At 60.3% G+C, this 55527-nt stretch carries 45 protein-coding genes (1 of these 45 cut by a window edge); 23 read left to right on the top strand and 22 right to left on the bottom strand.

Annotated features, from left to right (window positions below; translation table 11 throughout):
* Positions 1 to 108: 108 nt before the first annotated feature.
* Entirely contained in the window at positions 109 to 876 is a 768-nt protein-coding gene (locus C8D82_RS06040; RefSeq protein ID WP_133245082.1) for a hypothetical protein, read from the top strand.
* A gap of 58 nt (positions 877 to 934) precedes the next feature.
* A complete protein-coding gene (locus tag C8D82_RS06035) occupies positions 935 to 1399 on the top strand; it encodes a hypothetical protein (RefSeq protein ID WP_133245081.1) in 465 nt (154 codons plus the stop codon).
* A 507-nt stretch (positions 1400 to 1906) separates the two neighbouring features.
* Here C8D82_RS06035 and C8D82_RS06030 read toward each other — a convergent pair.
* A complete protein-coding gene (locus C8D82_RS06030; protein WP_419643394.1) occupies positions 1907 to 2773 on the bottom strand; it encodes an EamA family transporter in 867 nt (288 codons plus the stop codon).
* Between the two features lie 386 nt (positions 2774 to 3159).
* On the opposite strand from C8D82_RS06030, the gene C8D82_RS06020 reads away from it, so the two are divergent.
* The gene (locus C8D82_RS06020; RefSeq protein WP_116883375.1) at positions 3160 to 4782 is read left to right on the top strand and encodes a sugar porter family MFS transporter; all 1623 of its coding nucleotides are present in this window, start codon (positions 3160 to 3162) and stop codon (positions 4780 to 4782) included.
* Positions 4783 to 4785: 3 nt separating this feature from the next.
* Here the strand turns inward: C8D82_RS06020 and C8D82_RS06015 are convergent, their stop codons facing one another.
* From C8D82_RS06015 to C8D82_RS06000, 4 genes are read right to left on the bottom strand one after another with little or no spacing between them, the layout of a single operon-like run.
* Positions 4786 to 5889, bottom strand: a complete 1104-nt coding sequence (locus C8D82_RS06015; RefSeq protein ID WP_116883374.1) for a metallophosphoesterase family protein — start codon at positions 5887 to 5889, stop codon at positions 4786 to 4788.
* Positions 5879 to 7399 carry a glycoside hydrolase family 5 protein gene (locus C8D82_RS06010; RefSeq protein WP_165832865.1) on the bottom strand — a complete coding sequence of 507 codons (1521 nt, stop codon included), beginning with the start codon at positions 7397 to 7399 and terminating at the stop codon, positions 5879 to 5881. The genes C8D82_RS06015 and C8D82_RS06010 overlap by 11 nt, the downstream gene beginning before the upstream one ends.
* Positions 7400 to 7421: 22 nt before the next feature.
* Positions 7422 to 8141 carry a prepilin-type N-terminal cleavage/methylation domain-containing protein gene (locus tag C8D82_RS21095; RefSeq protein WP_165832864.1) on the bottom strand — a complete coding sequence of 240 codons (720 nt, stop codon included), beginning with the start codon at positions 8139 to 8141 and terminating at the stop codon, positions 7422 to 7424.
* 16 nt (positions 8142 to 8157) lie between these two features.
* Complete coding sequence (locus tag C8D82_RS06000) at positions 8158 to 9177, bottom strand: GntR family transcriptional regulator (RefSeq protein ID WP_165832863.1); 1020 nt, start codon at positions 9175 to 9177, stop codon at positions 8158 to 8160.
* Between the two features lie 278 nt (positions 9178 to 9455).
* On the opposite strand from C8D82_RS06000, the gene C8D82_RS21090 reads away from it, so the two are divergent.
* The 5 genes from C8D82_RS21090 to C8D82_RS05980 all read left to right on the top strand — a co-directional run bounded on the left by C8D82_RS21090 (position 9456) and on the right by C8D82_RS05980 (position 15186).
* Positions 9456 to 10247, top strand: a complete 792-nt coding sequence (locus C8D82_RS21090; protein ID WP_165832862.1) for a hypothetical protein — start codon at positions 9456 to 9458, stop codon at positions 10245 to 10247.
* Positions 10238 to 12022: an FAD-dependent oxidoreductase gene (locus C8D82_RS05995; protein WP_165832861.1), complete on the top strand. Its 1785-nt coding sequence runs from the start codon at positions 10238 to 10240 to the stop codon at positions 12020 to 12022. The genes C8D82_RS21090 and C8D82_RS05995 overlap by 10 nt, the downstream gene beginning before the upstream one ends.
* On the top strand, positions 12019 to 12780 hold the full coding sequence (locus tag C8D82_RS05990) for an IclR family transcriptional regulator (protein ID WP_116883370.1): 762 nt from the start codon (positions 12019 to 12021) through the stop codon (positions 12778 to 12780). Before C8D82_RS05995 ends, C8D82_RS05990 begins: the two co-directional genes overlap by 4 nt.
* A 105-nt stretch (positions 12781 to 12885) precedes the next feature.
* The gene (locus C8D82_RS05985; protein ID WP_116883369.1) at positions 12886 to 13155 is read left to right on the top strand and encodes a metal-sensing transcriptional repressor; all 270 of its coding nucleotides are present in this window, start codon (positions 12886 to 12888) and stop codon (positions 13153 to 13155) included.
* 84 nt (positions 13156 to 13239) lie between these two features.
* Positions 13240 to 15186: a heavy metal translocating P-type ATPase gene (locus C8D82_RS05980; RefSeq protein ID WP_116883368.1), complete on the top strand. Its 1947-nt coding sequence runs from the start codon at positions 13240 to 13242 to the stop codon at positions 15184 to 15186.
* Here C8D82_RS05980 and C8D82_RS05975 read toward each other — a convergent pair.
* Positions 15173 to 15469 (bottom strand): glycogen-binding domain-containing protein, encoded by a 297-nt coding sequence (locus C8D82_RS05975; RefSeq protein WP_116883367.1) that lies wholly within the window; start codon positions 15467 to 15469, stop codon positions 15173 to 15175. The genes C8D82_RS05980 and C8D82_RS05975 overlap by 14 nt on opposite strands.
* A gap of 154 nt (positions 15470 to 15623) precedes the next feature.
* A complete protein-coding gene (locus tag C8D82_RS05970; protein ID WP_147835991.1) occupies positions 15624 to 16490 on the bottom strand; it encodes a helix-turn-helix transcriptional regulator in 867 nt (288 codons plus the stop codon).
* 79 nt (positions 16491 to 16569) lie between these two features.
* On the opposite strand from C8D82_RS05970, the gene C8D82_RS05965 reads away from it, so the two are divergent.
* The 5 genes from C8D82_RS05965 (at position 16570) to C8D82_RS05945 (ending at position 23331) form a co-directional block, all read left to right on the top strand.
* Positions 16570 to 19650 carry a LamG-like jellyroll fold domain-containing protein gene (locus C8D82_RS05965; protein ID WP_116883365.1) on the top strand — a complete coding sequence of 1027 codons (3081 nt, stop codon included), beginning with the start codon at positions 16570 to 16572 and terminating at the stop codon, positions 19648 to 19650.
* On the top strand, positions 19647 to 20585 hold the full coding sequence (locus tag C8D82_RS05960) for a hypothetical protein (RefSeq protein ID WP_116883364.1): 939 nt from the start codon (positions 19647 to 19649) through the stop codon (positions 20583 to 20585). Before C8D82_RS05965 ends, C8D82_RS05960 begins: the two co-directional genes overlap by 4 nt.
* Positions 20582 to 21739 (top strand): Gfo/Idh/MocA family protein, encoded by a 1158-nt coding sequence (locus C8D82_RS05955; RefSeq protein WP_116883363.1) that lies wholly within the window; start codon positions 20582 to 20584, stop codon positions 21737 to 21739. The genes C8D82_RS05960 and C8D82_RS05955 overlap by 4 nt, the downstream gene beginning before the upstream one ends.
* Before the next feature lie 20 nt (positions 21740 to 21759).
* On the top strand, positions 21760 to 22569 hold the full coding sequence (locus C8D82_RS05950; protein WP_116883362.1) for a type II secretion system protein: 810 nt from the start codon (positions 21760 to 21762) through the stop codon (positions 22567 to 22569).
* 141 nt (positions 22570 to 22710) lie between these two features.
* Positions 22711 to 23331 (top strand): nitroreductase family protein, encoded by a 621-nt coding sequence (locus C8D82_RS05945; protein WP_116883361.1) that lies wholly within the window; start codon positions 22711 to 22713, stop codon positions 23329 to 23331.
* 36 nt (positions 23332 to 23367) lie between these two features.
* Here C8D82_RS05945 and C8D82_RS05940 read toward each other — a convergent pair whose 3' ends face one another.
* Genes C8D82_RS05940 through C8D82_RS05925 form a run of 4 tightly spaced genes read right to left on the bottom strand, consistent with a single transcriptional unit; the run spans position 23368 to position 30526 of the window.
* Positions 23368 to 26445, bottom strand: coding sequence for a beta-galactosidase (locus tag C8D82_RS05940; protein ID WP_165832860.1), 3078 nt, complete (start codon positions 26443 to 26445; stop codon positions 23368 to 23370).
* A gap of 25 nt (positions 26446 to 26470) precedes the next feature.
* Complete coding sequence (locus C8D82_RS05935; protein WP_116883359.1) at positions 26471 to 28675, bottom strand: hypothetical protein; 2205 nt, start codon at positions 28673 to 28675, stop codon at positions 26471 to 26473.
* Positions 28676 to 28710: 35 nt separating this feature from the next.
* Positions 28711 to 29481, bottom strand: coding sequence for a prepilin-type N-terminal cleavage/methylation domain-containing protein (locus C8D82_RS05930; RefSeq protein ID WP_116883358.1), 771 nt, complete (start codon positions 29479 to 29481; stop codon positions 28711 to 28713).
* 34 nt (positions 29482 to 29515) lie between these two features.
* Complete coding sequence (locus C8D82_RS05925; protein WP_116883357.1) at positions 29516 to 30526, bottom strand: LacI family DNA-binding transcriptional regulator; 1011 nt, start codon at positions 30524 to 30526, stop codon at positions 29516 to 29518.
* A gap of 772 nt (positions 30527 to 31298) precedes the next feature.
* Between C8D82_RS05925 and C8D82_RS05920 the strand changes: the two genes are divergently transcribed.
* Genes C8D82_RS05920 through C8D82_RS05910 form a run of 3 tightly spaced genes read left to right on the top strand, consistent with a single transcriptional unit; the run spans position 31299 to position 35078 of the window.
* Positions 31299 to 32348: a lysylphosphatidylglycerol synthase transmembrane domain-containing protein gene (locus tag C8D82_RS05920; RefSeq protein WP_116883356.1), complete on the top strand. Its 1050-nt coding sequence runs from the start codon at positions 31299 to 31301 to the stop codon at positions 32346 to 32348.
* 11 nt (positions 32349 to 32359) lie between these two features.
* The gene (locus tag C8D82_RS05915; RefSeq protein ID WP_116883355.1) at positions 32360 to 33796 is read left to right on the top strand and encodes a methylenetetrahydrofolate reductase C-terminal domain-containing protein; all 1437 of its coding nucleotides are present in this window, start codon (positions 32360 to 32362) and stop codon (positions 33794 to 33796) included.
* Positions 33797 to 33845: 49 nt separating this feature from the next.
* On the top strand, positions 33846 to 35078 hold the full coding sequence (locus C8D82_RS05910; RefSeq protein ID WP_116883354.1) for a DUF1015 domain-containing protein: 1233 nt from the start codon (positions 33846 to 33848) through the stop codon (positions 35076 to 35078).
* Between the two features lie 736 nt (positions 35079 to 35814).
* On the opposite strand, the gene C8D82_RS05905 is transcribed toward C8D82_RS05910, so the two are convergent.
* Positions 35815 to 36519 (bottom strand): HAD family hydrolase, encoded by a 705-nt coding sequence (locus tag C8D82_RS05905; protein ID WP_116883353.1) that lies wholly within the window; start codon positions 36517 to 36519, stop codon positions 35815 to 35817.
* 46 nt (positions 36520 to 36565) lie between these two features.
* Complete coding sequence (locus tag C8D82_RS05900) at positions 36566 to 37372, bottom strand: helix-turn-helix transcriptional regulator (RefSeq protein ID WP_116883352.1); 807 nt, start codon at positions 37370 to 37372, stop codon at positions 36566 to 36568.
* Positions 37373 to 37497: 125 nt separating this feature from the next.
* Between C8D82_RS05900 and C8D82_RS05895 the strand changes: the two genes are divergently transcribed.
* A complete protein-coding gene (locus C8D82_RS05895; protein WP_116883351.1) occupies positions 37498 to 39105 on the top strand; it encodes a hypothetical protein in 1608 nt (535 codons plus the stop codon).
* Here the strand turns inward: C8D82_RS05895 and C8D82_RS05890 are convergent.
* Both C8D82_RS05890 and C8D82_RS05885 read right to left on the bottom strand, forming a co-directional pair.
* Complete coding sequence (locus C8D82_RS05890) at positions 39100 to 39960, bottom strand: radical SAM protein (RefSeq protein WP_165832859.1); 861 nt, start codon at positions 39958 to 39960, stop codon at positions 39100 to 39102. The two genes, C8D82_RS05895 and C8D82_RS05890, sit on opposite strands and share 6 nt — an antisense overlap.
* On the bottom strand, positions 39957 to 40451 hold the full coding sequence (locus C8D82_RS05885; protein ID WP_116883349.1) for an O-acetyl-ADP-ribose deacetylase: 495 nt from the start codon (positions 40449 to 40451) through the stop codon (positions 39957 to 39959). Before C8D82_RS05885 ends, C8D82_RS05890 begins: the two co-directional genes overlap by 4 nt.
* Before the next feature lie 225 nt (positions 40452 to 40676).
* Between C8D82_RS05885 and C8D82_RS05880 the strand changes: the two genes are divergently transcribed.
* A complete protein-coding gene (locus tag C8D82_RS05880; RefSeq protein WP_116883348.1) occupies positions 40677 to 41060 on the top strand; it encodes a hypothetical protein in 384 nt (127 codons plus the stop codon).
* A 37-nt stretch (positions 41061 to 41097) separates the two neighbouring features.
* Positions 41098 to 41478: a hypothetical protein gene (locus tag C8D82_RS05875; RefSeq protein WP_116883347.1), complete on the top strand. Its 381-nt coding sequence runs from the start codon at positions 41098 to 41100 to the stop codon at positions 41476 to 41478.
* A gap of 176 nt (positions 41479 to 41654) precedes the next feature.
* On the opposite strand, the gene C8D82_RS05870 is transcribed toward C8D82_RS05875, so the two are convergent.
* The 4 genes from C8D82_RS05870 to C8D82_RS05855 form a co-directional block, all read right to left on the bottom strand.
* The gene (locus tag C8D82_RS05870; protein WP_116883346.1) at positions 41655 to 42359 is read right to left on the bottom strand and encodes a DUF542 domain-containing protein; all 705 of its coding nucleotides are present in this window, start codon (positions 42357 to 42359) and stop codon (positions 41655 to 41657) included.
* A gap of 196 nt (positions 42360 to 42555) precedes the next feature.
* On the bottom strand, positions 42556 to 44229 hold the full coding sequence (locus tag C8D82_RS05865; RefSeq protein WP_116883345.1) for an asparagine synthase C-terminal domain-containing protein: 1674 nt from the start codon (positions 44227 to 44229) through the stop codon (positions 42556 to 42558).
* Between the two features lie 395 nt (positions 44230 to 44624).
* Positions 44625 to 45956 (bottom strand): hypothetical protein, encoded by a 1332-nt coding sequence (locus C8D82_RS05860; RefSeq protein WP_116883344.1) that lies wholly within the window; start codon positions 45954 to 45956, stop codon positions 44625 to 44627.
* Positions 45957 to 45988: 32 nt separating this feature from the next.
* Positions 45989 to 46969: a hydroxyacid dehydrogenase gene (locus C8D82_RS05855; protein WP_116883343.1), complete on the bottom strand. Its 981-nt coding sequence runs from the start codon at positions 46967 to 46969 to the stop codon at positions 45989 to 45991.
* A 214-nt stretch (positions 46970 to 47183) separates the two neighbouring features.
* Here C8D82_RS05855 and C8D82_RS05850 point away from each other — a divergent pair, with 214 nt between their 5' ends.
* Positions 47184 to 47966: a helix-turn-helix domain-containing protein gene (locus C8D82_RS05850; protein ID WP_116883342.1), complete on the top strand. Its 783-nt coding sequence runs from the start codon at positions 47184 to 47186 to the stop codon at positions 47964 to 47966.
* A gap of 689 nt (positions 47967 to 48655) precedes the next feature.
* Here C8D82_RS05850 and C8D82_RS05845 read toward each other — a convergent pair.
* The 3 genes from C8D82_RS05845 to C8D82_RS21085 all read right to left on the bottom strand — a co-directional run bounded on the left by C8D82_RS05845 (position 48656) and on the right by C8D82_RS21085 (position 52128).
* The gene (locus C8D82_RS05845) at positions 48656 to 49408 is read right to left on the bottom strand and encodes an alpha/beta hydrolase (RefSeq protein WP_116883341.1); all 753 of its coding nucleotides are present in this window, start codon (positions 49406 to 49408) and stop codon (positions 48656 to 48658) included.
* A gap of 64 nt (positions 49409 to 49472) precedes the next feature.
* The gene (locus C8D82_RS05840) at positions 49473 to 51431 is read right to left on the bottom strand and encodes a glycoside hydrolase family 71 protein (RefSeq protein ID WP_165832858.1); all 1959 of its coding nucleotides are present in this window, start codon (positions 51429 to 51431) and stop codon (positions 49473 to 49475) included.
* 10 nt (positions 51432 to 51441) lie between these two features.
* Complete coding sequence (locus tag C8D82_RS21085) at positions 51442 to 52128, bottom strand: prepilin-type N-terminal cleavage/methylation domain-containing protein (RefSeq protein ID WP_165832857.1); 687 nt, start codon at positions 52126 to 52128, stop codon at positions 51442 to 51444.
* Between the two features lie 262 nt (positions 52129 to 52390).
* Here C8D82_RS21085 and C8D82_RS05830 point away from each other — a divergent pair, with 262 nt between their 5' ends.
* From C8D82_RS05830 to C8D82_RS05815, 3 genes are all read left to right on the top strand, one after another.
* Complete coding sequence (locus C8D82_RS05830; RefSeq protein WP_133245080.1) at positions 52391 to 53314, top strand: helix-turn-helix transcriptional regulator; 924 nt, start codon at positions 52391 to 52393, stop codon at positions 53312 to 53314.
* 914 nt (positions 53315 to 54228) lie between these two features.
* Entirely contained in the window at positions 54229 to 55059 is an 831-nt protein-coding gene (locus tag C8D82_RS05820; RefSeq protein WP_116883337.1) for a prepilin-type N-terminal cleavage/methylation domain-containing protein, read from the top strand.
* A 9-nt stretch (positions 55060 to 55068) separates the two neighbouring features.
* Positions 55069 to 55527: the 5' end (the start) of a right-handed parallel beta-helix repeat-containing protein gene (locus tag C8D82_RS05815; RefSeq protein ID WP_116883336.1), read on the top strand. The gene runs 1401 nt beyond the window's last position; the window shows 459 of its 1860 coding nt (coding positions 1-459); it begins with the start codon at positions 55069 to 55071; its stop codon lies beyond the right edge, outside the window.

Here is a 55527-nt window from a genome sequence, read left to right as displayed (position 1 = left end):
ATTCCCTTTATGTTGAGATTTTGAGTTACTCAAAATAAAAGGCAGATGCAACCTTGTCAAACAACACATCCCATCACAAAATTTGGGACATTATCCAAAGATTCCAACTTGAATATCGCCGCTCAAAAGAGTAAGTTACTCGGAAAAGAACTGTCGGCGCTTTTCAAGAAAGCCATGAATGGGATGGTGAATATGGAACTGCTTTTTCCGATAATCAGACAGCTTTGCAATAACATTCTCTGCAAGGATGAATTCTGGCGCAAAAGAATGTCTTTCCCTGCCGCCCCTTCCTCGGAATATTGCGAAGAACACAGGGCCATCATGAGCGGCTGTTATGAGAAACACAACACCAGTCAATACCTTGCAGGAGAGCTGGTCGAATACGCAAAGCAGCTTAATCTCGAAGCGGATTGGGATTCTCCCGAAATGTATCCCCTGATTCACAATTTTTTCCTTGGTCGTTCGGAGGCCTACCGAATACAGCGGGAACGCGGCAAGGGAAATTATCGAAATGGCTTTGATGCGCCTTTTCCCGACGGGAGGGTATCGGAAATTCTTCCCCCGGCCCCTTATGACCCGGAGCTTGTGTCAATGCTTGAAGGGCAGAAGAGCCGTTTCGAAACCTTCGGAGCTAAACCGCAGGAAGAGCCCGTAAATATTGAAGCGGCACAAGATGCTTCAGCAATTCCATCACCTGAAACAGAAAGCATTATATCGGATGACTCACAACGGGCAGAAGTAACTATTTTTTCCGATGCGATGAAATCCTATCTGCGCGAGAAGAAAATTTTTAAGAAGCTGGATGGCAAGTCTGAGCTCGTCTTAAAAAGTCATCTGCATTTATTTCAAGGATTGTTGCCGGAAACTTCCCAATAAGAGTGCCATTTTGCAAATCCCTGCCGGAATCGTACCGGGAACCGAAGGATTCCTCCAAGTGAACCTCTTGAAATGCCGATGCCATTATGAATACGAAAAACTCATCCACACCGGCTATTCCGACACGTGCGATGCATTGACCGAAGAAGAGTGCCTTCGATTGCTGGAACACGGTCAAATCATCTCCGGCAGTCCCCGCCGACCACGAAAGATATTGGAACAACTCACCGCCCAGCAAATCGCCAATGAGCAAACACGTTTGCAGGAAGCATTCAAACAGCACATCGCCAGCTTCGAAGAACGCCTCTCCCAATGGGAATCCGAAAAACTCACCCAACTCCGACAACGATTGACCACCCTGAAGCCGGATTCATTGGAATTCGACCGCCATTGGCAGCAATACCGGAATGAGAAAGAAGCTCTCGCCCAGAAAAAGGAGCTCACATTGATGCAAGCCCGCAGGGATTACGCGCCCGCATTGGAAGCACAAGAACTATTCACTCTGCAATGGATTATGATTTGAACAAAAATTCTGACCACAATTTATCGCTCTCACGCATTTCGCTCGCGCACTATAGCGTAAGATTTTTCGTTTGAGTTGATGAACTTAAATAATTGATATATTTTGCCAAAAGATAAATCATATAAATAATTGAAAATAATTGATTTTATCTGAATTTATCCTGTTTTATTTTCTTTTAATTCAAAATAGATAAGTTTGGGCAAAAAACAAAGAATATTTGCAGTTGACATTTTGCGTTCCACGGTGTATCTTTACAACAGTTTTTCGGCATTTCTTGGTACACAAATGGTACACAAATCATGCAAAAACTGATGTTGCAGCATCCTTTTAACTCTGTAAGTTCTTGATTATGAACATGGCGAGGATTGGATGGTAGTGGGTCCATCTCCCACCACCATTTAATAATTCACGCTGTAACAATAAGTTACAGCGTTTTTTTATGCTTTTGACTAAGGAAAAGAACCCGTGAAAAACAGAGTCCGACGGCGGGGGCGGCGCGGCGCTCCTTTATTCCGGCTGTGAGGTTATTTTTCTCGGAGCCGAGCACATCGTCGCTCCTGTGCTGGCGAGAATTACGCATAGGATTGCGATCCATTGCCTGACGGAGAGGATTTCCCCAAGGAACACCAAACCTGACAATGCGCCGAAAGCAGGCTGGAGGCTCTGGAGAACGCTGAACGTTTTTGCCGGAACCTGTTTCAGGGCGAACAGGTCCAGCGAGAACGGAAGCGCATTTGAAAAAACACCGACGCCGAGACCGATCAGCAGCAGTTTCAGGTCCAGCGCGTCGAGGTCGCCGCTGAAAATGCCGAAGGGGAGGATGAACAAAAAAGCGATGCACATCCCGGTCGTGACCGCGTCCGAGCTCTTCATCCGGGCGGTGATTTTGCCGCCGATCACGATATAGGCCGCCCACAGCAGCCCGGCGAGAAAGACGAACAATAATCCGACAGGATCCACGCTGCCGCCTCGCCACGGAACGATCAGCACAATGCCGGCTCCGGCCAGCAGCGCCCACAGGAAATCCGAGGCTTTCCGCGAAGTCAGCAGCGCGAGCCCCAGAGGGCCGATGAATTCCACCGTCACGCCAAGTCCCAGCGGAATGCGCCGGATGCCGTAGTAGAACAGGAGATTCATAAAGCAGATGCTGACCCCGTAGGCAAGTGCGAAAAGCCAGTTGGCTCTGGTGAATTTATGCACCTGCGGCCGGTTGACCGCGGCGAGCAGGATTCCGGCCAGCCCGATGCGGAGTGTGCCCGTACCGGCGGGACCGAGGATCGGAAACAGATATTTGGCGATGGACGCTCCCCCCTGCACGCTCAACATCGAGAGCAGTACGGCGGGCACGGCCCAGTTTTTCTTGTTTTTCATCACGTGGATTCTTCCGAACCGGACAATTCAATACCGGTTTCTTTTCTGATCGGAATATAAATATGGAAACCATCCGGCCCGGCATGGAACCTGAATGCGATTTACTTTTGGCGGAAAGGAGGGGGAGGGGGCTGTTGCACCGCACGGAAAGGCGTTGCGGCGGGCCCTGCGGCGCGGCGCTTTTGCTTGAGGCTGATTCCGTTTTCCATATCGGGCTGTTCCATTGTTTCATTTCCCTCAAATCCATGCCTTTAATATAGCCGGAGGAACCGGGAAATTCAAGACGGTTTCAGAATTGCGGTGAAATCTCCCGCCGGGGATTTGTCTTTTTCGCGGCCATGTGTTATCATATCGGCAATCACTTCAATATCCGACATGGAGGACGGCAGATGGGTAAAGGACGGCTTTTTCTCTGGGCGGTGACCTCGGCGCTGGCGGGGTTTCTGTTCGGATTCGACACGGTGGTGATCTCCGGTGCGGAGAAGCAGATTCAGGACATCTGGTCGCTGAGCGGTTCCATGCACGGCTGGGCGCTCAGTTCCGCACTGTGGGGAACGGTGCTCGGCGCGCTGTGCGGCGGCTTCCCGACCTCCCGCTGGGGGCGCAGAAAGACGCTGATCTTCAACGGTATCCTCTATTTCGTGTCGGCGGTGGGTTCGGGGATCGCGTGGGATGTGTGGTCCTTCATCGTCTTTCGTTTCATCGGCGGCGTCGGGGTGGGGATTTCGACCATCGCGGCTCCGCTTTTCATCGCCGAAATCTCGCCGCCGCGCGACCGGGGCAAGCTGGCCGGGCTTTTCCAGTTCAACATTGTGTTCGGCATCCTGGTGGCTTACCTCTCCAACTACATCATCGGCAATTTGTGCAGCGTGGAAACCGCGTGGCGGTGGATGCTCGGCGTCGAGGCGCTGCCCGCGCTGGTCTATACCGTGATGTGCTTCACGCTGCCGGAAAGTCCGCGCTGGCTGATCGTCGACGCGAAAAAGAACGCCGAAGGCATCGAAGTCTTCCGCAAGGTCAATCCGGGCATGAACGAGCAGGAGATTCAGGAGCTGGCCGCGTCGGTCGAAGCCTCGGCGGCGGCGGGGACGGAACGCACTTCGAAATTCTGGACGAAGCGGCTGTGCTGTCCGATCCTGTTCGCCTTCCTGATCGCGGCGTTCAACCAGCTTTCCGGCATCAACATCATTTTGTATTTCGCGCCGCGGCTGCTGAGTTTATCGGGGCTGGACAACGCGCTGGCCGCATCGATCAGCCTCGGCGTCACGAATCTGATCTTCACCTTCGTCGGGTTGTGGCTGATCGACAAGCTCGGGCGGCGGACGCTGCTTTACATCGGTTCGGCGGGCTACATCCTGAGCCTGGGCGTCTGCGCGATCGCTTTTTTCAGCTTCTCCGAACTGAAAGTGGTCTCCGCCGCGATCGACACCGCCGGCGGCGCCGAACAGGTGATGCGCATCGACCGCGGCGAAGGCTATATCGCCCCCGCCGACCGGGAGCGCGCCTGCGCCGAATATGCCGCCGCCCGCAAAGCGTTGGCCGAAAGCACGGCGCAGGAGCGTTACAAGGGCGCACGCGTGTCGATTCCCGCCGAACTGCCGCCCGCTGAGGTGAAGGCAGTTGCGGAGCAAGCCAAGCTCGAAGCCTCGCGGCTGCTCGGATCGGCCAGCATGATCGTGCTGGTCTGCATGATCGTATTCATCGCGGCGCACGCGATCGGTTCGGGGACGATCATCTGGGTGTTCATCTCCGAAATCTTCCCGAACGACCAGCGTGCTTCGGGTCAGGCGCTCGGCAGCTTCACGCACTGGATTTTCGCGGCGCTGCTGACGCTGATCTTTCCGATCGCGATCAAGGCGTTCGACGCGGGCTACATGTTTGCGTTCTTCTGTGCGATGATGATCCTGCAGCTGATCTGGGCGAAGACCATGATGCCGGAGACCAGGGGGCGCTCCCTCGAGGAGATCGAACAGGAACTCTCCCCGGTCCGCCGCCCCGTTACGGAAGCATGAGATTCAGTACCGGGCGGAGAAATCGGCTCCGGCGCCGTGGCGGAATACCTTGAGGCGGCGGTTGGCGCGGTCGAGCGCGACCATGCTCCATGCCTGTTCGCTCGGAGTGTCGAACCGGCGCTCCGGCGCTTCCGGGCTATTCCGGTAGCAGAGCGACGACAGGAACGCGATTTCCGTGAAGCCGCGCCCGGTGCGCACCGCGTCGAAGTGTTCGTGTCCGTAGAGCTGGGCGATCAGTTCGCGCGGCCCCTGCCGGGTGAAGTCCGCTTCCACCTCGTGGACCAGATCGCGCGGGTCCGCCGCGGACGGAAAGCACGGGTGGCAGTCGAACCGGAACGGGCACGGTTTCACATCCTCCGCCCCGGTCCGGCAGCGGCCTCCGGCCTGGAACGCGCGGAAAATCTTCTCCATCGCCGCTCCGTTCGGCAGAAAGCCGAGGCTCATGTGGCTGACCGCCAGCACGCCCCACTCCGCCGAATCCGGCAGCCGCGACAGGTCGAGCGCGGTATGAGCGACGAATTCAAGCTGGGCTTTGGAGAAGCCGTGGTCGTTGATCGTGTAGTATTTGAGCGAGCCGTCCGGCCTCTCCTCGAAGGGCAGGTCGATGGTGTTCAGCATCAGCAGCCGCACCTTCCGGTCCGGAAAATCCAGATAATAGCAGTTGCTGACTCCCGGAGCGGCGACCGCCCCTTCGGGCAGTCCCTCCGGCTGCACGAGCGTCTGCCACTCCGTCCCTGAAATGCCGTTATTGCCCGCCTCCGGATTGTCCCGGCAGAAATAGGTGTTGTCGTCGTGGTTGCCGATCACGAACAGCGCCGGAAGCCCGGAGCCGCGCATCGCCTCTGCACTGAGGAAGGCTTCGCGGCGGCTCTGCTCCTTCGGCCGGTTGCCATTGCTCATATCCCCGGCGTGAAGCAGGAACCGCGCGCCGCAGGCTTCCCCAGCCGCCGCGAAGTCGCGGAGGTGCGTAAGCGCGTTTGCCCCATAGCCGCCCGGATCGTCCTTTTCCTCGAAGTGGGTGTCGGTGATCAGGCCGAACAGCAGGTCGCCGCATCCGGTGTTTTCCCGCACGCGGCGGCGGAATAGATCGATTGATTCAGTGTTCATTGCGTTTGAATCCGTTCAGCAGCACCCGTTTGCGGGCGTTGTCGGCGCTGGGGCGCAGCGAGTTGCGGTTTTCGCCTTCATGTTCGACGCTCCAGCCGTCCCACTCGCGGAACGCATGGTAGCTCCAGTCCCAGCCGTACTCCTCGAATAATTCGATGCAGTCGGCCAGATAGCGGTCGGCGCCGGGCGCCCACGCGGCGGCGGAGAACTCTCCGACATAGATTTTCGCGTTGTGTCGGAGCTGGAAATCGCGTACCGGCTGCAGTACCTCGCGGAGTTTTTCCCGGTCGTACTTCACGCCCCGGATCACGCCCGGATAACTCTGCGGCGGCTCCGGCGTCGCCACCCCCTGATGGGTGAAACCCATCGGCATATACATGTGGACCTGATAGATCACGTTGTCCATCGCCAGCGGCGACAGGTAGCTGAAGGTCTGCGGGCGGGCGGCTTCGTTGGATTCGACCATCACCGGCGTATCCGGGTCGATCGCGCGGACCGCTTCCGCCGCTTTTTGCTGGATCGTCCAGTAGTCATACGGCGCGGGAGTCACCTGCACCGGCTCGTTGATCAGGTCGTAGGCCCGGACCGCCGGATTTCCCTTGAACCGGGACGCGATCCGCCGCCATACCTCAAGGTAATGGTCGAAATATTTCTTTTCGTCGAACATCCGCATCCCGCTGCCGGTCCAGCCGCCCGGCGGCGTGTGCAGGTCGATCACCACCTGAATGCCGTACTGCCGCGCCCACTCCAGGATCTGTGCGAGATGGTCGAGCTTGCCGTTGATCCAGCGGTCGTATTCGTCGAGGTCGACGTCCGAACCGACCTTGCCCCAGTTGCGCATGATCTGGTAGCGGATCAGGTTCACGTTCCATTCTTTCAGGGTCTTGAAATCCGCCTCGGTCATCGTGTGCGGCGACATCACGCCGCGGCGGCGCGGCCCGTTCGCGATCCGGTCGGGATAGGAGACCTTGTAACCGGTGTTGATCCGGTCGCCCGGCCCGAACATCACAAAGGTCTTCAGGGAGTCGAGGTCGAATTCCACCCGGCCCGAGCTGTTTTCCAGTCCGAGCACGAGGCGTCCGGAGTGCGCTCCCGCCTCCGGCGGTTCGATCATGGCTGAAATCTCGGTCCAGTCGCGGTCGCCGGACAATCCCTGCGGATGATGCCAGAACCGGCTGCCGTCCGCACCGGTATAGTTGAACATGAACTTCACGCCGTTCCACTTCTCCGGCGGCCGGGTCACGTTTTGCCAGCGGGCGCGGATCGACATCGTGACCCGTTTGTCCATGAACGGCTTCACATCAACGGGCGCGGTCAGCCAGTGCATCCCCTTTTCCGAACCTTTCGGAACTTCGACCACCGCGATCCGGCGGCCGTTTTCGGTGATGACCCTGCCGGTGCCGTCGGTGCTTTTCCACGGCAGCTGCGCATACCCGCCGCCGACAGTTTCGAGCGCGGGGAGCAGCGGCAGCGCCAGTGCCGCCGCCAGTACCAGAATCGTTTTATACATGGATTTTCCTCGTTGTTTTGCTTTACTGCTGCGCGAACTGAATATCGGCGGTTCCCCAGAAATATCCCGGGGCCGACAGGTCGGCGGAATAGCCGTTCGGAAAGTCGCCGCGCTTTTTCCAGCCCACATGGCCGTCGGCGTAGGTCACATTGCCGCCGCCGCCGTGCCGCCACCACTGTTCGCCCGGTTTGCCGCTGTAGACCATCGTATCCGGGCTTTTCGCGTGCGGAGTCGCCCATGCCGCATTGCGGTCGACATCAAGAAACATGCAACGTTCGGAAGGGCGCTTGATCCGTCCTTCCTTGCGCATGATCCGCCCGCCGCCGCCGTGGTAGGAGGCGTAATAACGGTTCACGCCGTAGTGGCGTGAGCCTTCCACGCCCGGCATGCCGGCGAAACTCGACGGACACGCGAACATGCCGTACGGAAGCTGCGTTTTGGAATCGTAGAAGCTCCAATCGACGGTTTCAATCGACGGCATGTAAAGTTTCATCAGCATCGACTGCCATTTGCCGTTGTTTGCCGGCTGGATGTTGCCGTCGTCATTCACGATCACGCCGCCGTTCATGTCGGTGTACATGAACATATAGGTACTGATCTGCTTCTGGTTCGAGGAGCATTTGATCGTGGTGGCCCGCTCCCGCGCCTTGTTGAGGGCCGGCAGCAGCATGGAAGCGAGGATTGCTATAATCGCTATTACCACGAGCAATTCTATTAAAGTAAACTTTCTCTGGCGCTTCATTTTCTTCTCCTTGGGGTTATTGGATGGTTTCTATTTCGCGGACGATATTGCGCTCCCGTTTCGGTGCTCCGTTGATTTCCGCGGCGAGCTGCTCCCAGGCGGTTCGGGCCAGCGCCTTGAAATCATGTTTGATCCGCCAGCCGCGGAAATACGGTTCCCGGATGACCGGTTCCCCGATCAGGCGGCAGGCTTCGAGGTCCAGATTGCGCTCCACGATCACCGTTTGGATATCCCGCACCATGCTGCCGATCGCGTAGACCGCCTGCGGCGTACCGGATCGGCCGAGAAGCTCCCGGAACCGGTCGCACATGTCCGGGCCGTGCCGCACGAAGAGCCGCTCGTCCAGCGCGAGGCCTGCCGCATCGAAAGCGCGCCGCAGCCCGGTCAGCTGCGGCGCCTGATCGTTCGGAGTCACCACGACCGGCGCGGTGCGCTTCTCCGCCAGCAGCATCTTTCCGATATCGTATCCTTCGCGCTCCCAGTCGTCGCAGATGCAGGAGTATCCGGGGCGGCGGCTGTTCACCACCACCACCGGGACCTTCAGGCTTGCCGCGAACGCATCCGCCGTCGAAGATGGGGAAAAATCGGGACGCAGCCAGATCAGCCCCTTCATCGCGATTCCGGTCGGCGTTTCCGGCACGCAGGTTCCCGTCTGCAGGAAATTCACCGGATAAAGCAGCCGCCGCGCCCCGGTCACCTCGCTGCCGATGGCGGCCAGCAGTTCCCACATATATTTCTCGTAATAGATCTGGCGGCCGTCCGCAACAAGAATTCCGATCACGTCGGTTTTTTCGTAAGTCCACCGCTGTTCCGGATTCGTGAACAGTCCGACGCCGGCTCTGACCGTCAGATAGCCGTCGTCCACCAGCTCTTTCAATGCCCGCTGCACGGTTGCAATGCTGACATTGAACATCGCCGCCAGTTCCCGCATCGAAGCGAGCCGTTTCGGCGCGTTGCCGGATTCCCATACGGTATCGACCACATATTTGCGAATCTGGCGATATTCGGCCACCGGGGCGTGCTTCGTGATCTTCATTTGCTGTTTCATGTTTGCTTTTACTTTGCGGTAAGCTGCTTTCAACTTTTATGTATACACCATGTTTACACTTATATTATACCAAAAAAATTTGAAATGTCAAGACCCGATTGTTAAGAAATGATGAAATCAGGCCAATCTTTTCTCGCAGCTCCGAAGCGCCGCTCATCGGAAATTTCGATTTTTTTGTAGGATCGGAGATTGCTTTTCCGCCGGAATTGTGCCATACTATTAATATGAATAATTCAGTTCAATAATATTGAATATAAGGAGGTTGTATGATGCGATTCGATGGCGATGTGATCGTCGGCGCGAGTGTGTGGAGCGCCGGACTGATCCTGAACGGCAACCGGCAGGTGCTGGTAGTCGACCGGGGGGCTTCCGTCGGAAGCGAATACTTCGACTGCTTCCGGCCGCTGCGGGCGGAAAAGCGCGAATTCCGCACGGAAGCGGCGCGTGAACTGGCGGCGGAACTGTCGGAACTCGGCAAGGCGGAGGATTTCTACGGCGCCGCTCCATTGCTCTACCGGGAACTCAAAGAACATGCCGGTCAATTCCGGCTCTGGCTGGAAATCACGGCGGTGCGGCCCGCCGGTTCCGGCTGGGCGGTCGACCTGGCCGACGCCGCGGGCGTTTCCACCATCGAGTGCCGCCGGGTGATCGATTGCACGCCGGAGTGCGTGACCAACCCCGAATTCCACCGCAACAACCTGACGGAGCTGCGCTTGAGCGCCGCGATCCATGCCGACGCCCCGGAAGCCCTCCGGGAGTGGAACAGGCCGGATTTCCTGACGGTCCGCCCCGGCCGCCGTGCGGATGAACTGCTGCTGACGCTGGCGCTGCCCGCCGTGACTCCGCTGCCGGAAGCCCGCCGGCGGCTGCTCGAACTGTGGCTGGCCCGCCCCGCCGGATGCGCCGGTTGCCGGATGCTTGCGATCGCGAAACAGCCGGAGTACCGGGTCCGGGAGAACCGGCGCGAATTCGCCCCCGGCTACCGCTACTTCAACAGCGGCAGCTTCGCGGATGCTCTGGAAGCCATCGACCACAGCGAGGTGACGGAATGTTTCTGAGCCGACTGAACGGCGGCCGGGCCGAACGGATTCCGGCGGAAGCGCGTTTTGACGAAAAGTTCGATGTGATCGTCGCCGGTTTCGGCACCGCCGGAGCGATTGCGGCGATCACCGCCGCCGAACACGGAGTGCGCGTCGCCGCCGTGGAAAAGCTGAATATGGCCGGCGGCACCGCCACCGCCGGTGGCGTGTGGGGGTATTACTACGGTCTGCCCGGAGGCCGCTTCGAAGCGGTTGACGCGGAGGTCGATGCGCTCCGGCGCGACCATTTCACCTCCGACGGCGCCTTCCATCCCGACCTCAAGGGGATCTGTCTGGAACAGGCCTTCCTGAAGCGCGGCGGCGCGCTGTTCTACGAATCCGCCGTGACCGGCGTCTGGCTGGATGAAGACCGGCAGGCCGTGCTCGGCGTTCGCATGGTCACGCCGGACGGCGTGCGTGACTGCGGCTGCTCCGTGCTGATCGATGCGACCGGCGACGGGCAGGCGGCGGCAATCGCCGGGGCCGCGTTTGCCGAAGGGCGTGAATCCGACGGCAAATGCCAGCCGTTTTCGAGCATCCGGGCGTTCCGGCGCGGCGGCGGGATCGGTCTCTCCAATTTCGATGCGGGTTATATGAAGTGTTCCGATCCGGCCGACCTGACGCGGGGGATTCTCGCCTCCAACTCGCTGCACGCCAAATCCCCCGGCGAGCCGCAGGATGAACTTTACTGGATCACCCGGCTGCCCGGCCTGCGTGAAGGGCGGCTGGTCGAATGTGACGAAACGCTCCGGTTCGCGGAGTTCATGGCGGGAAAGCTGCCGCCGGGCAGGGCGCTCGGCTGGGGTTATTCCAACTTCGACAGCCATACGCAGGACTGGGCGCTGAACGACCGCCCCATCCGGGACTGGATGGTGGCCGCCAGTCTGTGGGGCAAGGAGTTCGCGGTGCCGCTGACGCTCGGCATGCTGACCGTGCGGGGTTTCGCGAACCTGCTGGTGGCCGGGCGGGCGCTGTCGGTCGATCACCTGATGGCCGGTTTGCTCCGGATGCAGCGGTGCATGCAGAAAACCGGCGAAATCGCCGGACGCGCCGCCGCGCTGTCGGTTCAGGCCAATTGCTCCGTCCGCGAAATCGATTCCGAAGCGCTCGCCGCCGAACTGCGCACCTCCGGCTGTCTCGACGCCACGCTCCTGCCGCCATGCACCTTCCCGGAAATGCCGGATGTGCTTGAGGAGCTGCTGCGCGGCCCCAAACCGGGCATGGCGATCTGGCAGGCCTCCCGCAATCTTGACCGGTATCGCGGATTGCTGCTGAAACTGCTTTCCGGTTCCGACCGCCATGCGGCGGCGAACGCGGCATTGGCGCTCGGCCTCGCCGGTGATGAGGCGGCGCTGCCGGAGTTGCGGCGGCTGGTCCGCGAGGGAGATGATTTCCTGCCTGCCTCCAGCCGCAGCCACAACCAGCGGCGCATCCTCGCGGCGGTTGACCTGCTCGGACGCTTCGGCTGCCCGGAGGACGCGGAACTGCTGCTCGAAAAATTGCATTCGGCCGGTGAGGACGTACAGCTCTTCACGCATCTGCTCCGCAGCCTGCTGGAACTGGGCGGCGGCCTGCCGGAATTCCGGCAGCGGATTCGGCAGGCGGTTTCCGCCCGGCTCGACGCGCCGGATTTTCATTGCGACCTGCTGCTCAAGAACTCTTCGCACAACGGCCAGAAGGTGTTTGCCCCGCTTCACGGCTCGCTGAAGCAACTGGCGGAAAAGACGTACCAAAGCTGGGAGCACCGGCGATGATTCAGGTAATCGAACGTTTCCACCGGATTCTGGAACATCTCTCCGCCGCGCCGGACCGCCCCTGCCAGCTCGGCGAGCTTGCCGAACTGCTGAACATCTCCGCCCCCGCCGCCGCCAATATCGTGCGCGCCATGACCGAGCTGGGTTATGTGCGCGCACTCGGCAGGCGGCGCGGTTATCTGCCCGGCCCTGCGCTCTATGCGCTCGGACGCGGCAACCCTTACTTGTATCTCAGCAGCATCGCGCGGCCCGAAATCGAACGGCTGGCGGCCTGCTGCCGCGAGCTGGTGGTACTGGTCTGCGAGTGCGGCGGCAAACGCTCCGAATTGCTGCGCATGGCCGGTGCGACCGAGATCACCATCCGCCAGCCGCATCCCCACGGCACGTTCTACAACCTCTTCCGCTGCGGCACCGGCATCCTGCTGCTCGCCTATATGGACGAACCGAGGCAGCGGCAGTTATGGGAATATTGGCACGGGGAAGATAATATTCTGAACCTGAACGAATTCAACCTTTTTCAAGCGCGGTGCCGCGAAATCGCCGCCGCAGGCATGTTCTGTTCGGGCGACGAGCCGCCGCCGGCCGTTTCCGGAGCACAGCGGATCAGCATCGCGTTTCCAATTCTGCAAAGCGGCGTACCGATCGCTGCATTGGGCGTACTGGTTCCCCGAAAGGAGTTCGACTCCGCTGGAGACTCTCCCGCTTTCGCGGCCGCCCGGCAATGCGCCCTCAATATCGGCAATCTTCTGGAACAGTGAACGTTTTCCCGCTTCAAAATGATCAAAATCGAAAAATAGTGCCGAAATGAGCTTGAAAATTTCACATCCTATCCTATAGTATAGGATATGACAGGAGGTGCCGCAATGGCGGAAACAATCAGGCATGAGGCCGTGATCAAGCGGCTGAAGCGCGCGCAGGGGCATCTGAAGAGCGTGATCGAGATGATGGAGGCGGGACGGCCCTGCATGGAGGTCGCCCAGCAGCTTCACGCGGTGGTCGGCGCTTTGGAAAATGCCAAAGTCGAATTTATGGAGTCGCATATCAATACCTGCTTTGAGGAGGCCATCCACAATCCGGCTTCGGCGGAACAGGTTCTGCGCGATTTCAAGACCATTACCAAATATCTGAAGTGAAGCGGCGGAAAGCCGCTGCGTGTTTTTGTTAATATTATTATCCTATCCAGCAGGATAGGATAATGGAGAAAATGAGGTTTTTATATGAGCGATCATTGTCATGGCGGCGGATGCGGCTGCGAAGCGCCGGGCCGGTTGGAACAGGAAGAACATGGGGGCGGTTGGTTCGACCACTGGCCGCTGGCGGTCTGCGCGTTGCTGACGCTGGCGCTGGTGCTGTGGGAGGAAGGGTTTGACCGGACGATCGCGCCGTGGCCGCGTTTCCTGCTCTATCTGGCCGCCTATGCGCTGACGGCGGGCGGCGTGGTGCGTGAAGCGTGGCGGAGGGCGGTCCGGTTCGACCTGTTCAACGAGTTTTCGCTGATGACGGTGGCGACGGTCGGCGCGTTCATTCTCGGCGAGTATGCCGAGGGGGTGACGGTGATGCTGTTCTACTGTATCGGCGAACTGTTTCAGGAGGCCGCGTTGAACCGGGCGCGCCGTTCCATCGCCGCGCTGGTGGATGTGCGTCCCAGGCTGGCGACGGTGGTGGAGGGGGGCAGGGCGGCCGTGGTACCTGCGGGAGAGGTGGCGATCGGCAGCCGCATCCGGGTCAATCCCGGGGAGCGGGTTCCGCTGGACGGCAAGCTGCTGGCGGAACGGGCGGAATTCAATGCGGCCGCCCTGACGGGCGAAAGCCGTCCGGTGGCGGTTTCGGCCGGAGACACGGTGCTGGCCGGAATGGTCAACGGCGCCAATGCGGTGGAGCTTGAGGTGAGCAGCCGTTTCGAGGATACCATGCTGTCGCGGATTCTGAAGCTGGTGGAGGAGGCCGCGGAGCGCAAATCCAGACTGCAGCACTTCATTGGCCGGTTCGCCCGCGTCTACACGCCGATCGTGACCGCGCTGGCGGCGGCGCTGGTGATTCTGCCGTTCTTTTTCGTCGCGGAATACGAGTTCGGTGACTGGTTCTACCGGGGACTGGTGTTTCTGGTGCTTTCGTGTCCCTGTGCGCTGGTGATTTCCATTCCGCTCGGATATTTCGGCGGTATCGGGCTGGCGTCACGCAACGGCATCCTCTTCAAAGGCTCCAACTATCTGGACATGCTCACGAAAGTGGATACGGTGGTGCTGGATAAAACCGGTACGCTGACCAAAGGAAACTTCAAGGTGATCGAGGTCGATCACGCCGATCATGTGAGCCGCGAGGAGCTGTTGGCCGCGGCGGTGGCGGTCGAGCGCCGCAGCAATCATCCGGTCGCGCGGGCGATCCGGGAGTTCGCTCCGGAGGCCGATGCCGGAATCGCCGAGGTCAGCGTCACGGAGGTTCCCGGGCGCGGGCTGAAAGGCGTGGCCGACGGGCGGGAGGTGCTGGCCGGAAGCACCCGCTTCCTGCAGGAGGCCGGGATCGCTTTCCCGGAGAAGCTGGCGGAGCTGCCGCAGACGGTCGTCGCGGTTGCGGTCGGCGGCGCCTATGCGGGGGCGTTCATTATCGCCGATGAATTGAAGCCGGATGCCGTTGCCGCGATCGCCGCGCTGCGGAATCTGGGGTTGCGTACCGTGATCCTGTCGGGCGACCGTACGCCGCTGGTCCGGGCCGTCGGCCGCGAGCTGGGTGTGGATGAAGCTGTCGGGGAACTGCTGCCCGACCGGAAGCTCGAAGAGGTGAAGAAACTTCAACTGCAGGGGCGCCGGGTCGCTTTCACCGGCGACGGGATCAACGACTCGCCCGCACTGGCGCTGGCGGAGGTCGGCATCGCGATGGGCGGCCTCGGCAGCGACGCCGCAATCGAGGTGGCCGACGTGGTGATTCAGGATGACCGCCCGTCGAAGATCGCGGCCGCGATTCAGGCCGGGCGCCTGACCCGGCGGATCGTCTGGGAGAATATCGTTCTGGCCGTCGCGGTGAAAGTGCTGGTGCTGCTGGCCGGAAGTTTCGGCATGGCGAACCTCTGGGAGGCCGTGTTTGCGGACGTGGGCGTCGCGGTGCTCGCGATCCTGAATGCGATGCGGCTGCAGCAAATGCGGCTGGACGAGGTCAGCCGACGTTGATCACACTGTTCAAGGTGCCGAAATCGTTGGCGGCGAAGTTGGGATTGGATTCGTCCAGAACCCACTCGCCGTCCACCACGAATTTGTATTCATAGGTGCCGGGAGCGAGATGAATCGTACAGCCGTAAGCGGATGTTTCCGGGGAGTAGGCCATCGGCAGAAGCTCCGGATCCCAGTCGTTGAAGGAGCCGGCGACGCCGACGGATTTCCCGGGAGCGGCCTGATAGCTCAGTTCCACTGTGTGCAGGTTCTGATTGTCTTCAGAAAGGCTCAATTTCACCATGGGGCACCTCCGGATTTACACGTCAATCTCTCCAACCAATTTTATTAATATACATTCCGGAAGCGGAAATATCAAATTAAAAAGTTAATATTCGCCGATTCTTTTTCAGGAGACAATCGGAAAATCTTCACCTGCCGGGCTGTTGCGGGAGGAGTCAGCGCATCCGGTAGTGGCGGCGGTAGGAGTCCGGCGACATGCCGTTCAGCGCCTTGAACCGCCTGCTGAAATGAAACGGGTCCACATAGCCGAAGCGCGCCGCCACCTGCGCCAGCGTGAGGCCGGTCGAAATCAGCATTTCGGCCGCGAGCTGCAGCTTCATCCGGTCGAGGTAGAGCTTCGGCGGCATGCCGGTGTATGCGTGAAACGCCCGGCGGAAGTGGGACTCCGAGAGGCCGCACTCCTTCGCCATCTCCCCGACGGTCCACCAGCGTTCCGGGGTACGCCGGAGTTCCACCAGCAGGGCCGCAAATGCGGAGGAGCCGCCGATTGAAAGCTCCAGATTTTCCGCATGAAGCTCCAGCAGCAGCTGTTGCAGCATCGTCGCCGCCTTCAGTTGCGCGAACAGCGTCGGTTCCAGGGCGGTTTCGATGATCCGGCCGACCCGCCGCACCGGACCGCAACTGAACACCCCGTCCGCGATGATTCCGGCCTCGCGCAGCGCGTCGGCGGTCCGGCCGCAAAAGCAGATCGAATCCTCCAGATAGTACGACGCGTTGCCGCCGTACAGCTGCGCGGTTCCCGGCATGGCCATCACCAGCTCGCCCGCGTGAAATTCCCGGCTCTGCCCGGTGTCGGCGTTGTGATAGATCCCTTCGCCCTCCACCAGATGCGACAGGCAGTAGAAGTCGAAACTGCGCCGGAAGCCCGGCGGCTGCTCCAGCACGCCGCCCCGCAACAGCCGCGAGCCGTGGATGATCGCCAGCCCGAAGGCGGCCAGCTCCGGCGGAACCGTTCCGACGATCCGGTGCACCTGGCGGCGGCCGCCGTCGAATCTGTCATAGGCAATGATCGGTTTATCCATGTGCAACGCTCCTGTTTTCGGGTATAATATAGAGTGAACCGTTTGAAAATCCAAATAGAAGAAACAGGAAATCCATGCCATGAACCGAAATCATCCGATCTTAGCCTTGCTGTTGTTGTTCACCGCCGCCGCCCCCGCCGCCGTGGTCTTTGACTTCCGGGTGACGGACCGGCCGGTCGCCGTCGGTGCCGACGGCAGGGAGCTTGCCCCGCTGACCGCCGGGAATCTGAACATCCGGCCGGAAGCCGGTCTGCACGGCGGCGCTTTGCAGTGCGACCGGGGATTACTGGTCTATCCGGGCGGCGTGGTCCCGGCGGAGCGCGGCACCGTCGAAGCATGGGTCGCTCCGCTGGAATCCGGCACCGGCAACGGTTTTTACTTCTTCACCGGCGACGCGGACGAGTGGGGGCCCGAAGGGATGCCCCGGCTCTGGTTCTGGGAGGGAAGGCCGCGTTTCGACGTCGACCCCGGCCCGCGCCTGATTGCGGAACGGCTCCCGGCGGGCAGTGCGTGGCGGCCCGGTCTCTGGACCCATCTGGCCGCCACCTATGACCGCTCCGGCATGGTCGAACTCTATGTGAACGGCAGGCTGTTGACCCGTAAAAGCGTGACGCCGTGGACTCCGTCGCCGCGCCGCGGGCTGGTGATCGGCGCGGGGCGCAACCTTGCGAACAACGGCTTCAATCGCGGCAACGCCCTGATCGATTCGGTGCGCATTTACGACGAGGTGCTGGACGCCGCCGCCATCCGCCGCCGCCATGAAGCGGTCCGGATGCCGCAGCTCGCGGTCGCGTCTCCGGGCCACACCGTGCTGGCTTCGCCGGAGGAGCCGGTGACGCTGCGTTTCACCAACCGGGGGAGCGCCCCGGCGGATATGGTTGTGGAGTGGCGGTTCCCGGTTTCGGGCCGCACCGGCTCCGTTCCGCTCCGGCTGGCTCCCGGCGAAAGCGGCCCGGTTATGCTGCCCGGCGCGGGAAGCGCCTCCGGCGACGGTGACGCGGCGCTGGAACTCTCGTGGCGGGAAGGAATTGAGAACCGTACCCGCCGCAGTGAACGGCTCCCCTTTTACCTGCCGCCTCCGCAGCCCGAACCGGTCCGCAACGCTCCGGCATGGCGGCTGGTGCGCGACATCGACTGCTTTGCCGAAGTCCCCGCCGCGCAGGTCGGCGGCGCGAAGGCGGTCCGCAACGGCAAACTCGCCTACCGGGAGGCCGGAGAGAAGCCGCACGACCGCTTCGCCTATACCGTGAAGCTCTCCGGCAGGCGGCGGTGGGTGCGCGTGACTGCGACTTTTCCGGACGACCGCAAGCGGGAAATCATGTTTTCGCACAGCGTCCCTGATTGGCATCCCGCCGGAGTGTACGGCACGGAACAGCAGGTGCTCGGCTCCGGCATCCTGACCGGCGGCGAATACCCGGTTTCCGGCGGAGCGGTCACCCGGGAATACCGGTTCATCGCCCCGGATGACCAGCTCGCGCTGATCGTCGAATCCTACGCGCCCGGCCAGCCGGCGGCGGTCTGTTCGCTGAAGGTCGAGGAGGCTCCGGAGGGAACCCGGCTCGGCCCGGCGTTGCCCGCCGCCGTCGCCGGGGCGAAGCTGCACCGCGACAGCGGCCTCTACTGGGAGGACCCGGTGATCACCCAGTGTTTCGACTGGGCGGGGCAGGACTATGCCGGCTTCGACCGCGCCTTTTCCGATGCGATGGACTATTTTGCGATGACCGGGCAGACGATGCTGGTGTTTCCGGTCGTCTGGTACAACGGCCCGCTGTACGACAGCAAGGCGGAGCCGGGCTGCTGGCCGAACGGGATGCGCTTTTTGCCGCCGGAGTATCCGCGGCTGGTCGCGAAACGCTGTTCCGAGCGGGGCGTCGGCTTCCTGCCCACCTTCAATATGTGGAAGCTGCCGTCGCTCGCGCCGCTGATCGGTTCGCCGGATGAGGTGGCCGCGGGCAAGCCGCTGCTGAACACCGTCACACGCGACGGCAGGGTGCTGACCTCGACCGACTGGCAGAAACCGCCTCATCTGAACGCGCTGCGCCCCGAGGTGCAACAGGCGGTGCTCCGGCTGGTCGAGGAAGTCAATGCGATGTGCGCGGACCAGCCCGCGTACCGGGGGATCGGTTTCGCGCTGTGGTGCGGTGTGCCGATGCAGCTCGGGCTGGACCTCTATGTCAGCTACGACGACTGGACGATGAACGAATTTGCGAAGTTCCGGGGCGAAGCGTTGCCGGGCAGGCCGGGCGACCGGAGCCGTTTCGGGGAGCGTTCGCGATGGATTCTGCAGGAGCCTGCCCGGCGCGCCGCCTTCCTGCGTTGGCGCTGCGACCGGATCAGCTCTTTCTATGAAGCCGTCGCCGACCGGCTGCGCGCCGCGAAAGCCGACGCGGAACTGCGGCTGATGATCCTCTATCCGCTCCCGGACCGTCCCGGCGTCGACACCGCCGCGAAGCTGCTCGAACAGGGGCTGGACCTCGACCGGCTGGAAAAACATCCCGCGATCCGGCTCGACCGCATGGTCAACCAGACCGATGCCCGCCAGCAGGAGAAGTATCCGCAGAACGGCGAGGTGGTGCATCACCGGGTCGAACCGTCGCCGGAATTCCAGCGCCCTTTCCTGGACCGCCGCATTTCCACGACCATCCACCAGCAGTACTTTGAATCCCACGGCGTATTGGGCCGCGCCGAAACGCCGAAGCTGCGGCTGCCGCCGCCGTGGACGCGCGAAGCTCCGGGGCGCTGCACCCAGCCGGTTCCGCATAGGATGTATTTCAACGGCTACTATGCGATGTGCCTCGCGCTTTTTGACGCGCAGGAGCTGAATATCGGCGGTTTCACCCTCGGACTGCATGGGCAGGAACCGGAAGCCGCCGACTGGACCCGCCGTTACCGCACACTGCCCCGCGTCCGCTTCACCGACGTGGCGGAGTACGGCGGCGCGATCCTCCGCCGCGCCGAAGCCGAGGGAAGCGACTGGTACTATCTGGTGAATCCGACGCCGCAGCCGGTCGCTCTGCGGCTGCGCGCCACGGGGCCGGAGCTGCGCTCGCCGGTGGACAACGCGCCGCTTCCCGCCGCGCTTGCCGTGCCGCCCTGCGGGCTGGAGGTGTGGCGGACCGCCCCCGGCAAAACCGGTTCCGCGCTGGAGATCGTCCGATGAAACGGCTGCTGTCCACGTTCTGCTTCGCCGCGCTGGCGGCGGCCGCCGGAACCGTCGCGTTTCCGGATGCGGTGACGCTCGACAACGGCCATATCCGGGTCGGCGTCTCTCCGGCAGCCGGGCGGATCGTCGATTTCGCGCCGAGCGGCGGCGGCAACCTGCTGTGGCTGAATACCGGGGCGGAGGTGCGCGAACAGCGCGGCTCCGGCCGATGGGTGAACTATGGCGGCGACCGGCTGTGGCCGGAGCTGTACAACTACTGGCGCAGCATTCGCCGCGTCAATATCCCCGACCCGCAGATCGACGGCGGCGGCTGGGTACTTGTGGAGCGTGCGCCGCTGGCGCTGACCATCCGCAGCCGGGTTTCGGAGTCGCTGGGCTGTCGGGCGCTTCGTCGCATCGAACTCGTCCCGGGCCGGCCGCGGCTGGCCGTGACGAACCGGCTGGAACAGGTCGAACCGACTCCGTTTCCGGTACAGCTCTGGCCGGTCACGCAGATTCCTCCGGCGGAGTATTACTTTTTCGCGACGGCTCCGGCGCGGGTTCCATACCGGATCAGCTCCGACGAGCAGGGCGGAATCACCGTTTTGCCGGAACAGCTGGTCTACCGTGCGCCGCGCGGCACCACGACCAAGCTGACCGGCAACGGCGAATGGCTCGCCGCCCGTTTCGGAGAACTATTGCTGGTGCAGGCGTCGCGCCACGCGCCGGGAGCCTGTTACCCGGAGGGCGGTTCGCAGCTGCTCTTCACCGGTCCGCGTTACGCGGAGCTTGAATTCTGCGGCGGCCTCCGCCACCTGAAACCCGGCGAGGCCGTCGAAAACACCGTTTACTGGGAGCTGGTCCGGCTTCCCCGGGACGCCGGGGAAACCGGAGCCGCCCGTGTCACCCGAACCACAGCACACAATCTGTTACAAGGAAAAACGCAACCATGAATGAGTCCAGAATCGGAGTCGCCCTGCTCGCCGCGGGCGGGCGCAGCATGATCACCCGCTTCCTGTTCGCCGGGAGCGCCCGGATCGAACTGGCCGCGCTGTACGATCCCGACCGCGCCGTCGCCGAAACCCGCCGCAGGGAGCTGGGATTTCCCGAAGCGCGCATCTGCGGCAGCTGTCAGGAGGCGCTCGCCGTGCCCGGGGTGGAGTGGGCGATGGTTTTTTCGCCGAATTGCTTTCACGCCGAACAGATCGTCGCCTCCTTCGAGGCGGGCAAGCACGTGTTCACCGAGAAGCCGCTCGCCACCTCCATCGGCGACTGTGTGCGGATTTTCGAGGCCCACCGCCGGAGCGGCCGCCACTTCGCGACCGGTTTCGTGCTGCGTTATTCGCCGATCTACCGCAAGGTCAAGGCGCTGCTCGACGCCGGAACCATCGGCCGGATTCTCAGCATCGACGCCAATGAGAATATCCGTCCGGAGCATGGCGCGTACATCATGCGCAACTGGCGGCGGCGCCGGGAGCTCTCCGGATCGCACATTCTCGAGAAATGCTGTCATGACCTTGATCTGCTGAACTGGTTCACCGGCTCGCTTCCGGTCCGGGCGGCGTCGTTCGCCGGGCTGGATTTCTTCACGCCGGAAAACGAATGTTTCAACACGAAGTTCAAAGGCTGGGGGCCGGAGGGCTGTTCGCCTTTCGACTCGCCGTGGGGCGGCGATCCGCACGCGACGCCGTCGCCCTTCACCAGCGACAAGGACATCATCGACAACCAGGTGGCGATCCTGCAATACCGGAACGGGGTCCGGGCGACCTTTCAGGCGACGCTCTCCAACGCGATTCCGGAGCGGCGGATATACTTCTCCGGCACCGAGGGAACGCTGATCGTCGAACTCTACGGCGGCACGATCACCTGGAAGCGGATCGACGAGGAGGCCTCCCATACCTACCGGCCTTCCGGCTGCGACGGCCATGGCGGCGGCGATCCTGAAATCATGGCCGGGCTTCGCGATACGATGCTTCACGGCACCCCGCCCGCATGCAGCGGCAACGAGGGGCTGGACAGCGCGGTCGCGGCGGTAGCGATCGACACCGCCGCCCGCGAGGAGCGTATTTTCAACCTCGAACCGGTCTGGAAACAACTGAACCGCTGAATGGAAAGGAGAACCGAACCATGAAACAGATTTTCATCGATATGGCCTGCGCCTCTTCCAATTCTCCTGCTGCCGCTCTGCGCGAAAGAGAGAAGGAGGGGACGGCGGATACGCCCCCCGCATCCCGCCGTTTAAGGCCGTTTACCCTCATTGAGCTGCTCATTGTGATAGCAATCATCGCAATTCTCGCCTCGATGCTGCTGCCCGCGCTCAACAAGGCCCGCTCCAAAGCGCAGGAGTCCGGCTGCCGCAGCAACCAGCGCCAGATGGGGCAGGCGGCGATGTTCTATGTGGGTGATTTCCACGAATACTTTCCGCGCGGCCGGATGGAGCCGAATCAGAAGTGGCTGACCGAAAACTACAACAACCAGACCAACCAGCTTGCGGCGTTGAACCGCTACGTTCCGGCCAAAGTCTTCGTGTGTCCGGGGGCGTGGGATGACGAGGAGGCGGTCTATACGCCCGACCCGGCCAACCCGGATGAGCGGTGCAGCTTCAAAGTCAACGGCGCGATCTGCAACTATCGAGGTGAAAGCGGCGCCAGACTCTCGCGGATCCGGGAACCGTCCAAACTGATCTACACGATGGACGAAGGCCGCCACCGCCTGAACATCACGATCATGAATACATTCAGAAGCGGCGACCTGCACAGCGGCGGCGCACGCCATATCAAGGTTAACCGCATCATTCACGGCCGCAAGCTGAACATTCTCTATACCGACGGGCATGTCGGAATGCGCACTCCGTATCAAATGGATGGCGGCAACGCTCCCGGCGACCTTGAACACATCGACTTCGGCACCGACTCCACCGGCAAACTGCTGTTCTGAGGCTCCCGTTGCAGCACGGCGTAAACTCATAATTTCCGGAAAAAAATCCGTGAACGGCTTGATAAAACTATTTCTATATAGTAATTTTATATATCGTAATATGTGATATAAGAATAGTGTTGGTTGGAAAGGAGCATCGTCATGGAGTTTTATGAAGCTGTAGAAAAACGCCGCACCGTCCGGGACTTTACCGAAAAACGGGTTCCCGATGAAATCCTGAACCGCATTCTGGAGGCCGGTTTGAAAGCTCCGTCGCACGACCATGCCCGGGACTGGCATTTCGTGGTTCTGCGCCGGCCGGAGCGCATCGCCGAAATCCTGCGGCATGTCGCCGGCGGCGCGGAGGTGCAGACGGATATCATCAATCACTGGAACACTGCCACGGAATGTCAGAAATCGATGTATTACGACGCGCTTCCCAAGCAGGTGAAAATGCTTTCGCAAAGCCGGTGCCTGGTGCTGCCGCTGTTCCGCGCCGGAGCCGACCTGATGACGCCGCGCGACATCAGTTCGCTGAACTCCTTCGCGTCGGTCTGGTGCCTGATCCAGAACATCCTGCTGGCGGCGACCGCCGAACATCTGGCGTGTTCGCTGCGGATTCCGATCCGGGACGAGGAGTCCTACGTGCTGCAATGCGTTCACGCGCCGGAGGGCTACCGGATGCCCTGCTATCTCGCGGTCGGCTACGCTGCGCCGGATGCGAAGATCATCCGGCAGACCGAACTTTCGGTCGCCGAACGCATTCACGCCGAAAGCTGGTGACGCCGGGATCATTTCCGGTCCGCTGGCGGAGAAGATTTATTTGCGTATAGGTGGCTCGCTTCCGTAAAGTTCGATCTCGTCGAGGTATCCGCCTTTGCCGTCGGGATAACGGAGGACAATCCGGATAAAACGGGCTTTGACGGGGACAAGGTCGATTTCAGCCCAGCGGTCGCCGGTCCATTCCGGCTTGCCGGAGGCGATGGTGCGGAATGTCGCGCCGTCAGTGCCGGCCTGAAGTTCCCAGGAGTCCGGACGGGGATTGCGGCCGTGGCGGAGCCGGAGACGTTTGACAATGTACTCTTTGCCGAGATCGAAGCAGGGGGCGGCTTCCCGTTCGAAAAAGCGCACGTTTCCCGGCCGGGTGAGCTTGCCTTTGAATTCGGTGACGGTGGATTTCTCAAGGTCGTCCTGAACTTCGGCTCCCGCCGGATAGGTGTAGGTCGCTCCGGTGCGGATCGCAAATTCGGGATACTCTTTTTCAGTCCGGTAAGGATTGTCGGTGAGCAGCCAGAGATGTCTGGTGCGGTCGAGCCTCAGCGTATGGACAGCGTTGACCGTCGCCAGGCGTTTGCCGTCGCCGCCGGTCAGCGCGGCAACCACCGGGTAGGGACGGTCGAAGCGGAAAAAGCGGCTGTCGGCGGGCGTGGCGACGGTGAATGTATAAGCGGTGATTGCGCCGCCTTTCAGCGCCGGGATTTCAATGGAGGCCGGTTCGATTTTCCAGCCCGGATAGGCTTGCAGCGTGAGCTTGCCGCCGGCGAAATCGGCGGGCGCCGCAAGCTGGACGGTCGCTTTCAATGATTCGCCGGGAATCAATTCGGGTGTATGCGGGTCTTCGGCATTGGCGCCGGAAGCGCCGGAAAGTTCCATGCCCGGCAGCGGCGCTCCCCCGGCGAAAAGATAGAGGATGCCCGTGCTTTTGATTTCGGGCAGCCGGAAAATCGTTTCAGCGCCGTCGCGCCGGAAGTCGATCTTGCGGAGCCCGGCGGTTTCGGCCGGACCGTAGAACGCATGGGCGAATTTCAGGCCGGCGGGCAGTGTCACCGTCAGTTCGCCCGCCGGGATGCTCCGGTAGGTGGAGCCGGAGACGATCAGCGCGGCGTTGCCGTCGGGATCGACTTGAGGCAGTTCGACCCGCAGTTCGCCGTTGCAGGCGGCGCTGTGACGGCTGGCCGGTTTCAGCCCGGCGCGGGCGAGCTGTTCGCCGAACCATTCCCGGACGACCTCGTTTCCTGCGCTTTCCGGGCGCAGTGCGCCGAGCCGGGTATTGTAATAGTAGGCTCTGCCTTTGCCGTAGCGGTTCTCCGTGATCCAGCCGGCCTTGAAGTTGCGGACCGCATCCTCCCGGTTGACCAGCCGGGCGGTGGTCAGGCCGACCAGAATCTTGCCGTCGGCGCGCACGAGGTTGCCGTGGGGCGTGTTGTACCAGAGGTCATCCGGCGATACTTCAATGCCGGTGTACACTCCTTGGTATCGAACGCCGAGGACCGGTTCGAGCCGGTCGGAGGGGATATGGTGTTCGTCGAAGCTGCCGGAACGCATATCGGTGAACAGCACGCCGCCGTTTTTGACGAATCCGGCGATGTTCTCCGCTTCACTCGCCTTGAGGTGTTCGGCATTGATCAGGAAGAGCGCGTCGAAGCGGTTCAGGAATTCCGGTGCCAGCTTGCCGTAGGGGATCGTTTCGACCCAATAGCCGAGTCCGCGCAAATGCGAATAGACGCTGAGTCGGTCGTTGATCGAATAATCCCACCAGCTGCGGCCGGTGTCGGCGGCCAGCGCCGTATCGCGCTGCGGCACCAGAAGCGCGATGCGGGGGATATTTTCCGCCGGGAAAGCACGGCTCCAGAAGGTTTCCCGGCGGTGGATCGCCGCCGTGAAGCGCGGGAGGTAGAAGAAACGGTCGCGCCGGGTGCCGTCCGGATGGGTCAGGCTGAAGGTCGCGTAGTCCCGTTCACCCCCGAAGTTGCCGATCACGAAGAAGTTGATGCCGCGCAGGCCGTTGCCGAGCAGCCGCCAGTAGGTCTGGGCGAACTGCCAGCCGGGACCGGCATGGTTGTTGCTTTCGGCGGAGAACACGCCGCGCACACCGTGATCGGCGGGATCGACCGGACGCAGCGCGTTGAAGAAGTAGTTGATTTCGTAGGCGTTGCGGTCGCCGTGGCCGTACTGGTCAATGCCGTACCATCCCTGGCCATAGGTGCGGCCGAGCGCGGCGAGGCGTTCATGGTTGACCATGCGGTTGCGCATCGGGTGGGGCATTTCCAGCGAGCACTGGGTGGATTTGGAGATCACCGGGCGTTTCCGGGGATCGCCCCTGCGGATCGCGGCGAAATAGTCGGCGAGGTAATCGGCGAACGCCTCCTCCTGAAAGTCGCGCCAGTCCAGCCAGCCGCCGGGATTCCGTTGCAGCTCAGCGATGGCGGGGGGCTGCGCCTGGTTGAAATCGGTGTAATTGGCATTCCATGCTTTGTTCAGCACGGCGAGGTCGTTTTTATAGGCTTTTTTCAGGTATTTCACGAAAGCGGTGCGGGCCTCCGGGGAGTAGTCCAGCGGCGGTTCGAGTTCGTTGTCGATGCCCCACATGAAGATATTGGGGAACTTGCCGCTGAAGTGCCGGGCGGTATTCTCCGCGCAGTCGAGCACGTACTGCCGGGTGCGCGGATCGAACAAATTGATCGCGGTCCTTTTGTGATAGGTGCCGTCGTCGGCCTGGGAGTGGCGGATCGGGCCGTATTTTTTCGGGTGGCTGCCGCTGAGCGAGTGCGCGGCCCAGACGTTGAAGAAGAACAGGCCGTTGCGCCCCTTTCCCCAGTCGGCGGAGCACGGTTTGCCCTGATAAAATTCATAACAGGCGTGCTGGAGTTCGGTGAAGTTCATGCCGATTTGCGGCACAACCCGGAAAAAGTCGTCGCCGAGGATGCCGAGCGGGAAAAAGTTCCTGCTCTGCTCCAGTTTGTCGTTCAGCTCCGTCGAATAGGTCGACGGGAAAGCCACTGCGGGAATCCGCGCTTCCGGCCTGGTGGTGTCCACGTCCCGGAACAGCGGTTCGGCGCTTCCCGCGCCGAATGCGATGCCAAGTCCGAGCAGCAAAGCGGTCTGTTTCAATCTCATGAATCGTCTCCTTTCCGGGGAATTTTCAGCGCAGGTCAAGTCCATAAACCATCACCGGGGAGCCGGAGAGTTTCAGCGTGACCTTGCCGTCAGCCGCCGGAATTTTCCGGGCGCGGCCGATCGAATCGATCACGGTGACTTCGCCGCCGGCGGCCTTGAATACGTGGTTCCGTTCGGTCGGCCACGCCTTGACCCACGGTTCGGCGTGCTTGAAGTCCGGCGTGTTCCGGCTCTGGAAATACCCGTCGATGCGGTCGTACAGAATCGCCAGATCACCGCGCGGCGTATCGAAAAGCATCCCCTTGACCTCCTCGTCGCCTCTGGCCTTGAATTCCAGATACTTGAGGAATTTCGCACCGTCCAGCTCCTCGGCGGTGGCGGCGTAAGCCATTGCGGCAGGTTTCAGCGACAGGTCGCGCATCAGCATGCCGTAGTGATATTCCACGTCTTTGGGATTGACTCCGCCGATATCATGCCAGGTCGAATCGTTGAGCTGGTAGACCTGAACCGACTCCATTCCTTCGGCCAGCGCGAGCGCCAGCGTCAGCAGGATGTTGTCGCCGCTCTGGCGGTAGGAATCCTTCCACCAGTCGTTGGGATGGGTGGCGGCGTAGGCTTCGGTGATGATCAACGGCTTGTCGCCGAGTTCTTTTACAAGTTTCCTGTAAGCGCGGATGGTGCCGATGTAGTTCCAGTCGCGGCGGGGATTGTCCGGCGTCTGGTTGCCGCGCCCCGGATGGAACGCGATGCCGTCGAGCAGGTCGTAGGCCCCGAACTCCTTGAGCAGCTTCAGGAAACCGGTATCCTGCCCGGCGAGGCCGAGGCTGTAGATTTTCACTTTGCGGCCATTCTCCTTGCGGACCTGATCGATGGTTTTGTACCAGTCGGCGTAGCATTGGGCGGCTTCACGCTTTTTGGCATCTCCGGTACTCTTGCCCTTGGTCGACATATTCCACTCGTTCCCGAATTCATAGATCGGATTACCGGCGGCGTCGAATCCGGCGAGCAGCTTGTCCAGCTCGCGTCTGCGCTGTTCCGGATCGGGCCACTGAGTGCGTTTGACGTTGCCGTGGGCGAAGGCGATCATCCCGTATTCCGGCGGCAGTTTGCGGTTGTCGTCATGGCGGAGGTGGCGGACGCCGAGGCGGTTCAGCAGCGCCAGCGCCGCTTCGCGGCTGGGAGTTGGAAAAAAGGCCGCGATGCCGAAAATGCTCCGATCCTTATGTTCGAAACGGTGCGGCGGCAGCACCGCGACATTGGTGCGGGTGAAATAGCGCCTGCCGTCCACGGTTGCGGCGGCTTCGGCAAAGTAGAGTTCGCGTTTCCCGGCGGGCAAGGGGAAGATGTACTCCTTTTCTTCGCCGGGAGCCAGGGTTACCGTTTCCCGGCGGTCGAGGGGGAGATTCCCGTCATAGTCGCGGGCGCTCACGGTCAGGGCAATATTCCGCAGCTCGCGGCCGGAGGTATTGGCCAGCGCGAGTTTCAATTCCGCCGGGATATTCCCGGTTTCAAAGAGGTTGAAATCCCGGCCGGTCGAGAGGGTGAGGGCGACCGGGCGGCCGTGGAAGCGGGCTGCCGCGGCTGCTCCCGAAGTGTCGGGAGGAGTTACGAAAAATGAGGCGTCCGCAACATAGGTGTCGGAGTCTTTGTCGCGTTTCTTGAAATTCAGGTGTTGGGTGTGGTGGTCGTTCCAGGAGTGGTTGCCGGTGACCAGCATCCAGAGGGTGGAGGCTTTTCCGTTGAAGGGGCGGAAATAACCGTCGCGGACTTCAAACGGAACGCCGCCTCCGGCGTGTTCGGTCCAAAGCCCGGATTTGTACAGCTCCTTGCCCTTTCTGGTCGCATCCAACGGCCGCACAGTGAGCTGGGTGCCCCCGACATTGATCCCTTTGGGGGCGGTCAAGGTGTATTCGGCGTCGATGCGCTCCGGTTTCACGGTATAGACCGCGCCGAAACTCACCTTGCCGGTCGGATCGTTTTTCGTCTCATAGCTGATCTTTACCCGGTCGTTGCCGATTCTTTCAGCGGAAACGCCGACGCCGGATTGCGGCGCTCCCCAGCCGATGCGCAGGTCGCCGAGCTGCAGCAGGCGGTTTCCGGCGGCGTCGCGGATGACGGCCTGCCCGTTGTCGACCTGAAAAATATAACCGGGCTGTCTGATTTCGATATCGGCGGCGGCGCACAGCAGGCCGCCCGCCAGCGCGAATGCGCCGAGGGTCTGTCTGATCATGTCTGTCTCTTTCGTGTGTTGCGGAACAATAATGGTTATCTGGTCGGATACCAGAAGTTTCCGTCGGTGGCGGAACCTTTCTGGTAAACGCTGGAGTGTTCGATAAGCGTCAGTTCGCGGGGATTGACGCCGAATTTCAAATTTTCCGCATGGCCGTCCAGCGCCGCGAAATTCGACCCGGAGTTCTGGTGGTCGCGGAGGGTGTTCGGCGAATTGGTGAAGCGGCTCTGGGTTCTGGCATTGTAAGTCTGGTAATTGTCGGTGAAAGTCGGGACGTCGTATTCCAATACCATCACGCTGCGGGTCGGAATATTGCAGCGGGTGACCTTGCCGTTCATTTTTCCGGAATACCGGATCAGCCGGGAGTTCATGGAGTAGTTTCCGCGGCCGTTGTTGATCTGATACCAGGTGCCGACATCGCCGAGTCCGGGTACATATTTATCGAGCGGTTTTGATTCCATATCGGTCCGGCGGGTATTGCCGGGACAGATAAAGGTTTTCCGCCCATACCCGTAGTTCAGGTATTGATACCACATCCAGTAGGACGAATTGTAATCCACCCCCTTGTCTGAGCTGCCGGTTCCATTGCTGGGACGCCCTTTGTGAGTGGGAAGCTGATCCTTGTTGTCACTCGCGTAAATCTGCAACCCCGCCGCGAGGTTTTTCATATTGCCGAGGCAGGTGGACAATTGCGATTTGGCGCGCGCCCTGTTCAGGGCCGGCAGCAGCATGCTCGCCAGAATCGCGATGATCGCTATCACCACGAGCAGCTCAATAAGTGTGAATAAATGGAGGTGCGTTTTCATGGTAATTGTCCTTTCTGTTTGGTCGGGTAAAGAATCAGGAAACATGTGAATTGCTTTCAGGTGGAGTGGTCAGGACCATTGGCACGACCGTGTGGACCGGGGCTTCGTTCGGATGCCGCAGTTTGTGCTGGATGCGCAAAGCGGCATGCCGGCCGAGCTGGTAGGGATCGGTATGCAGGCTGATGATTTCCGAACACGTTCCGGGATGATGGTCGAAAGCGACCAGTTGAATATCTTCCGGTATCCGAAACCCATTCAACAGAAGCATGGTCTTGATTGCCCGGGCCGCATCGATATGGCTGACGACCAGCGCTTCCGGCAGGTCTTTTTCCGCGATCCAGTGATGGATCGCTTCGATGAAAGTCGGCAGTTGCGTATTCGGTTGAAGGCGGAAGTCTTCCGGCCTGACATTGAGTGAGTTGCGCAGCAATTCCATCTGGAAACCGGCATACCGTTCCAGCCCGAACGGAGCCATCAGAAAACCGATGCGCCGGATGCCCCGCCGGAGCAGGTAACGACAGGCCTCCACGCTCGCCTCGAAGTTGTTGACCGTGACCATATCCTCGGTGCTGCTGTAAATGTCCCCGGAGGCGATGATGTACACAATATGTTGTTTCCGCAGGGCGGCGCGCAGTTCTTCCGAGGGAAAGCCGAGCAGGATCACCCCTTCCGCCGTCGTCGCTCCGGGAAGTTCGGCCGCCCCGGCCGGAAGCGTTTGCAACCGGAGCCGGGCTCCGACTTTCTCCAGTGTTTCGCGAATGCCGGAGGCGACCGTGGCAAAGTATTCGAGTGCGAACGGATCGTTCTGCTCCGGCAAAGGACACATGACCAGACTGACGGCAGCCGTTTCTTCGGCTTCGGATTTCGCATGACCGGAGTTGGTTTTGTATCCGAGTTGCCGGAGCGTTTCCAATACCGTGGTGCGGGTGTGGCGGCTGATGCCGGGCTGATTGTTCAGCACCCTGGAAACGGTGGATTGCGACACGCCTGCCTTGAGGGCCACGTCGGTCATGTTGACCGCATTGCCGTTGCGCCTGATCGCCATTTTGTGCTTTTCTCCTGTAAGTTGTTTCCCTATATTATGGACCGGATGAAAGAAAAAAGCAAGGGCTGTTTTGAATAAAATGCAAAAAAAATATTCTGATTGAATGACTTTATGCGAATATTGAATTAATTTCTAGATTACAGAAAGATTTTGTTACCGTTGATGTTATGTTGATTCATGAAATGGAATATTATTGCATAATATGCAAAAATACTTGTTTCTGTGACGCAAGGCATCTTGGACGTGTGATCGCTGTTCTCAAATAGCACGTGAGTTTTATATTCAGTTTTGTATTGCAGCAAAAACGGGTGCGGGTGTGGCGGCAAACAACTTTTGAACGCAATTTTTACCCGGGAAACGTAATGGCACGGCTCAGCCGGGGGGGCCAAAGGCCGGTGCGTATTTTATTTCGTATCGTTTGTAAGATGCCCTGATATTCGGCGTACATCATTTTTCCAATTTCCTGTTTTATATTCCAGTATGAAATACAGTATTGACGCCGTCTGCAAGTTTCTTGCACCGGGATTTCGCCTTTGGCGACCAAGGCGCTTCGCCCTTGGTCGCTCCAAAAGGAGCGAAATCCCCATTCAGGAAACTTGCACACGGCATGTATTGCGAAATATAAAATACAAACCGGGAAGAGTCCCCTGGCAGGTGAACAGCCTGTATCTGCGGAGCGCTCCAAACAATCCCGAAACAAAACCGGTTCCGGCTATTGCCGAATACCGGAAGCCGTGCTATTTTATAAAATTGTCCATCAAGGTAAGATCAAATGACATATTTTGCAAAACTGAAGAAGTTTTTCTGGTTCTTCGTGAAACTCGCCATCGCAGGCGGGATCGTCGCTTACCTTGCGTTCAAGAATCCGACCGAGATCATCGACGGTTTCCGCAGTTTCAATTATATCTGGCTGGTCCCCGCGTTGCTTTTCTATCTGTTGCACATGCTGGTCTGCGCGTGGCGCTGGCACCGGCTGACCCGGATCCTCGGCGTGCGGCTCTCCGGATTCGAGGCGCTGTCGCTGACCATGCAGGGGTATTTCTTCTCGCTGGTGATTCCCGGCGGAGCGATCGGCGGCGACGTGGTCAAGATGGGAGTGCTTTCCAAACGGACCAGGCCGGGCGCGAAGATGGAGGGGGCGTTCACCATCCTGATAGACCGCATCGTCGGGATGATCGCGCTGTTCGCGCTGGCGCTGCTGCTGCTGGTTCCGGCCGTCCCGGTGCTGATGAAAATCGAGGTGCCCAACATCGCGATCGACGACGGCATGCGGATCCTTTTCATCATCTGCCTGGCGGGGCTTTGCATCGCGGGGCTGGGGGCCAGTTCGGTGATCTTCTTCCACCGTTTCATCGAAAAACTGCCGGTTTTCGGACCGCTGATGAAGTGGGGCGACCGGATCTCCCACGGGATGGTAACCCGGCTGACCTCGGCCACCGATGTCTATCTCGGGTGCTGGCCGGAACTGTGCAAGCTCGTGGTGATCAGCATTTTTTTCGTTCACCTGATGACGGTGGTCCCTTTCGCGTTCCTGATGACGGGGCTCGGATTGCATGTGAATTTGCTGACGCTGGTGATCGCGGTGACCATCGGCAACATCATCGGATTGATTCCGCTGTTTCCGGCGGGAGTCGGCGGGCGCGACGTGGCGACCGTCACGATTCTGGTCGCCGGTTCGGTCGCGGTCGGAGACGCGAAGACCGGGCAGCTGCTGTACACGGCGATCGTGCTGTTTTTCAACCTGATCGGCGGGCTGTTCTTCATCCTCGATCCGGGCCGCCGCAATACGGAACAACTGCTGGAAGAGGAATTGGAAGCGTAGGATAGCGAACCATGGACAACCTGCAACTTGAAATCAATTTTTCCGAACGGCGGAACCGCTTCCGCGATGCGTTGAACGCCGGTGAATTCGTGCTGCTGGTCGAAAACTCGTCACCGGGACGCGACAACGATCCGGCGGCCAGCGCCGACCGGCTGGCCGCGCTGGAAAACGCGGTCCTCGACATCAAGGGGATCAATGCGTCGCTTGCGATCACCGACCGCTGCCACACCGTCGACGTCTGGCGCGCCGCCGAATACGCCAGCGCACTTTCCGCCGAAAACCGCGACCGGCATGTGATCTACCTCTCCGGCCGCGACACCACGCTGAATGAGACCCGCAACCTGATCGATATCGCTGCCAATGCCGGGAACTGCAACATCGTCCCGGCCAGCGGCAGCGTGATTCCGGGGGACAGCGTCCGGGAAAGCCGCAAGCGCACTTTCACCGAGAGCATCGAAATCCTGCAGGAGCTTGCCTCCCATCCTTACGGTTTTTTCTCCGGCGCGACCGTGAATCCCTACCAGTACACCGGCTGGTCGCTGATGGGGCAGTATTTCAAGCTGGTCAAGAAACTCAATTCGGGTGCTTCCTTTCTGGTCACGCAGGCCGGATGGGATATGCTGAAGCTGCAATCGCTGCGCTGGTACCTGACCGGGCGCAGCCTTTTCTACCCGATGATCGCGCGGCTGATCCTGCTGACGCCGGAAAAGGTGGAGCGGATTCTGGCCGGGGAATATCCCGGCATCAGCATCTCCCACGACTTCCAGCGGATTCTGGAGAAGGAACTGCATTACTCCAACACCCAGTTCGAAGCCGCCCAGTACCGGAGGCTGGAGCTTCAGGCCGCCGGTTGCCGGCTGCTCGGTTTCAGCGGTATCCAGCTGGCCGGGGTGGAGCAGCCCGGCAAGGCGAAGATCGCCGCCGAGCGCATTGTGAACGCGCTCCGGGAATTCACCGATTTCGACCACTGGCTTGAGGAGTACAACTCCTATCTGGCGCGCACGGAGATGGCGCCGTTTTCCAGCAGCTTTTATCTGTATGACCGGACGCTGCGCCGTCCTTACCCGGAAAATGACCGGCCGATAGCCAACGAGCTGGATGATCCGATGGTTTCCGGGGCGGAAAAACTCGGTTACAATCTGCGCAAATTCCTGTTCGTCCACGCCGACCGGCAGAAGGCGGACCACCAGCGGCTGTTCAAGAAACTGTTCGCCGGGTGTCGTTCGTGCGATGTGTGCCGGCTGCCCGCCACCTCGTTCGTGTGTACCGAAAACTGTCCCAAGCGGCTCGCGAACGGTCCCTGCGGCGGCGTAAAGCCGAACGGCAACTGCGAAATCACCAATTCCGAGTGCATCCACTGCAAGGTGGTCCGCCTGGCGGATTGGGCGGGAGAGCTTCCCAAGCTGGAGGATCATATCCTGCCGCCGGGTATCCGCCGCATCCTCTGAACGCTTATTTCTTTCATTTCAAATAAGATCCATAACAGGAGAATTCATCATGGCTCAACTTCTTCCCTTCCACGGGCTGCTGCCCTCCGTCGAACGCGCCGCACAGGTCGCCGCCGTTCCCTATGATGTGGTCAGTTCCCGTGAAGCCGCAGAGCTGGCGAAGGGCAATCCCTATTCGTTCCTGCACGTGTCCCGCCCGGAAATCGACCTCGAATACGGCATCGACCTGCATGACGAGCGCATTTACGCCCAGGCCGCCGCCGCGTTCCAAAAGCTCTGCAAGGAGGTTCCGCTGACGCTGGACAACGGCAAACACCTGTACCTCTACCAGCTCCAGATGGGCGATCACGTGCAGACCGGCATCCTCGGTGCTGCCTCCGCCGAAGAGTACCGCAAGGGGATCATCAAGAAGCATGAAAAGACCCGGCAGGACAAGGAGGACGACCGCACCCGGCATGTGATGGAGCTGCGCAGCCACACCGGCCCGGCCTTTTTCACCTACCGCGATAACAAGACCATCGACGAACTGGTCGCGGCCGAGCTCAAAAAGGCTCCGCTCTTCAACTTCACCGCTCCGGACGGCATCCGTCATACGCTGTGGCGCATCGATGAAGCCGCCAGCGAAAAGCTGTCGAAGGTGTTTGCCGCCGAAGTTCCGGTTTTCTACATCGCCGACGGCCACCACCGCAGCGCCGCTGCCGCCCGGACCGCCGCCGAATGCGCGCCGAAGAACCCGGACCACAACGGCACCGAGGATTACAATTTCTTCCTGACGGTCGCGTTTCCGGCCAGCCAGCTGTCGATTCTGCCGTACAACCGGGTGGTCCGGTCGCTGAACCACAACAGCCCCGCCGGTCTGCTGACCATCCTGAGCGAGCGTTTCCAGGTCTGCCCCGCCGCCGACGGCGTGACCACGAAGCCGGGCGAATTCAAATTCTACATGGCGCACGAGTGGTATGTCGCCCGGCCGAAATTCGATATTGCCAAGCTCGGCGTAATCGAGCAACTCGATGTCAGCATCCTTCAGGACAATATCCTCGGCCCGATCCTCGGCATCGAAGACCCCCGCACCAGCAAGGATATCGACTTCATCGGCGGCATCCGCGGCACCGCGGAGCTGGAGAAGCTGGTCAATTCGGGCAAATACGCGATCGCCTTCTCCATGTATCCGACCACGGTCGAGCAGCTGATGGCCATCGCCGACGCGGGCGCGATCATGCCGCCGAAATCGACCTGGTTCGAGCCGAAGCTCCGCGACGGCCTGGTCTGCCACAACTTCTGACGGCCCGGCGCATCCGGGATTTCGCCTTCGGCGACCAAGGCGCTTCGCCCTTGGAACCCGACCGGCAAGGTGCCGGCGCCGGGTACTTAGAGCCGGGAAAGGCGGAACGCCTTTCCCTCCGGATGGGGGGAGGCTCTACTGTGGACAGGTAGGCGAGTACCTGAGCGGCACACCGCTCCGGTCGGCGACCGCGTCGGCTTTTTTGCCGACGCCGGGCACTCCCTGCGCCTGCTGCCGCCGGAGGTCACGCGCGGAACCTCCAGATGCTGACCATCTGATGTGAAGTTACTCTGATGGAGGCTGAACTCTCCCTACCTTTTCATACAGGCAAGATTCAGTAAGGCTCGTATTCAAAGATATGCTTGCCTGTGATATGACAATTGTATTGTTGCCTGACCTCGCCTTGCCTATATGGGAGTTTAGCTCTTATCAGCCTCCATCAGGGTATCTTTCTATTACCCGGTCAGCATCTGGCCGTTCCGCGCGTGACCTCCGGCGGCAGCAGGCGCAGGGAGTGCCTAAAGCCTGCAAAAAAGCAGGCTTTGCGCCGACCGGAGCGGTGTGCCGCTCAGGTACAACCTTGCCTGTCTCTACCGGAGCCTCCCCCACCCGGAGGGAAAGGCGTTCCGCCTTTCCCGGCTCTAAGTACCCGGCGCCGGCACCTTGCCGGTCGGGTTCCAAGGGCGAAGCGCCTTGGTCGCCGAAGGCGAAATCCCCGGAGCGGTGCGGAGAGGGGTTAGAGTTTTTGGGAGACGAGCCGGAAAAGTTCGGCGAGGGAGCCTAGCGTGAGCAGCCGCGGGCTGACGATGTCTGCCGGGGCGTCGGGATAGCGCAGGGGAACCGGCGCGGGAATGTGGATGGCCGAACCTCCCAGCTCCAGCACCGGCAGGATATCGGAACTCATCGAGTTGCCGACCATCAGGAACTCCTGCGCGGAAGCGTCCAGATGCTTCAGGAGTTTCCGGTAGTCGGCGGTTTTCTTTTCGCTCATGATTTCGATGTGGTGGAAGTAGCCGAGCAGTCCGGAGTTTTTCAGTTTGCGCTCCTGATCGAGCAGGTCGCCTTTGGTCGCCACGATCAGGCGGCAGCGGCGGCAGAGGAAGGCGAGCAGCGGTTCGGCGTCCGCGAAGGGGATTACCGGGGCGTTGAGCAGCGTCTTGCCGAAGTCGAGAATCCGCCCCACATCCTCCGCCGGAATCCGGCCGCCGGAGCACGCCAGCGCCGTTTCGATCATCGACAAAGTGAAGCTCTTCACCCCGTAGCCGTAGACCGGATGGTTGCCGCGTTCGACGGCCACGAGTTTTTCAGCCAGCGCATCGGCGGAGCCGTAAGGGGCGAGCAGCGCCAGAAAGCGGCGCTCGATCTCCCAGAATTGCGCTTCGAGGCTCCACAGCGTATCGTCGGCGTCGAAGGCGATATGATTGATTTTTTTCCAGTCCATTCCGTAATATAGTGCCGGAAAAGGCGAAAGGCAATCCGGCGCGGGATTATTTCTGCCGGGCTTCGCGGTAATGCCGGACCAGTTCCGCCGGAGTTTCGGTGAAACGGGTGCCGAGCAGCGCGTAAAGATGGGTCACGTGCGCCATGCCCACTTCGGCGGCGATCTCCTTGAGGGTGAGGTCGCTCTGGAGGATCAGCTCCATCACGCGGTCGAGGCGCCTGCGGCGGCGGTATTCGCCGGGATCGATGTGGTAGGTCTCCCGGAAAAGCCGCCGGAGGTGGTCCCGGCTTCCTCCGGCCTCTTTCGACAGTGCGGTGAGCGTTTTTTCCCAGTGGACATCCCGGTCGATCAGCTCGCGGAGACGCCCTGCCGGGGTGGAGACGGTCGGGCGGGGAGCGGTGAGGAAAGCGCCGAGAAGCCCGGCGGCGGTGAGCTTCGCGCGGAGGACGGCTTCCGGCAGCTGGCTGCGGAAGCTGTCGACCAGCTCCTGAAAACGGCGGCGCATGGCTTCGGCTTCGGCGCGGGCGAGGTCGACACGGAAGGGAATCGGTACGCCGTCCAGTTGCGCGCCGCTTCCGTCAGGCGTGCGGGTCAGTTCGGGCAGCCGGAACGCGATCACGAAGTTTTCCCGGTCCCGCCCGAATTCAAACCGGCACCGCATGCCGGGGAGCCGCAGGAAGAGATGAGGCGGCGTCTCCGGCCCGTCGTCGCAGAGCATCCGGCCGTCGGCCCGGTAGACCTGCATGCGTTTGATGCCGCTGTAATATAAGCCGAGCCAGTTGGCGGGGACGGTCTGGCTGAAGCGTTCCGCTCTGCGGTAGACGTTTATCGTGATGATGTCGGGAGTGTTCAATCTCGCAATTCCATAAGTTTGGCTTCTTTTCTATAAAATAACACCGGAAACCGGGGATGCAAACCGGACTTGTTTCCGCTATAATAAATACCGGATACTGAAACCGCAACATAAGGAGATTCAGCATGTCGGAATCGGAAAAAAGCCGTCGTTTGAAACAATTCGGTGCCTGCCTGATGGTCTGTGGAACCGCCGTCTGCGGCGGTGCGGAACTTCCCCCGGACCGGGAACTGCGCGAACTGGCGGTGCGGGATTCATTGAACCCGGTAGCGCCGGGAGGCGTGAACGGCGCACCCTTCTGGAACGGCCACGCCCGCCGGTTCATCTATGCGCCCGCATTCGATTTCAAGCCGGTTGAAGGGGCGGTCCGCTATCGCTTCACGGCGACCGACGCGGCGGGAGAGCGGCACAGTTTTGAAGCGGCTTCTCCGGCCGCTGCGCTGACTCCGGTCTGGGACCGGCTGCCGGTCGGCTTCGTGGAACTGGCCGTGGAAGGCGTGGACGCTTCCGGGAAAGTGACCGGAACGGCCGGGAAGCGCCGTTTTTACCGGGCCGCCGTGTTCCGTGGGCACTATTCCGATGCGGAGCGCGGCTATCTCGACAGCGCCCGGATGGGGCTGCAGTATCTGTTCCGGCAGCCGCACTACCGGAACTGGCTGGAGAAAGGCGAGCCCGACCCGGGCTATGAACTTTACTGCTACCCGACGAAGATCATCGCAAGCGTGGTTGAGAGCATGGTGATCTACGCTGCGCTGGCTCCGGCCGACCGCGAAACGGCGCTCGGCATCGCACGTAAGGCGGCGGATTACCTGATTTCGGTCAGCGAACCGGCGGGGGCGCCGCTGGAATTCCTGCCGCCGACCTATGCGGGCGACAAACGGACCGCGAAGGAGTTCGCGGGGCAGCAGATGATGATCTATCCGGCGGATGCCGCGTCGGCCTATCTGGATTTGTACGACGCCTGCGGCGAACGGCGCTTTCTGGAAGCCGCGCTGCGGATCGCCCGGAGCTACCGGAAGCTCCAGCTCCCCTCCGGCAGCTGGTATCTGAAGATCAATATGAAGGACGGCACGCCGGTGGCTTCAAACCAGTGTGTGCCGGTGCCGATGATCCGGCTTTTCGAGCGGCTCGGCGCGCAATACGGTGAAACGGAGTTCCGTGAGACGGCGGAGCGGGCGGTGCGCTATCTGGCCGGCACCACATTGAAGGAGTTCAACTGGGAGGGGCAGTTTGAGGACATCGCGCCTTCCGTCCCCTATGTGAACAACACCAAGCACAACGCGTGCGACTACGCGCTCTATTTGCTGGACCGTTTCCCGGATCGGCCGGAAGCGGTGGAACAGGCGCGGACGCTGCTGCGGTTCGCCGAAGATCAGTTCGTGGTCTGGGAACAGCCGATGCCGGACAAAAGCACGCGGACCGATCAGTGGATCACCCCCTGCGTGCTGGAGCAGTACGCCTATTACGTGCCGATCGATGCCAGCGCCGCCAAGCTGATTTCGCTCTATCAGGCGATGTACGAACGCACCGGGAGCGTTCTTGATCTGGCGAAGGCGTGCGAGTTGGCCAACGCGATGACCCGCGCGCAGGACCCGGAAACCGGGCGCTATCTGACCTACTGGGAGCGCAATGAGCGGGGGCTTGATCCGGGCTGGATCAACTGCGCGACCGCCTCGGCGAAGGCGATGATGAGCCTCGGCAGGCTGCTGGAGCGGAAGGAACCGGCGCTATAACGCGAACGGGCGCCTTCCGGGGCCGTCCCGGTCGAGGAGGCCGCCGCGGCGGGTGGCCTCCAGCTCGGCGAGCAGCCGGTACTTGTCCTGCGGGAAACGTCCGGCCAGCGGCGCCGGATTGGACGGGTGGTCGGCGCGGAATACGGTGCGCTCCAGTTCCAGCAGCCCGATCAGGCGGTGCAGTTCGCCGACCGCCTGGTATTCGGTAAGTTCCCGGAAGCCGTCGAACAGCACTCCCGGCGGAATCACCCGCAGCGCCGACAGCAGCGTGGGCCGCATCAGGTTCAGCGCGGCGGCGGTGGCGTCGGCGTGTTCCTCCGAATAACTCTGCCCCCCAAGCCCGACCAGCACCATCACCGAACAGGTGAAACCGGCGGCTTCGGCGCGGCGGACCTGCCGCACGGTCTCTGCGGCGGACTCCCCCTTATGGACGAGGTCGAGCACCCGCTGGCTGCCGGACTCCAGCCCGGTGTAGAGCGTGTTGAGTTTTAAACGGCGCAGTCCGGTCAATTCGCCATCGGTCAGCGCGGCGATGGAGCGGCAGTTCGCATACAGATTGACCCGGGCGAGGCGGGGAAACGCTTCCGCCAGCCGTTCCAGCAGCGGCCGGAGCCGGTCGTAACCCAGTCCCAGCGCGTTGCCGTCCGCGAGAAAGACGCGGCGGGTTTCCGGGTACAGCCGGGCCGCTTCGGAAATCTCACCGAACAGCTCCGCTTCCGGGCGGACCTGATACCGGACGCCTTTGTACATCCCGCAGAACGTGCAGCGGTTGTGCGCGCAGCCGTAAGCCGCCTGCAAGATCAGGCTGCCGGCTTCGGCGGGAGGCCGGTAGAGCGGTTCCCGGCAGCGGATCATTTCAGCAGCTCTTGGTACACGTCGAGGTCGGCGGCGCTGAAACAGCAGAAAATCACCTCCTCCGGCAGTGGTTCGCGCCATTGGCGCACCGTCCGCAGCGCGATCTGCGCGGCTTCGGCCTTGGGGTAGCGGTAGACGCCGGTGGAGATCGCCGGGAAAGCGATCGACCGGCAGCCGTTGGCCGCGGCGAGGCGGAGGCTGTTGCGGTAACAGGCTTCGAGAAGTTCCGCTTCGCCGTGCGTGCCGCCGTGCCACACGGGGCCGGGCGTATGGATCACGAACCGGGCCGCGAGGCGGAAGCCGGGCGTGATGCGGGCCTCTCCGGTCGGGCAGCCGTTGAATTTGCGGCAGGCTTCGAGAAGTTCGGGGCCGGCGGCGCGATGGATCGCGCCGTCGACTCCGCCGCCTCCGAGCAAAGAGCTGTTGGCGGCATTGACGATGGCGTCGGCCCGGAGGCGGGTGATGTCGTCCTGGACAATCTGGATTTTCATGGAATTGTACTCCGATGCTGGATGTTTTTTATTAAGAATAATCATTATTGATTAAATTTGCAAGTATTTTTCTATGGAATTAACCTGAACTCTTGCTTTTTGCCGGTTTTGGTTTATAGTACTTCTATATTTTCAGGTTCCGGAGGGAGAGGCACCGGAATCTGAAGTCGTACCATGCCTTTCATTTCATCAAAAAACGTAAAACGAACGGAAAGGGTTACCCAAATGATGAAAAAGATGATGGCGCTCGGCGCCGCGATGGTCACCGTTCTGGCGATGAGCGGCTGCTCCTCGTTGCAGACGGCCACTCCGAACGACTTCAACGGTCAGAAAACCGTTCCGGTGGGAACTTCGGTCGGCCATGTCAGCGCCACGAACTGCGGGCTGTATCTGCTGTGGATTCCGCTGATCACCGGTTCCAGCGAAAACATCGGTTCGCCCGCCTTTTTGCAGGACATGGTCAACACCAGGTCTCTCGCAGGCATGGTCACCAAAAAGAGCAAGGAAATGCAGGCTTCCAAGGTTCTCGACCTGACTACCCAGAACGCCAGCGGCGGCTTCATCTTCTACTGGCGCACCTCCTATGCGTCGGGCAACGCGGTGAAGTAATCGAATTCGACCAAACCAATATAAGGATGATAGAATCATGCACAAAATGATGCTTTTGGCGGCGGCGTGTGCCGTGACTGCTTTCTTCTGCGGCTGCGCGAGCGTTCAGGAGGCCACTCCCAAAGATCTGAACAGTGAAGGTATCGCCGTTACCGGCAATACCGTCGCCCACCTCAATGCCGAGAACTGGGGCCTCTATTTCTTCGTTTTCCCGCTGATCACCGGTTCCACCGACAAGCCGGGCGAGATGGAATTCCTGAAGGACACCGTCCGGGTTGAAAATGTCGCCAACCTCCTGACCCGCAAGAGCAAGGAGATGGGTGCGACCCAGACTTTGAACATGGTTTCGCGTCACAACACGTTCGTCTGGTGGTTCGGCTTCCGCGACGTTCAGATTTCCGCGAACGCCGTGAAGTAAGTTTTTCCTGCTTCGCGAAATCCCGGCCGGGTAAAAACGGCCGGGATTTTTTGTGCGTGGATTCCGGGAGAAGAGGATACAAAAAAGGCGGGCGGTCCTTTGGGGGAGAACCGTCCGCCGGGCAACCGGCCCTTTGGGGGGAGAACCGGCTGCCGGGATCAGGGAGATGGGGAAATCTATTTCTTGGCCACGGCCCGGGGAAACAGGATGTTGTTTTCCAGATAGATGTGATCGTGCAGCGCGCTTTCCAGCCGCATCAGCCCGTCGTACAGCATTTCCACGGTCGGGCAGGCGAATTCCGGGGTCTTGTAGCCGTCGGTCAGCGCATTGAGCTTGCGCAGCGTGTCGCCTGCGCCGGCATGTTCGGCTTCCAGCTCCTTGAGCACGGATTTCATCTCCTCCGGCGGACGGCGGTTCAGGATCGCCGGGAACACCATCATCTCCTCTTTGAGCAGGTGCGGTTCCAGCTCGGTACGCAGCGCGGTGAACAGTTTGTAGACCGGCAGCAGCTCGCCGATATGATCCGCATGCACCTTCAGCGCCCGTACGAACCAGCGGTCGAATTCCGGCAGCTGGCGGTGCAGCGACGCATGATGGACATTGACCAGGAAATCAATCAGTTCACGGTCGGTTTTCTTGTTCCAATCGATCATCGGCGGTGCATCGGTGGAATTCAGGGCCGCTTCCAGCTGGGCCTCCAGCTCTTCGAGGGTGATTCCGGTCTCCTTCAACGCGCTTTTGATTTTACGGCCGCCGCCGCAGCAGGTATCGATGCCCAGCTCTTCCAAAGCTTCGCGGAGGCGCGGGTCCTGCAGAGCGATATCACGGACCAGGCCGCGGTTGTATTCAGTCTTCGTAATCAGGCAGGATGAACTCTTCATAATTTTTTCTCCTTATGGTTAGGTTTCCCCTCTGATATTAAAATAGCACAAGATTATATTAATACAAATAAAAATAAACCATAAAAGCAATATTTTGATAAAAAATATTGATTTGTTGTTAAATTCAGGAAAGGAATAGTGAAATCAGGAGAATATTCCGGGAATTATGAATTGCCGCTATCCGTTCCGGAGAGGATCAGCGGCCGGGTTTCCCGGTGGGCGATAACATGACTTTGAGCGTATAGGCGGCGAGCAGGCCATTACTGTAAGCGCTTCGAACCCGGCGCTTGGCCTCGCGTCTGATACGCCTTCGAATGGAGCCGGGCATTTCCGGGACGGTGAAGTAATCGCCTACCCGTTCCGTTGCCGCGGAAAAGTATTCATGCAGCAGAAGCGGATGCGGAGCTACCGAATACCGGCCGGAAAAAAGATACTTCATCGGAATTTTCAACAGTGGAAAAGCAATTAGAAATTTGATCAGTGTAAATTTCAGGAAAGGCTCCGGAACATCTGCTTCCAGTTCGTGGGAGGTGGGATAATCCCGCAGTTGCGATACGGCGAATTTTTCATTCCACAGTTGTCTGAAGAGCCGGCGCCGATATCGCAGCGGCGCCGGAACCCGGGCCCAGGCAAGCATCAGCTCTTTATCCCAGAGCGGAAGCCGCCAGTCGAAGCCGAACCATTCATAAACCCGGATGCTGTTGACGATGAATTTGGCCTGCCGTTCCTGCCAGTTGAATGTTTCGAAAAAGACATCGGCAGGGATTTCCCGGTTGTTTTTCAGGACGGTCCGCAGGGAACGGCGGTTTGAAAAGTCCGGCAACCAGAACAAGGTGTGCCGGCGCGCCAGTAAATGGAGGGGATTGAAATTCTTTTGAAACAGTTCCGGAAGGAGATGGTTCCCGAAAAGGAAATCGCCGGTATGCCCGGGGATGATGATATCTCCGGCTTTGAGTACTCCGCGCCGCTTCAGTTCCCGTATGGCCGGATAATCTTGTAAATGGGGAAGGCTGACGCCGCTGCAGGCGAAACGCAGGTATTGTTCCGTTTCCTCGGAGGCGATGACTTCATGCCAGAGTTCGGGGGTATATTCCACAAAATGCCATTCGTAATTCAGGCGGCGGGCAACCTCACGGCTGATTGGAACCTCCGTGGTGTCATCGGATGTCCCATAGGAAAAACAGAGGACGTCGCGGACTCCGAGCCGGTAAAGATAGTTGGCGATCAGGCGCGAATCGTAGCCGCCGCTGAGCGGAAGAACCAGACGGGCAGCCGGAGGGCAGCTCGCCAGAAGACGGCGAAAAACGTCGAGCAGCAGATGGTCGGCCTGGTCCGGAAATTCATCCGGAACGGTTGTGTGCTGTGACAGATCCGGCAGAAAACGGAGGTAGCGGCGGGAAGAGATCCGGCCCATACCGTCGATACGGACGAATTCTCCCGCCTGAAGTGCCGTGAGTTCCCGGTAGATGGTTTTGCCTTCGTAGACGAAGCCGGAAGAGAGAAATTCATGAAGACTGTTTTCCGCCAGAGTGACGTGATCCTGTTCCCGACAGCCGCCGACCCGGTCGGTGATGGTGACCGTATTGCCGTGCCGGTGGTAAAACAAAGGATAAGAGCGGATCTGATCGGTCGCGAGAAAAGCGTGATTGCGGCTGAGAATGACCACCGCGAAGTTTCCGTTGGCCCGTGTGATGATTTGCTTGAACGAGTGAATGGATTCCTCTTGGGTTGCGGTGAACGCGGCGGCCATCTCATGTCCGCTCTGTTGTTTGCCGTCGAGTTCCCATTGGCCGGTCACGTGAATCTGAAGACCGGAAACCGTCTGCAGGAAATACCAGGACGAACGGGTCAGATGCGTCTGAAAAAACATGATATTTCGAGTATATTGATCAAAAGCGGTTGACTGTAACGAAATATTATCCCTAATATTATATTATGTTATTCTTTCTTTTATTTTGCAACTCTTTTTATCGCCAGATTCGGATATTTTATTCCAAATAGTAAGATTTTTTTCGGAAATAAGCCTGAATATTCGGTTTGCGGCGAAATGCCGTTTGTTCGTCCGCTGAAATCGCTGGTACCGGAGGTCACGTCAATTTTATCAGGTTTTGCGACTGACATTTCGGCGTTGCGTCATGCCGTTTCTCTATTATGGGGTAAGTTCTGAGGGAAAGCCCCCGGCGTCTGGGGGGGCCGTTGTATTCATAAATAATGGACCGGAGAAGTGATTCTCCGGTCCATTGTTCAATATTCACTGTTCCGCGGTTACCGTCCCGGGGCGCGCCGGGTGCGGGGAACGAGGCTGCAGAGCGTGTTGGTGATGGACCACGCTTCTTCGGCGGTCATCTGCTTCTTTTCATGGCCGAAGCCCCAGCTGTCGGTGTAGATGATATCGCCGCTCTGAGGATTGTAGCCGTTGATGATGCGCATGTGGGCGCTGAAATTGGCGTCGGAACCGCCTTTCTGGCCTGCGACGGCCAGAATGCCCCAGCAGAGCGGCACGCCGTCATCGATGCTTTCACGGACGAGCTTGACGAACTCCTCATAATTGTTCTTGTCGCGCATTCTGACCGCGGAGTAGACCTCCGGATCGAGCGCGCTGAGGAATTGGCCGAGCTGGAAGGTTTTGGTTTTCCGCCGCGTCACCACGAAATCGTTGAATTTCAGCCTCTCCTTCTTGAGCTTCTGGGCGGCGGAGTTGTACTCTTTGCAGAGTCGTTCGACACCCCGGTAGGAGAGCAGCGACTTGTACTCGTAATGGCGCTTGAACCGGACGCCCAGGCGGGAGTCCGCCGCTTCGAGCGCGTCGACCATTGCCTCGAAAGAGGTTCCGGCATTCGCGTCGGAGGCGGCGAGCTGGGCGATCACGTGCTGGTCGATGTCCGAACCGTAGTAGCGCAGAATACGTTCGACGGTCGCCGCGACGCAGTACCCTTTCCCGCCCTGGTCAACCATCGGAATCTCCAGATAGCGCGAACCGGCGGCGTCCTGTTTGACCTGTTCCGACAGGTTGCCGGCGCCGGCGGTGCTTTTCAGCGAGGCGCGGAGGTTTTTGGGCGCTTCGCCGGGCGGGAGGAGTTCGAGGGTGATGTACTCCGGCTCTTTCCGGTTGGTACTGCTCCAGCGCAGCACCAGATCCAGCTCCGGCGTCCGCCAGATGTTCGCAAAGAGTTTGGCGCCGTTGCCGAGCGCGGCGGACTGGTTTTCCGGTTTTTTGCCGCCGGCAAAGCCGGACAGTTTGTCCCGGACCAGGTCGAGTTTCTCTTCAAACCGGTCACGGTCCCATTCTCCGGCGTCGCCCCGGTTGTAGATCGACAGAACCACCGAACCGAGTTGCTTTTTGCCGTCGAGCGTGACAATGACTTCCTGAAGCGGATCGCCGTATAAAGTCAGGGGATCGGTTTTCGTGCGGATTGCGCGCGCCTGTTTTTTGCTCTGGTCGAGCCAGCGGAATTTCCCCGGGTAATCCCGGACAAGATCGGCGGCTCCCGAACTCCAGATTCCGGCCCGCTTCTCCAGGAACGAGCCGAAATCAGCGGCGGAAACCGATAGAAACAACGCGGAGGCGGCAACGGCGCACAATCCATGATACTTCATTTCAGTCTTCCCCTGATTGGTTGCGTTTCCCCTTATTTCGTGCTGGTCAGCAACATGGATTCGACCACCTGATACTTGAGCGGCTCGCCCGCGATGTAGCGGCGGAACTCGTCGAGCATGTAGTCGGCCATGCGATGGACCTCGTCATTGACGGAACCGGCGATATGGCTGGACTGCTGCACGTTGGGCAGCGTGTAGAGCTTGGAACCCTCCGCCGGCGGTTCGGGGTGGGTGACGTCGAGCAGCGCGGTCAGGTCGGGACGCTTTTCCAGCACTTCGATGAGTTCGGCTTCGTTGACCTGCGCGCCGCGCCCGGTGTTGATGAAGACCGCGCCGTGGCGCATCGAGCTGAAAAGTTTGCCGTTCAGCACGCCGATATTGTCGTCGCGGTTGGGCAGGTGGTTGCTGACCACAAACGCCTTTTGGAACACCTCCTCCAGCGAAACGGTGCGCCGCTCAGGGCGGGAGGGGACGACGATCACGTTCACATTGAACGCCTTGAGCATCCCCTGCACGCAGGTCGAAATCGCTCCGGCGCCGATCAGCGCGACGGTTTCCCCGTACAGGCCGGGACCGACGTACGCCTTTTCGCGGCTCCAGTCGGCGGGGGAGTGGATCATGCGGGTGTTGGCGAAGTATCCCTTGAGAGCGAGAATGATCTGGGCCACGCAGAACTCCGCGACCGGAATCGCGTTGGCCTGCCAGGCGCTGAGCACCTTGACATTGTGCGCGAACAGCGGACGGGCGAAGCCGTCGGTGGCTCCCGCCGCGTAGAACACGGCTTCGAGCTTCGGCAGCCGGGCGAGTTCCTCATCGGTGAGACAGGGCATGCCCCAGGTGGAGAACAGCACCTCCACGTCGGAGAGGTCGGCTTCGGCCAGTCCGGCCCGGTTGAAAATGCCCGGCTTGAGGTCGGTCAGCCCGGCGAGCTGAGCCAGTTGGGCGTCGGAGTACACATAATGGATATTTTCCTCGCTTTCGCAGAGAAGCGCGGCAACTTTCTTATTCGCCATTTTTCATCTTTCCCGGCGGTCCGCCGTTTGGTACATGTTAAGGATAAAGATAATATACGAAATATACCCTCAGTTCCGCTTTTTTCAACATTCGGAGCGGCGAATCGGGAAATTTTGGGAAAATTCCCGTTTTTTCCGGCGGGAACCATTGCAAAACCCTTTCCGGTTTTATATATTGTGGAAAAGCTGCGGAAATTGAACGGAAGGCGGGACCATGTCCGAAATCAATCGGCCGACGGCGCTGGTCGGCGTCGGCATTTTCCTCGCCCCCCCGGGCCGGGAGATCCGGCCGGTGATGACCGACGAGGGGCAGGAACTGCTGGAAATCATCACCGGCGGACGGGTGTTCTTCGAATCGGAAGAGGGCGTGCGCGAATACGAGCGCGGTACGATTTTCTGGCATATCGAGGGCGAATACACCGTATTCCGGACGCCGCCGGAAGACCCGTACCGCTGCATTTCGATCCGCTTCCGGGTGCCGGAAAAAAGGCGGACCGTGCCGCGCGTCTCCTTCTGGTCGGCGGAACCGGAGCTGGACCGGTTCGTCGAGGATGCGTTCCGGCTGTTTCACGATGAAACGATCGACCGGAATTTCCTGTGCGAATATCTGCACCGCCGGGTGTTCTGGGAAGCCTATATCGGCAACCGACAGTCGCGGCAGGCCGGGCTTCCGAAGCCGCTGGCGAGGGCATTGGCATTGCTGCGGGACGCCTCCCGGCTGGATTTTTCAGTGGCGCAGCTGGCCGCGAAAGCCGGAGTCAGCGAACCGTATTTGTATGCACTCTTTTCCAAGCATCTCAAAAGCAGCCCCCACCAGTATCTGCTGAACTACCGGCTGCGTCTGGCCCGCACCCGTCTCGCCGGCAGCGACGACAATATCAAGCTGATCGCGGAGGAGTGCGGTTTCGAGAATCTGGAAAGCTTCTACCGGGCGTTCCGCCGCGCCTCCGGCATGCCGCCGGGCGAATATCGCCGCCGCCAGCAGCCGAACAGCTAGGGGATTTCGCTCCTCCCGGAGCGACCAAGGCGCTTCGCCCTTGGAACCCGACCGGCAAGGTGCCGGTGCCGAATACTGCAGATCCGGGAAAGGCGTTCCGCCTTTCCCTCCGGGTGGGAGACTCTGCTGGAGACAGGCAGGGTTGTACAGGAGCGGCACACCGCTCCGGTCGGCACAAAGCCCGCTTTTTTGCGGGCTTTAGGCACTCCCTGCACCTGCTGCCGCCGGAGGTCACGCGCGGAACGGCCAGATGCTGACTGGGTAATAGAAAGATACCCTGATGGAGGCTGATAAGAGTTTATCTGCCGATATACGCAAAGCGAGGTCAGGCAACAATGCAATTGTCATATCACAGGTAAGCATATCTTTGAGTACGAGCCTTACTGAACCTTGCCTGTATGAAAAGGCAGGGGAGAGTTCAGCCTCCATGAGAGTAACTTCACATCAGATGGTCAGTATCTGGAAGTTCCGAGCGTGACCTCCGGCGGCAGCAGGCGCAGGGAGTGCCTAAAGCCCGCAAAAAAGCGGGCTTTGCGCCGACCGGAGCGGTGTGCCGCTCCTGTACAACCCTGCCTGTCTCCATCAGGGCTCCCCTTTCCCGGATCTGAAGTATTCGGCACCGGCACCTTGCCGGTCGGGTTCCAAGGGCGAAGCGCCTTGGTCGCTCCAATAGGAGCGAAATCCCCGTATCACGAGAGCTTGTGCTTCAGGATGAAGTTGATAATCGGGGTGGGGTCTTGAAGGCCGTGGGGATGATGTTTGCCGGGGTGGCGGATTACTTCGATGACGCCGCCGAGGGCGCGGTAGCGCGGTTCCAGGATGTCGGTGTTTTCGCTGACCGCTACGACTTCGTCGTCGGTTGCGGCGGCGTGGATCACCGGAATCCCGGCTTCGGCGAGCGGCTTGAGGTTGTCGACCGGGTTGCCGGGCCAGGAGAGGGCTTCGGCTTCGGTGGAGAAGTGATAGTCGCGCAGGAGCTTTTGCCAATCCTCCGGGCTGCCGGGCCCGACGCCTTTGCCGCCCGGCCAGCTTTTGAAATCGCAGACCGGATTGTCGGCGTAGAGACAGGCGACTTTACCGGGATTTTTCGCGGCCCAGTTGTAGATATAGAGACCGCCGCGGCTCAGGCCGAACAGGATAGCCCGGCGGGCGAAGCCGTAACGGGTGGTGAGTTCGCGGTAAAACGCATCCCAATGCTCCAGCGCATCGGGGCAGCCGAAAGTGTTGCCGACGGTGATGAAAGCGAGGTAAAAGCCCCGTTCCAGCATCGCGAGCTCAAAGGCGGGGAACGCTTCGAAAAATTCGGCTTTCCACAACCATTCGCGGCCGGGGCGCGGCCGGTGCGGTTCGACGATGAAGCATTCGCAGCCGTCAAAGGTGAAACGGTGCAGGCGATAGCCGTGGTAGGATACGGCTTTTTCCGGAAATTCCTGATTGGACATGATTGCTCCGCTGTTTTGTATTGAAGCATAGTATAACAGCGGAGCAGGCGGATGTCAAGCCGGTTCAGGGCAGCCGGCGCAGTTCGATCGCGGAAAATTCGAGCAGCCCGCCGTCCTCCGGCTTTTCCGCCGAAATCGAAATGGAAGGTCGGTCGAGCTTGCCGTACTCTTTTTCATCGACCTCGGCGACGACATAGTTGCCGTAGAGGAACTGCAATTTCCCGCCGGTGCGGCGGAGCCGGTAGATGGCCGGATATTCCACCTGAAAGTTGTCGCGCACCACCCGGAACGGCGTGCCGGGGTGGGAGCCGGAAATATAGGTCTGCTTTGCGGTGCGCGGCGTCAGGTTGAAGCGGCTCCTGCCGTCCGTCGTCGCGGCGCTCAGGAAGAGCGCGACCCAGCCGTGATCCGCTTTGACATCCATGCGCCTGACGTGGAACACCGCCTCGCTTTCGTCGGGGATGCGGAACGAACCGCCGAAGCCGACCTCCCGCGGTTTGCCGCCTTTGCCGGAGACGAGCGGGAAACCGGGGAAGGAGACCTGCCGGATCAATTTGCCGAACTCCGGGGCGACCGTCTTTTTTTCCGGTCCGGTCCAGATGCGGGGGGCTTCGGCGGTGCCGCCGTCGGCATAATAGAGCATATCCTGATAGGGATTGCTTCTGACAATCTCCTGGTGCCCGGTCAGTCTGATCAGCTCCCGGCCGTCCCGGATCAGTGAAAATTCGGGCCGCCCGCATTCCAGCGGAATCTTGAAGGAGTGCATCCCCGCCGGAAACGCCTGCTCGTGAACCTTGCCGTTCAGCGTGATGCGCAACGTGCCGGGAGCTTTCAGGAAGCCGAGAAGCTCGATTTCGTTGTGCGGCGTGCCGACGATGCGGAAGGGGCCGCGCGTCTGCTGCGTTTTATCATACGGCGCGTCGGTGTGCTGGCGGCGGTGGAACCAGTAGATCGCGTCCCGCTCGATCTTCGGCGGCTTGCCGGTCTTGAAGTAGCTGGTATAGTAGGCGGTCAGGTCGTAGAACGCCCAGCGCGTACCGGTGGAGGGGGCGATTTCGGTGCCTTCGGAGTAGTCGCTCCAGGTCACGAGCTGGACCCAGCCCGCGTTGTAGTCGATCGCGGTCTGCCACATCGCGCGGAAGAGTTCGGAGTTGTGCGCCTCCCCGGCCATTCCGGCGCGCGGGCGGCAGTCCTGCGGCCGGACCGGCGCCATGAACACCTTCCCGTACCGGTCCGTTTCGCGCAGCGCCTGCCGCCGCCAGCCGAGCTGTTCGTCGAGCGCGCTGGTGCCCCAGTCAAAAAAGCCCCAGCACAGTTCGCGGTAGTCCTTCAGATACTTCCACCAGCCCTGGAAGCCGGGCATGAAGACGACGTCGACGCCGTGGCTTTTCAGCTCAGCGAGCCGTTCTTTCCACCATTGCGGCGGCTGGGCGTATGCGTTGTAGGGGGCGATCACCAGCTTGCCGGAGCCGTCGCGGTAGAGGCTCGGGTCGCCGGCGATCTTCAGCAGCGCGGGAACCATCCGTTCGGGATGTTCCGAAAATTCGGCGGTCATATCCGGCATGATCAGGATTTTGAAGCCTTTGCCGTATTTGTTGACCTGATTCATCAGCGTCAGCAGCCTCTTCCAGTGCGAACCGGTGGTGGTCAGGATGTTGTAGGCAAAGCCGTCCATGCCGGTTTCGGCGGCCATGCGGACCTCGTCATAGACGTCGAGCTCGTGCCAGTCCGGCACCAGCCGCGGCAGACGCGGGAGCGGGCGCTGGTTGATGAAACGTCCGTAGGGACGATGGATGCCGTTTTCGCCGTCGGGGGAGAGATAGCCCTTCGCATAATAATCACCGTCGGGATTGCCGTCGTCGATGGAAACGGGGAACTGCGAAAAGTAGTGGGCGAACACCTTGCGCTCCATCTTGCGCAGTTCCTCGGGGGCGCGGCGGTCGAAGGGCCATTGCGGGGTCGCCTCTGCGGCGAACGATCCGGCGGCGAACGTCAGCAGGGCGGCGAGCAGAAGTCGTTTCATATCGGGCCTTTCAGAAGAAAATGGTGATGTTGGAGGCGGCGACGGTGCCGTTCCAGAAACGGCTTTTGTCCCACGTCGGATCGAAGGGAATCCGGATGTAATTGGACACATGCCCGTCGAAGAAGGCGACATTCGAGGAGCTGCCGCCGTTGTGGCGGCGTGCCAGCTTCCATGCCGGATCCATTTCGGACATGTGCGGGTAGGTGTACGACTGCCCCTCCGTTTCCAGCACATTGGCGGTTTTGCCCGGCTCACGCAGCTGGCTGAGCTTGTTCAATTGCTTGCCCCCCTCCCACAGCCGCGGCGACATCAGCATATTCAGCGCGTACTGGTAGGTGGTTTCAAACTGCACGTCGGTGACGCCGGGGGTACGGTCCAGCGTGTCTTTCAAAGTCGGGGGCTGCGACGGGCAGCTCAGCGAGGGAACCAGCCACAACGTGCCGCGCACATAGCCGCATTCGTACAGCTGCCAGCCCCAGATGCCGTAGTCCTGTTTGTTGGAAAAGATGATGTAGTCGTCGTAGTCGCCGCTGTAGTTCAGCAGCGCCAGCGCGGTCTGCTTGAGGTTGCTGGTGCATTTGATCGCATTCGCCCGCTCCCGCGCCTGGTTCAGCGCCGGCAGCAGCATGCTCGCCAGTATCGCGATGATGGCTATCACCACGAGCAGCTCAATAAGAGTGAAACTGCATATTTTCATCCTGTTTTTGCGGAATCTCGCCTGGGCTGCGGCAAATATCGGGAGCCGTGAGAGTTGATGAATATGCGGATACCGTAACGAATACTGTTTCATGGCTCCTCCTTAGTCGGCGACTGGATATTATCCCATATTATTCGGTTACCAGTAATTATGATGCAGAAATGTCGGTTTGTCAAGAGAGCGATCGGAAAATATTGCAAAAAATTTGTAGCCGCGCGGAGAGAAGCAGGGACGGCGCTTGAATTTCCGGGAAAACGGTAATATGATATGCGTTATGTATCAGGAACTTCACAGTCAGGTTTTTCTCTTTAACCGCTTCATGGGCGAACTGCTGGCGGCGGCTGCGCCGCTGGTGTTCGACGACATCGGCATCCGGGTCGCGGTGGTGCATGACCTTGTGCATCTGGCGGGGGCGCGGGTGCCGGAACATGAACATCCGGTCTACGAACTGGCCTGGATCAGGTCGGGCGCGATGACCTATGTGATCGACGAGGTGCGCATGGAGAACACCGGGGAGAATTTCCGGATGGTGCTGATTCCGCCCTCGACGCTGCATTACCGTTTTTCGATGGAGGAGGTTTCGGTGATCCGCTCGGCGGAGTTGCAGTTTTCGCCGCATTCGTCGCAGGCGGCGCAGTTGCTCGCCGCATTGCCGGAGCGGATTCGCGAGTGCGGCTTTGCGCTGTCGCCGTCCCCCGGAGTCCGCGCCCGTCTGGCCGGACTGGACGACTGCGTGGCGTCCGGCGGGCGGATCGACCGGAAAATCGCGGAGTTTCTGCTTTACGGAAGCATCCTTGAGCTGCTGCGCGGCTTTCTGGCGGGGCCGGACCGGGCGCCGGAGGCCTCCCGTCCCGCGCCCGCGTCCCGCCCGGAATTGATCAAATATATCCGCATGTTGGTCGAGGATCGCATCAACGGAACGGTCGACCAGCAGGATTTCATCCGGCTGTCGGGAGTGGGAGAGCGCCAGTTCAACCGGATTTTCCAGGCCGAAACCGGCATGACGCTGAATGCGTATATCATCTCCCGCCGCCTGGCCAATGCCGAACAGATGCTGCGCGCCGGCGCGATGGTCGGCGAAGTCGCCAAAACACTCGGCTTCAGTTCCCCAAGCTACTTCATCGCCTTTTTCAGGAAGCATCGCGGCATGACTCCCCGAAAGTTTCAGGAAATGTCTGAAAACTGATATCGGATGTCGTGTTTTTGGTATCGATGGCAATTGACTTTTCGACTTTTTTTCGTCATAATATTAAAGAACAGGGCGGCAAGGTGCCGCTGCCGGGTGCGCCCGCCAATGCCCCTTCGGGGGGCGTGCGAAGGCTAAATCGCCGTTTTTGTGGCACACGACAGGTTATGCAACCTTTTACGCGGTGCACAATAAGCGCGGTCAGCGCCGCGAACGAATGTGAGGGAATTATTTTGCGGTAGCAAAATAACGAGGAACGATAGTGACGAAGCCGAACGTAGAGAGCGAAGCCCCTCCGGCGCAGTGAGTGCAGCGAACGGTGAGGAGTTGGCGGGCGTAGCCCGACAAGTAAGCGGCAAAGCCGCGCCCGCGAATGGAAGTGCTTCGCAAGTCAACGGAAGTTCCGAGGCAAGCGGGGAGGTCCGGAGGGCGATTGGCCCTCCGGAACCATCCGCATAAGATATAACAACTAGTTTGTGACTGGTAACGATACGGAAAGGCGAATTAAACTTAAGTATAATTATATGATCACATGCGACTGGAAAGCGGAGATGAATCTCCGCACTCCAAAGACGCTTCGCGTCGGGGAAAAATCAATGGGAGTGCTTCGCAAGTCAACGGGAGTCCCGAAGCGAGCGGGGAGGTCCGGACGGGCGATCGTGCACGCCGCAGGCGGGCAGGCCTTGAAAAGGCCCTCCGGAGCCATCCGCAAACGACTGGCACCCAGTTTGTGGCCGGTAATGATACGGAAAGGCGAATTAAACTTAAGTATAACTACATGGTCATGTGCGATTGGAAAGCGGAGCGGGAGCAAGCCCTTCGGGCTCCGCACTCCAAGGTTGACATCGGACGGCATGAGGCCGGCAGGTAAATATGACTTTTAAAACAGACAACCCGTTTATCAAGGAGGGAATATGGATAACGCAAGAGAAAACAGGCTGATGCGGCGTGGAAACAGGCATGGCGGTAGAAAGCGGAATTTTACGCTGATCGAACTGCTGGTTGTGATTGCAATCATCGCGATTCTGGCGTCGATGCTGCTGCCGGCTCTGAACGGGGCGCGGGAGCGGGCGAAGAGCATCAAATGCACCAGCAATTTAAAACAGATCGGTACAGGGTTCACGGTTTACACGATGGAAAACAACGATTGTGTGCCGGTCGCGGCGTGGCTGCTGGACGGGGATAAGAACCGTACATGGCAGGACCTGCTGTATATGGCGGGCGGCCTGCCGGAGCCGGAGACGATCCGGGATGCGGAAAATAAGAATCCGCGCATTCCGTGTTCGGGAATCTGGCTCTGCCCGTCAACGCCGGTCAGCAAGTCGACGCCGGGAGTTACGGCGGTAATCAACAATTCCTTTTCCTACGGCTGCAATGTGGATCGGATGATCATTCCGATTCCGGGAGTGGACGGGGCGGGCGCCTATCCGCGCGGTGCGAAGACGCTGCCGATCAAGCTGACGCGGATTCCGCAGCCGGGACAGCGGGCGGCGGTGCTCGACTCCGAATGGTGCAGTACGCCCGGAACGGTGGCCAAGCACGGGGCGATTCAGGTGCGCAGCCCGAAGCAGAAGGATTGGCTGACCACCTCCAATATCGGCGTGGCGAGCCGCCGCCATCAGAACCGGGCGAACGTGATGATGGCGGACGGCCGGGTGGACAACAAAAGCTATGCCGAACTTTACAACAATATCGACGACATCTGGGGCGAAACGTGGTGGGTCTCGTTTCTGAACACCCTGTAAGGAAAGAAGATGATGAAGAAAACTCTGTTGATGCTGGCGGCGCTGGTGCTGGCGCTGACGTCTGGGGCGAATGACGCCTATCCGCCGGAGATTGCGAAGTGGACTGAGGCGGACCTTGCGGCGCAGCGCACCCGCACGGTGAAGCTGATGCGGGATTTCCAGACGGCGGTGAAGGCGGGGGCGGGGAAGTTCGTAATTCCGCCGGGGGATTACCGGTTCGACGAACAGCCCACCCGGAACTTTTTCCTGCAGGATGTCCGGGATCTGGAAATCGATGCTTCCGGCGCGACCTTCTGGGTGGACGGCCGCCGCCGGATTGATCTGGTTTCCATGCGCCGCTGCCGCAACGTGAAGCTGTCGAACCTGACGGTGGACTATTATCCGCTGGGCCATTCGCAGGGAAGGGTCACGAAACTGGACCCGGCGGCGAAATCGCTGGAAATCGAGCTGGCGCCCGGCTTCCCGGAG

This window comes from Victivallis vadensis (assembly GCF_003096415.1).
Lineage (GTDB): Bacteria > Verrucomicrobiota > Lentisphaeria > Victivallales > Victivallaceae > Victivallis > Victivallis vadensis.
This window is presented reverse-complemented; position numbering and strand designations above follow the sequence as displayed.

Bases quoted from the DNA above. Each gene is read 5' to 3' on its own strand.
- C8D82_RS05935 (WP_116883359.1), bottom strand. From the start codon at position 28,675: ATGATCAGACAGACCCTCGGCGCATTCGCGCTGGCGGGCGGCCTGCTG.
- C8D82_RS05850 (WP_116883342.1), top strand. From the start codon at position 47,184: ATGTCCGAAATCAATCGGCCGACGGCGCTGGTCGGCGTCGGCATTTTC.
- C8D82_RS05880 (WP_116883348.1), top strand. From the start codon at position 40,677: ATGATGAAAAAGATGATGGCGCTCGGCGCCGCGATGGTCACCGTTCTG.
- C8D82_RS05985 (WP_116883369.1), top strand. From the start codon at position 12,886: ATGGCGGAAACAATCAGGCATGAGGCCGTGATCAAGCGGCTGAAGCGC.
- C8D82_RS05915 (WP_116883355.1), top strand. From the start codon at position 32,360: ATGGACAACCTGCAACTTGAAATCAATTTTTCCGAACGGCGGAACCGC.
- C8D82_RS06020 (WP_116883375.1), top strand. From the start codon at position 3,160: ATGGGTAAAGGACGGCTTTTTCTCTGGGCGGTGACCTCGGCGCTGGCG.
- C8D82_RS05990 (WP_116883370.1), top strand. From the start codon at position 12,019: ATGATTCAGGTAATCGAACGTTTCCACCGGATTCTGGAACATCTCTCC.
- C8D82_RS05945 (WP_116883361.1), top strand. From the start codon at position 22,711: ATGGAGTTTTATGAAGCTGTAGAAAAACGCCGCACCGTCCGGGACTTT.
- C8D82_RS05875 (WP_116883347.1), top strand. From the start codon at position 41,098: ATGCACAAAATGATGCTTTTGGCGGCGGCGTGTGCCGTGACTGCTTTC.
- C8D82_RS21095 (WP_165832864.1), bottom strand. From the start codon at position 8,141: ATGAAGCGCCAGAGAAAGTTTACTTTAATAGAATTGCTCGTGGTAATA.
- C8D82_RS05920 (WP_116883356.1), top strand. From the start codon at position 31,299: ATGACATATTTTGCAAAACTGAAGAAGTTTTTCTGGTTCTTCGTGAAA.
- C8D82_RS05820 (WP_116883337.1), top strand. From the start codon at position 54,229: ATGGATAACGCAAGAGAAAACAGGCTGATGCGGCGTGGAAACAGGCAT.
- C8D82_RS05940 (WP_165832860.1), bottom strand. From the start codon at position 26,445: ATGAGATTGAAACAGACCGCTTTGCTGCTCGGACTTGGCATCGCATTC.
- C8D82_RS05995 (WP_165832861.1), top strand. From the start codon at position 10,238: ATGTTTCTGAGCCGACTGAACGGCGGCCGGGCCGAACGGATTCCGGCG.
- C8D82_RS05965 (WP_116883365.1), top strand. From the start codon at position 16,570: ATGAACCGAAATCATCCGATCTTAGCCTTGCTGTTGTTGTTCACCGCC.
- C8D82_RS05950 (WP_116883362.1), top strand. From the start codon at position 21,760: ATGAAACAGATTTTCATCGATATGGCCTGCGCCTCTTCCAATTCTCCT.
- C8D82_RS05895 (WP_116883351.1), top strand. From the start codon at position 37,498: ATGTCGGAATCGGAAAAAAGCCGTCGTTTGAAACAATTCGGTGCCTGC.
- C8D82_RS21085 (WP_165832857.1), bottom strand. From the start codon at position 52,128: ATGAAAATATGCAGTTTCACTCTTATTGAGCTGCTCGTGGTGATAGCC.
- C8D82_RS05865 (WP_116883345.1), bottom strand. From the start codon at position 44,229: ATGTTTTTTCAGACGCATCTGACCCGTTCGTCCTGGTATTTCCTGCAG.
- C8D82_RS05840 (WP_165832858.1), bottom strand. From the start codon at position 51,431: ATGAAACGACTTCTGCTCGCCGCCCTGCTGACGTTCGCCGCCGGATCG.
- C8D82_RS05905 (WP_116883353.1), bottom strand. From the start codon at position 36,519: ATGGACTGGAAAAAAATCAATCATATCGCCTTCGACGCCGACGATACG.
- C8D82_RS05975 (WP_116883367.1), bottom strand. From the start codon at position 15,469: ATGGTGAAATTGAGCCTTTCTGAAGACAATCAGAACCTGCACACAGTG.
- C8D82_RS05970 (WP_147835991.1), bottom strand. From the start codon at position 16,490: ATGGATAAACCGATCATTGCCTATGACAGATTCGACGGCGGCCGCCGC.
- C8D82_RS05885 (WP_116883349.1), bottom strand. From the start codon at position 40,451: ATGAAAATCCAGATTGTCCAGGACGACATCACCCGCCTCCGGGCCGAC.
- C8D82_RS05960 (WP_116883364.1), top strand. From the start codon at position 19,647: ATGAAACGGCTGCTGTCCACGTTCTGCTTCGCCGCGCTGGCGGCGGCC.
- C8D82_RS05925 (WP_116883357.1), bottom strand. From the start codon at position 30,526: ATGGCGATCAGGCGCAACGGCAATGCGGTCAACATGACCGACGTGGCC.
- C8D82_RS06010 (WP_165832865.1), bottom strand. From the start codon at position 7,399: ATGTATAAAACGATTCTGGTACTGGCGGCGGCACTGGCGCTGCCGCTG.
- C8D82_RS06015 (WP_116883374.1), bottom strand. From the start codon at position 5,889: ATGAACACTGAATCAATCGATCTATTCCGCCGCCGCGTGCGGGAAAAC.
- C8D82_RS05860 (WP_116883344.1), bottom strand. From the start codon at position 45,956: ATGAAGTATCATGGATTGTGCGCCGTTGCCGCCTCCGCGTTGTTTCTA.
- C8D82_RS05980 (WP_116883368.1), top strand. From the start codon at position 13,240: ATGAGCGATCATTGTCATGGCGGCGGATGCGGCTGCGAAGCGCCGGGC.
- C8D82_RS05845 (WP_116883341.1), bottom strand. From the start codon at position 49,408: ATGTCCAATCAGGAATTTCCGGAAAAAGCCGTATCCTACCACGGCTAT.
- C8D82_RS06000 (WP_165832863.1), bottom strand. From the start codon at position 9,177: ATGAAGATCACGAAGCACGCCCCGGTGGCCGAATATCGCCAGATTCGC.
- C8D82_RS05855 (WP_116883343.1), bottom strand. From the start codon at position 46,969: ATGGCGAATAAGAAAGTTGCCGCGCTTCTCTGCGAAAGCGAGGAAAAT.
- C8D82_RS05930 (WP_116883358.1), bottom strand. From the start codon at position 29,481: ATGAAAACGCACCTCCATTTATTCACACTTATTGAGCTGCTCGTGGTG.
- C8D82_RS05910 (WP_116883354.1), top strand. From the start codon at position 33,846: ATGGCTCAACTTCTTCCCTTCCACGGGCTGCTGCCCTCCGTCGAACGC.
- C8D82_RS05870 (WP_116883346.1), bottom strand. From the start codon at position 42,359: ATGAAGAGTTCATCCTGCCTGATTACGAAGACTGAATACAACCGCGGC.
- C8D82_RS05955 (WP_116883363.1), top strand. From the start codon at position 20,582: ATGAATGAGTCCAGAATCGGAGTCGCCCTGCTCGCCGCGGGCGGGCGC.
- C8D82_RS05830 (WP_133245080.1), top strand. From the start codon at position 52,391: ATGATATGCGTTATGTATCAGGAACTTCACAGTCAGGTTTTTCTCTTT.
- C8D82_RS21090 (WP_165832862.1), top strand. From the start codon at position 9,456: ATGATGCGATTCGATGGCGATGTGATCGTCGGCGCGAGTGTGTGGAGC.
- C8D82_RS05890 (WP_165832859.1), bottom strand. From the start codon at position 39,960: ATGATCCGCTGCCGGGAACCGCTCTACCGGCCTCCCGCCGAAGCCGGC.